Consider the following 57,355-nt stretch of genomic DNA (forward strand, 5'->3'; position numbering starts at 1 on the left):
CTTCTATCCGGGAGACATCATCAAGAACATCCTGGCAGCAGTCATCGCCGTCGCACTCCACCGCGCCTTCCCGGACATCCTGGTGCGCCGCGTCCGGCGGAGCATCACCCAGCCTGCGAAGGCCTGAGGACCGCCCCATGCCCGCAGTGACCTTTGACCAGGTAACCGTCGCCGTCGAGACGGACCACGCCCCGGAGCCCAAAGTCCTCCTTAGCGAGGTCAACCTCCGGCTCGAGGAACGGCGCATCGGCGTTATCGGCGCCAACGGCTCCGGGAAGTCCACCCTGCTGCGCCTGGTCAACGGCCTCGTCCAGCCCACGGCGGGCACGGTTTCGGTCGACGGCGACGATACAGTCCGTGCCGTCCGCAAAGTACGGCGGAACGTAGGCTTTGTCTTCACCGATCCCCTGTCCCAGCTGGTGATGCCCACAGGCCGGGAGGACGTGGAGTTGTCACTCCGCCGCGCTGTCAAAAACGGCGCCGAGCGGCGGAACCAGGCTGAAGCAGCACTTGAACGTTTGGGGCTCCTGCACCTGGCGGACCAGAGCATCTATGAGCTCTCCGGCGGCGAACGCCAGCTCATGGCGCTCGCCGCCGTGCTCGCGGTAAACCCCGCGGTCCTGGTTTTGGACGAGCCGTCCACCCTCCTTGACCTCCGCAACCGTGAGCTCCTCCGCCGGACCCTGTCCGGACTCGACCAGCAGATCATCATGTCCACCCATGACCTCGACCTCGCCCTGGAAATGGACCGGGTGCTGGTCATCGAACAGGGAGAAGTCGCGTTCGACGGCGGCCCGGCGGAGGCCGTGGCAGCGTACCGGGCGTTGTGCATGGACGGCTATCAAGCCCAGGGACCGGCCAGCCGATGAGGGGCCACGGCTTCCTCCTGGCCAACTATGTGCCGGGCCACTCCCCAATTCACCGGGCACCGCTGGCGCTGAAGTTCCTCCTGGTCTTCAGTTGCGGGCTGGCCTCGTTCGTCATCGTTGACTGGCGGGTTTCGCTGGCAGTACTGGGCGGGCTTGCCGGCCTCTTCCTGCTGACGGGCGCCGGCCTGAAACGCCTCTGGGCTGCCGTCCGGCCGCTCGCCGCCGTTCTGCTGGTCATCGGACTTTTCCAGTGGTGGCAGCTCGGAGCACCTACCGCTGCCCGGATCGTACTGAACATCCTCGTTTGTGTGGTGGCGGCGTCGCTGCTGACCGCCACCACACCGGTGCAGAGCCTGCTGGACGGAGTGGTCAAAGCGGCCACCCCCTTCCGTCGGTTCGGCGCCGACCCCGAGCGGTTCGCCCTCACCATCGGCATCATGCTGCGGAGCATCCCCTACATCGCGGGCACATTCGCCGACGTCCGTGATTCCGCGCGTGCGCGGGGGCTGGAGCGCAATCCCCGCGCCCTGATCCTGCCGGTGTTCATCACCTCCGTGGCCTTCGCCCGGCAGACGGGCGAGGCGCTCGCCGCCCGCGGATTGGGCGATGCCGAAGACTAAGCTCCCGGGAGAGTGCCTCAGAGGCGCTCGTATTGCAGCAAGGCGGCGGTACCCATTCCGCCGGCGATGCTGATCATTGCCAGCGCCAAGCTCCCGGGCGTTCCGGTCTTCCGCGCCTGGGCCAGCAGGCGGGTCACCAGCACAGCACCCGACGCTCCGTACGCGTGCCCTAAAGCCAACGCGCCGCCGTCGAGGTTCACCCGCCCGGCGTCGATCCCCAACTCGTCAAGGCAGGCAAGCGTCTGAGACGCGAATGCCTCGTTGAATTCCACCAGGTCCAACTCGTCAGCTTCCACGTCCGCGGCCGTCAGCACGCTGCGGGCAGCAGCGGCGGCGCCGACGCCCAGCAGCTCGGGATCCACGCCCGCCGTCCCCGTGCCGAGCACCATCAGACCGTCAGTGGCGCCCGTTTCCCGGGCCCGCTGCAGCGAAGTGATGACGACGGCGGATGCAGCGTCAGCGTCGAAGCAGGAGTTTCCGGCCGTGACAGTTCCCCCGTCCACAAAGGCGGGCGGGAACCGCGCCATCACCGCCGCGCTCAGGCCCCGCCGTGGCCCATCGTCCGCAGCAACAGTACCGCCAGCTATCTCCAGCGGGACCAGCTCGCCGTCGAAATTTCCGGCTTCCGCGGCGGCAAGAGCCAAGCCGTGGCTACGCAGGGCGAAGGCATCCTGGCGTGCCCTGCCTACGCCGAACTTCCGCGCCACATTTTCTGCGGCCACGCCCATGTCCGGGTCGCCGAAGGTGTCCGGCACAAACTGTGCCCGCGCGTAAAACTCCGGCCCGCCGTCGTCGTTCCGGTGCGCGCGCAGGGGCGCGGTGCTGGTGCTTTCCACTCCACCGGCCAGATACAGGGGGTTGCCGCCGGCAGCCACCAGCCTTGCAGCCAGGACGATCGCGTCCAGACCGGAGCCGCACTGGCGGTCAACGGTGAGGCCTGGGACCGTAACCGGCAGGCCGGCCTCCAGCAGTGCAAGCCGGGCCACGTTTCCGCCGCCGCCCACCGCGTTCCCGATCACCACATCCGTGACGGAGCCCGGATTTATTCCCTGACCCGCCACGAGCTCGCGCAGGACGGGCGCCAGCAGCTTGTGCGCGCGCGGTTTTCGCAAAGATCCGTTGGTGCGGCATACGGGGGTGCGGCGGGCCGCAACGATGACAGGCTGGCGGTCCGGCGGAAGGAGCTCAGGCGCCAAGGTTCCGGATCCTCTGGTCCCCCGAGCTGATCCAGTCCAGCAGCAGGTTCCGGCTGATCTTCCCGCGGTCCGTAACGGGGAGTTCGGTGACCGCATAATACTGCAGCGGCCACTTGTCGCGGGCCAAAATATTGTCCAGGCCCGCCCGCAACTGGGTGGCAGTAACAGCGCCGGCGGACGGGACTACCCCCGCAACCACCCGCTGTCCCCGCAGGTCATCCGGCATCCCGGCCGCCACCGCGGCGGCGACGCCGGGCACCGCGGCCAGCGCCAGTTCCACCTCGTGCGGGTACACGTTCTTGCCGGCAGTGAGGATCATGTCCGAGCGGCGCCCCAGGATGTGGAGCTCCCCCGCCTCCAGGTAGCCCTGGTCCCCCACAGTGCACCATCCGTCGAAGGACCTTAATGCGTGGCCGTCGTCACCCCAGAGGTAGCCGTTGCTGACCATGGGGCTCCGCACGCAGATGTTGCCGGCGGTCCCGTCCGGAAGGGCGCCGCCCGAGTCATCGAGGATCCTGACGTCCACGCCAGGAAAGGGGCTCCCGATGCCGGTCCCGCCCAGGGATGCCTCCTCGCCCGCAGCCAGGCCGGCCCCGGACACAAAGCTCAGCTCCGAAGCGCCGTAGTACTCGTAGATGGTGGCGTTCGGGGCCCAGCGTCGGGCAGCTTCGAGGGTCCGCGCATCGAGTTTAGAGCCGGCACAGATAATGCTGCGAACCCCGGAGGCGTCCACGCATCCTGTCAGTCCGCGCTCGCTCAGCATCCTCAGCATGGTGGGTACCAGCACAAGCCTGGTGACCCGGTCGTACGAGATGGCTGCGTGGACGGCGCCGACGTCGAACGTGTCAAGGGTCTGGAATTCTGACCCAGCGTAGAGGCACTCGGCCAGGGCGTAGAGGTTAAGGCTGGCTGCCAGCGGCCCTGGCGCCAGGGTGACATCGTCCTGGCGCAGCCCGAAAAACTCGATGGACGCGTCGAAGGACTCCTGCCAGGACCGGCGGGACCGTGTGAAGGCCTTCGGGACGGTGGTGGTGCCGGACGTCAGACCGATGAGGAACGTGGATTCCGGCGTGCCGTCCGCAAGTACATCGTCCGGGGACACCGCGGCGGGCTGCGCCGATGACTCAATGCGGCGGACGACGTCCTCCTGCAGCGGAGCAGGCCAAGTGGGGTCGACGACGGCGCACTGTCGTCCCCCGGCCAGCGCAGCGGCGAATTTGACGGCGAAGCGGACTGAGTTGGCTTCACAGAGCGCGGTGACGGCCTTCGTTTCCGCGACCAGGGCAGCAGAGGAATCACGGAGCTCCGCCCACGTGAGGTGTTGACCCGCGACCACGACGGCGGCGTCGTGCGGCCGTTCGTCGGCCCAGCGCTGGATTCTGTTGAGGAAAGGCATCGGATCAACTTTACCGGCCGGCACGGATTGAGCTTCGGGTCCGCGGGTAATGTGACTTTATGAGTTTCAACGACAATGTGCAGCTGGATCCTTCGCAGGTCCAGGACCGGCGCGGCATGGGCCGCGGAGCAAAGGTTGGCGGTGGCATCGGCGGCGGGCTCATCCTGCTCATCGCCGCGCTCCTGGGCGTCAACCCGCAGTTGCTGGAAGGACTGGCAGGAGCAGGTCAGGCGCCGCAAAGCCAGGGCACCGCCCCGGCCTGCGAAACCGGGGCCGACGCAGACGCCCGCGTGGACTGCCGCATCACCGGCACCGTGAACAGCCTGAACGCGTTCTGGCCCGCCTATCTGCAGCAGTACAACGTGCGGTACCCGCAGCCGGAGACGGTGATCTTCGAGCAGGGGGTCAACACGGGTTGTGGCGCGGCTTCCAGCGCTGTTGGCCCGTTCTACTGCCCGGCCGATACCACCGCCTACTTCGATCCCGGCTTCTTCCAGGAGCTCGTGGACCGGTTCGGCTCCTCGGGCGGTCCGCTGGCGCAGGAGTATGTGGTGGCCCACGAGTTCGGGCACCACATCCAAAACGTGCTCGGGAACCTGGACCAGGCACAGCAGGACCCACAGGGCCCGGAGTCCGGCGCTGTCCGCGTTGAGCTTCAAGCCGACTGCTACGCGGGTCTGTGGGCCAAACACGCCTCAACCCAGCCCGGCCCGGCAGGCCAGCCGTTCCTGGAGGCCCTGACACAGCAGGACCTGAACGACGCACTGTCCGCCGCTTCGGCCGTCGGCGACGACCGGATCCAGGAGGCAGCAACCGGCCGGGTCTCCCCCGAGGCCTGGACCCACGGCTCCAGCGAGCAGCGCCAGCGGTGGTTCTACAAGGGCTACGAAACCGGCGACATCAACCAGTGCGACACCTTCTCCGCGCCCACGCTTTGAGGTGGGCCCACACCGGCAGGGTTCCCTGGCCGAGCTTGCGAGGCTAGGGGGCGGTGGGGAACGACGACGGCGGGTCACCTTCCCCGGGAAGGTGACCCGCCGTCGTCGTACTTTATTTAGATGTTGAAGCCGAGGGCCCGCATCTGGTCCTTGCCGTCGTCGGTGATCCGTTCCGGACCCCATGGCGGCATCCAGACCCAGTTCAGGCGCCAGTCGTCAACAACGCCGTCCAGGGCCTGGCCCACCTGCTCCTCAAGAACATCGGTGAGCGGGCAGGCGGCGGTGGTCAGGGTCATATCGATCAGCAGCGCGCCGTCGTCATCGGAGTACTTCAGGCCGTAGAGCAGGCCGAGGTCCACAATGTTGACGCCGAGCTCCGGGTCGATGACATCCTTCAGCGCCTCTTCGATGTCCTCGAGGCTGGTGCGGGACGCGTCGATTTCGGTCATGGCGAAAGTCCCTTACTAGGCCTGTGCGGCGACGGGTGCAGCGGCGGCGCCGGCGCCCTTCGCGTAGCGGTCGTAGCCTTCTTCTTCCAGGCGGTCGGCCAGCTCGGGGCCGCCTTCCTCAACAACCTGGCCGTCCACGAACACGTGCACGAAGTCAGGCTTGATGTAGCGCAGGATCCGCGTGTAGTGGGTGATGAGCAGCGTGCCCATCTTGCCCTCGGCGTGGGCACGGTTGACGCCCTCGGACACAACCTTCAGCGCGTCAACGTCCAGCCCGGAGTCCGTCTCATCCAGGATGGCGAACTTGGGCTTGAAGAGTTCCAGCTGCAGGATTTCCACCCGCTTCTTCTCACCGCCGGAGAAGCCTTCGTTCACGTTGCGCTGTGCGAAGTCGGCGTCGATGCGGAGCTGCTCCATGGCAGCCTTGACGTCCTTGGTCCAGGTGCGCAGCTTGGGGGCTTCGCCGTCGATCGCGGTCTTGGCCGTGCGCAGGAAGTTGGTCATGCTGACGCCGGGGACCTCCACCGGGTACTGCATGGCCAGGAAGACTCCGGCGCGGGCGCGCTCGTCAACGCTCATCTCCAGGACGTCTTCGCCGTCAAGGGTAATGGAGCCGCTGGTCACGTTGTAGCGCGGGTGGCCTGCGATGGTGGAGGCCAGCGTGGACTTGCCGGACCCGTTGGGGCCCATGATGGCGTGGGTTTCGCCGGTCCGGATGGTCAGGCTGACGCCCTTCAGGATTTCCTTGGTGCCCTGCTCCGTCTCAATGCTGACGTGCAGGTCCTTGATCTCAAGAGTAGACATGTGTCTTGTTCTCCTCTGCGCCGAGCCTGGCGGCTGCGGTGCGGTCTCTGTCTGGAAGTTGGTTCGTAATTCTGTGGTGCTAGCTGAAGTTGGGGGTTTCGGCGCCGTTGAGGATGTTGGTGAAGTCCACATAGACCTCATCACCCCGGATCTCGACGGCGAACACCGGAACGGGATCGTAGGCCGGCAGCTGGAGCGGTTCCCCGCTGCGCAGGTCGAACTGGGAGCCGTGGCCCCAGCACTCGATGGCGCAGCCCTCCACTTCGCCCTCGGACAGGGAAATGTCCGCGTGCGAGCAGGTGTCACCGATTGCGTGGATCTCCCCCATGGAGTCCTTGACGATCGCCACAGGGTAGTCGTCGATCAGGATCCGCAGCGCCTGCTTCAGCTGGATTTCATCCACCTTGCAGACAAGCTCGCCCTTTGGCTGGTCAGTCATCTTTAAGCCCGTGCCCCGTTACCTCTAGTTGTCCGTCAGTGCGAGTTCATGCTCAACAGCCTCGGTCAGCCGCTCCTCGATGGAGGGGACCTTGATCTGTTGGATGATCTCGTTCAGGAAGCCGCGGACCACGAGGCGGCGGGCAACCGATTCCGGGATGCCGCGGGCCATCAGGTAGAAGAGGTGCTCGTCATCCATCCGGCCGGTGGCGCTGGCGTGGCCGGCACCCTCGATAAGTCCGGTCTCGATTTCGAGGTTGGGCACGGAATCGGCACGGGCGCCGTCGGTCAGCAGCAGGTTGCGGTTGGCCTCGTAGGTGTCGGTGCCCTCTGCTTCCTTGCGGATCAGGACGTCACCAACCCAGACGGCGTGGGCGTTGCGGCCCTGCAGTGCGCCCTTGTACAGCACGTTGGACTTGCAGTTGGGTACTGCATGGTCCACGAACAGGCGCTGCTCCAGGTGCTGGCCGGCGTCGGCGAAGTACAGGCCGAACAGCTCGGCCTCGCCGCCGGGGGCGGTGAAGCGTGCCGACGGCGTGACGCGGACCAGGTCCCCGCCGAGGCTGACCATGACGTGCTTGAGCTTGGCGTCGCGGCCGATCTTTGCCTGCTGGGAGGAGGCGTGGACGGCGTCGTCGTTCCATTCCTGGAGGGAGATAACCGTCAGGCTGGCGCCGTCTTCAACGATGATCTCAACGTTTTCCGATACAACGGCGGATCCCCTGTGGTTCAGGACAACAACTGCCTTGGAGAACTTTTCCGCCACGATCACGAGGTGCTGGGCGGCTGCCTCGAGCGAGGTGCCTTCGATGTCGACGGAGATCTCCGTCAGGGCTTCGAACTCAGCCGGGATGGTGACGACGGTGGCGCCGGCGAAGTTTTCCCAGGCGTTGGCTGACACGCGGTCCTCGGGGATTCCGGCGGTACCAATCCGCTGGTCGTCGCGGTTGACGCTTTCCACTGTGACCTGCTCGGGTCCGGTGACCACCACGGTGGGTGCCGCGCCGGAGAGGACCTCGGAGTGCAGGCCGCGGAGCCGCTTCAGCGGGGTGAAGCGCCAATCTTCCTCCATGCCGGTGAGCGGCTTGAAGTCGGCAAGCTTGTAGGAGGTCAGCCGGCCGGCACGTGAGCTGTCCGGGATGCCAACGCCGCCGCCGTGGGAGTGGCTCTTGGCCGAAGCACCCGCAAGGGGTGCCTTGGAGCCGGCATTGATCGGCGAGAGGCTCTCGCCTTCTTCGGTGAAGCCGTCGATGAACGGCTGGGCTGAGGGCGCGCCGATGCGTGCCTTTTCAGTAGTGATTTCAGTCATCGTTATCCGACGGACCCTTCCATCTGCAGTTCAATCAGGCGGTTCAGCTCAAGTGCGTACTCCATGGGGAGCTCGCGGGCGATGGGCTCGATGAAGCCGCGGACGATCATCGCCATGGCTTCGTCTTCGCGCATGCCGCGGGACATCAGGTAGAAGAGCTGCTCTTCGCTGACCCGGGAAACAGTTGCCTCGTGGCCCATCACAACGTCGTCCTCGCGGATGTCGATGTACGGGTAGGTGTCCGAGCGGCTGATGGTATCAACCAGCAGAGCGTCACAGCGGACGGTGTTGGCGGAGTGCTTGGCCCCTTCGCGGACCTGAACCAGGCCGCGGTAAGCTGCACGGCCGCCGCCGCGGGCCACCGACTTGGAAATGATGGAGCTCTTGGTGTTCGGCGCAATGTGCACCATCTTGGAACCGGTGTCCTGGTGCTGGCCCTCGCCGGCGAAAGCGATGGAGAGGGTTTCGCCCTTGGCGTGCTCCCCCACGAGGTAAACGGCCGGGTACTTCATGGTGACCTTGGAGCCGATGTTGCCGTCGACCCATTCCATGGTGGCGCCCTCTTCGCAGATGGCACGCTTGGTCACCAGGTTGTACACATTGTTGGACCAGTTCTGGATGGTGGTGTACCGGACGCGGGCGCCCTTCTTCACGATGATCTCCACCACAGCGGAGTGCAGCGAGTCCGACGTGTAGATCGGCGCGGTGCAGCCTTCGATGTAGTGGACGTAGGAATCCTCGTCCGCGATGATCAGGGTCCGCTCGAACTGGCCCATGTTCTCGGTGTTGATGCGGAAGTATGCCTGCAGTGGAATGTCCACGTGGACACCCTTGGGGACGTACACGAAGGAGCCGCCGGACCAGACAGAGGTGTTCAGCGAAGCGAACTTGTTGTCGCCCACCGGGATCACGGTGCCAAAGTACTCCTGAAAAATCTCCGGGTGTTCCTTCAAGGCGGTGTCGGTGTCCAGGAAGATGACACCCTGGCGCTCCAGGTCCTCACGCAACTGGTGGTAAACGACCTCGGACTCGTACTGGGCGGCGACACCGGAAACCAGGCGCTGCTTTTCGGCCTCGGGGATGCCCAGCTTGTCGTAGGTGTTCTTGATGTCCTCGGGCAGCTCTTCCCAGGTGGCAGCCTGCTTCTCCGTGGAGCGGACGAAGTACTTGATGTTGTCGAAGTCGATGCCGGAGAGGTCTGCACCCCAGGTGGGCATCGGCTTGCGGTCGAAGTACTTCAGGCCCTTCAGGCGCAGGTCGAGCATCCACTCCGGCTCGCTCTTCTTGGCCGAAATGTCCCGGACCACTTCTTCGTTGAGCCCACGGCGTGCGTTGGCGCCGACGTCGTTCTTGTCAGCCCATCCGTACTCGTAGTTGCCGATGCCGTGAAGCTCGGGATTCTTTTCCAGAATCTCCGAGATCACAGTGTTTTCGGCTACCGCTTTCTCTGATAGTTGGTCCGTCATCACGGCCTTTCTTGCTGATGGTTGTTTACTTCATTCAGGCTGGCGGGGGCTGCCGGGGACCTCAGGGGTCCTTGGGCAGACAGCCTGCCTGTGGGTATATGGGTGGTGCAGACGTGCCCGCCGCGGGCCAGTGTGGAGAGGCGGCGCACGTCCACACCTACCAGCCTCGAGAACACTTCGGTCTCCACGTCGCAAAACACGGGGAACCGGGCGGCGAGCTGTTGGATGGGGCAGTGGCCCTGGCATAGCTGCACGCTGGAGAGTGCCGCCGGGAGCGGGGGCTTGGCCTCGATGGAGGCTGCCGAGGCCACGAAGTTGTCGCGGCTCAAGGCGTCCGCCAAGGCTTTGGCGCGGTCGGTGATGTCCGGGCCCGCCTTCGCGATTTCCGGGGCGTAGCGGCGTTCCATCTCGGCGAAGCGCTCGACGGCGAATGCCCGCACTGCGTCCGGCCCGGCAACTTTCTGGAGCTGCTGGAGCGCAAGTGCGGCAATATCCAGGTAATCGTTGCCGAGGCTCGACTGGCCCTGGGAGCTGAGGACATAGCGCCGTGCGGGACGGCCTGCCCCGGCGCCGGCCTTTGCCACGCGCTTGACTTCAATAACGCCTGCACGGGATAAATGGTCCAGGTGCCGGCGAACCGCCGCCGGAGTGAATCCCAGCAGGTCGCCGAGTTCAGCGGCGCTGACTGGCCCCTGTTCCAGGACGGCCGAGAGGACGCGGTCCCGGGTGCGCTCATCGGCGTCAGCCACCGGACCGGCGGCCAGGGGGCCGCGGTCTGCGGGAGCCGGTGAGGTCCCGTGCCCGGCAAAGGGCATAGCAGTAGCATTGCTCATGGAATACACAACACAATCATGTCGTAATTTACTCCCTCGCTCCAGTAAGGGCAGGCTGACCTCAGCAGAGCTGCGGAGTTTTTGTCCAGATCTGCAGGCCTGGCCACTGCGGAAGTCCTCATACCTGGACAAAAACCCGTGGAGGTCCCTGCCGCGCCGCCGAAGGACGTCGGAAAATACTACATCCCGTAGAATATTCGGGTGCGATCCCCCCAATCCCCGGTTCTGTCCATCAGCGGGCTAGTTAAGGATGTAGGCCCGCTTGCAAGCCTGGACGGAAAAATGCTCCGGGTGGTGAGCGGGATCTCCCTTGTCGCTGAGCGCGGCCAGGTTACGGCCCTCCTGGGCGCAAACGGTGCCGGGAAAACCACCACACTCGAATGCGCCCAAGGCCTTCAAAAAAGAAGCGGCGGCACCATCTCCCTGTTGGGCCACGACCCCGCAACGGCAGGGGCGGAACTGCGCTCCCGCGTGGGTGTGATGCTTCAGGACGGCGGGCTGCCGCCGCCGTCCAGGCCTGTTCCCTTGCTGCGGCACATAGCCGGACTCTACGCACGGCCCTGGCCCGTGGATGACCTCATTGAGCGGCTGGGCATCGACGCGTTCAGCCGGACCACCGTCCGGCGGCTCTCCGGCGGGCAGAAGCAGCGCCTGGCCCTCGCCGCTGCGCTGATCGGCCGGCCGGAAGTCCTGTTCCTCGACGAACCCAGTGCCGGCTTGGACCCGCAGTCCCGCCAACTGGTGTTCAACCTCATTTCCGAGCTACGCGACGCCGGGATGGGCATCATCCTCACCACGCACCTGATGGACGACGCCCAGCGGCTGGCCGACTACGTTTACATCATCGACGGCGGCCGCAACGTGGCCGAGGGCACCGTCCAGGAACTGCTCCAGCGCAGTCCTGCCTTGGAAACAGGGGCCGAGCACATCCGCACACTCGAGTTCGAAGCGCATCCAGGGCTGGATTTTGCCGGGCTTCTGCCGGCCGGCATTGCCGTCTCCGAGACCCGCGCGGGCAGCTACTCCGTCACGGGCAGCCTGACTCCCGGCCACCTCGCAGCACTGGCACGATGGTGGGAAACGCATAACATCATGCCGGCTTCCATGACCCTGCAAGCGCGTAGCCTTGAAGACGTCTTTCTGGATATTTCGGGAAAGGACATCCGATGAACGGGACAGCGCCGGGCGCTGCCGGCGCCACTCCAGGCAATGGTCCAAGCACCACCCTGGGTGGCGTTTCAGGCCGGCAGGACCCCGCCTCCCTGCTGCGCCGCGTTCTGCTGCAAGGCAAGTACGAGTCTTTGGCCATGCTCCGGAACGGCGAGCAGCTGATCCTGGCTGTAGTGCTGCCGCTCCTGGCGCTTGTCGGCCTGACCGTGACGCCGTTCCTGGACGGGATGGGGGCCAGCCGCATTGACGTTGCCTTACCCGGGATCCTTGCCTTGTGCGCCATGTCCACGGCATTCACAGGCCAGGGCATCGCCACCGGCTTCGACAGGCGCTATGGCGTGCTGCGTTTCCTTTCCACCACTCCCCTGGGACGCGGGGGGCTGATCGCCGGCAAGGCGCTTTCGGTCCTGGCCGTCCTCTGCCTGCAGGTGGCTGTGGTTGCTGTGGTGGCCCTGTCCTTGGGATGGCAGCCGCAGGCAGCCGCCTGGATTCCCGGCCTGCTCCTCCTGGCACTGGGCGCCGCCGCCTTTACCGCGCTGGGCCTGCTGGTGGCCGGGACCGTCCGGCCGGAAGCCACGCTCGCCATCACCAACCTGCTCTGGATCCTGCTGGGCGCACTGGGCGGAATCGTCCTCCCGGCGGAACGCCTGCCTGCCGGTGCCCAGGCAATGGTGGAGTTACTGCCCTCCGGCGCGCTGGGTGAATCCCTGCGCGAGGCTTTCCTTGCCGGCACGCTGAATGGCGGCGCCACCCTCATCCTGCTGCTGTGGACCGTCATTGCCGGGGCAGCAGCCATCCGTTGGTTCAAGTGGAATTGAGATATCCGTGAGCACGGCCGCACGCCTCCCCCAGTTTGTTAACCGCCTGTCGTCCCGGCTGCCCCGCACCGTGGACGTCAGGGTCCGCCGCCTGGCGGTTGCCTCCCTGATCGGCCAGACCCTCCTGGTGGTCACCGGCGGCGCCGTGCGGCTGACGGCATCCGGCCTGGGCTGTCCCACGTGGCCGCGCTGCACGGACACTTCCCTGGTAAACACACCGGAAATGGGTATCCACGGGTTCATCGAATTCGGTAACCGGCTCCTTACCTTCGCCCTTGCCGCCGTCGCAGCCCTGATGCTGGTGTACCTGTGGAACCTGCGCAAGGAGCGCCGGGACCTTTTCCTGCTGGCACTGGGGCTGCTGGCCAGCATCCCGGCCCAGGCCGTGATCGGCGGCATTACCGTACTGACGAACCTCAACCCCTGGGTGGTGGGCCTGCACTTCCTGGTCTCCATGGCGCTGGTGGTGTTCGCCACGCTGTTGGTGAACCGTGCCTTTGGCCGGACGGGCCGGTTCCGGACCGTCTCCCACCCCGCCCTGCCGGGTGTCATGCGCCCGGTGACGGCCGCCGTCGCGCTCTTCTCCGCGCTTGCGGTGATGCTCGGCGTGGTGGTGACCGGGGCCGGTCCGCACGCTGGCGACGCCGACGCTCCCCGGAACGGGCTGGACTGGGACCTTTTCTCCCACATCCACGCCGTTCCCGCCTACCTCATCACCGCTGGAACATTGGTGGCACTCGCACTGGTGTTCCTGCGCCGGATCAAGGGGTCCTTCCGCACCGCCGTCCTGGCACTGCTCGGCGTGACACTCCTTCAAGGCGTCATCGGCTTCACCCAGTACTACAACGGCATTCCAGCGCTGCTGGTGGCCGCCCATATGCTGGGTGCCGCGCTGCTGATGGTGGCTGCAACCAACGCCTGGGACATCGCCCGGTCCAGCCCCGTGGAGTAGTTCCGCCCGCTTCCCAATCTGCAATGCCAAGCGCCCCGGTTCCTTGCGAACCGGGGCGCTGGCATCTGGCGGCGTGGTTCCTGCTGGTCAGCCTGCACGCGTCCCCGCAGGGACGGGTCTTCGCGGGGCCTGGGCAGGGTCGAGGAACTGGATGCCGGCTCGCTCAGTGACCTGGCAGCCGAACTCCTGGACCAGCCCGGCAACGGCGAGGCCCGCGGCGGGTCCGCTCACCTGAAGGCTTCCCGGACTCCTTAAACGGGGCAAGCCTCCCCCAGCAGAACCGGGAGAGGCTTGACGTGCCGCAGGATGGCGCCTTTAGCCCGCCATAACCGCCGGCCCGATGAACGGATCAACCGCCAGGGCAATGAAAAGCAGGGTGAGGTAGCTGATGGAGCCGTGAAAGACCTTCATGGCCCGCTTGTCGGAGATGTCCTCACGCTGGGCCCGGTTGTACAGGGAATGGGACTCGTACAGGAACCAGGCGCCTGCCAGGACGGCGGTGGCCGTGTAGACCCAGCCGGCTCCGCCGGCGGGAATCATCAGCAATGAGCAGGCCACCATGGCCCACGCGTACAGGACCACCTGAACGGAGACCACTTTGGCGCCGGCGATGGCTCCGAGCATGGGGACCTTGGCGTTGCGGTAGTCCTCGCCGTAGCGCATGGACAGGGGCCAGTAATGCGGAGGTGTCCAGAGGAAGATCACCATAAAGAGAATGACGGCGGGCCATTCCACCGAGTTGGTGACAGCAGCCCAGGCAATCAGCACCGGGAAGCAGCCGGCAGCACCGCCCCACACGATATTCTGCGCGGTACGCCGCTTAAGGATGATCGTGTAGATCACCACATAGAAGAAGATGGCCCCCAGTCCCAGCCAGGCGGACAGCGGATTGGCTCCGAACCAGAGGATGGCGATGGCGGCCGCGCCCAGGAGCCAAGAGAAGACCAGCGCTTCACGCGGCGTCACCTCACCGGTGACCAGCGGACGGTTTTCGGTACGGTGCATCAGTTTGTCGATGTCGCGGTCGATGTAGCAGTTGAACGCTCCGGCGCTGCCGGCGGCGAAGGCGCCGCCCACCAGCGTGGCGAGGATGAGCCCGATCGAGGGGAAGCCGCGCTCCGCGTAGATCATGGTGGGAAGGGTGCTGACGAGGAGCAGCTCAATCACGCGGGGCTTGGTGAGGGCAAGATACGCCTTGGCCTTACGGGCAATCCCGGCGCTTGTTGCCCGGGATGCGTTCAGCGGCGTATCTGTTGTGCTCACGGTGGCAGTCACCCGTTCTGTTGGCAGTTCTGTCTGGCTGTCCAGCTGTGTCATGAGGCCCGCCCTTCGGAGCGTCGGCGGAACCGTAATCACCGATCCTCGCCTTGGCCGGGAGTCGCGGGAGCTAAAAAAGGTCCGCCACCCGGCGCTGGCCTCCAAATATCATACCGTGCCGGTCCCGTCCCAACGGCCCGTCATTTTGGTGCTGATGATCGCTCGTGCATCGATTCGAGCAGATTAACTCACCCTCACTTCAGAAGGATTCACATAAGGCGAAATTGCGTCCAAAACGTGAGATTTCGGCCTCCCGCAGAGTGGAATAGAGCTAAGCTGTCACCAGATCAGCACGCAGCAAGGAAGCAGTGGAAAACGCGTTCCAGGACTGGCCAGTGGCTGAGTGAAAAGATCAACGTTTCGATGGTGAACGGCTGGTACACACCGCAGCGGGCGCCACACAGCGTGCCTTAAAACGGATCCGGTGTGCCATCTGCCATCAGCACAGAGAGGGCCCGGTTTTCGTGCCACATTTGGAAGAGCAAGAACTGTCTTGGACCAGCCTGGACGAGCGCGCGGTGGATACCATTCGCGTGCTCGCAGCAGATGCCGTGGAGAAGGTGGGCAACGGCCACCCGGGAACGGCAATGAGCCTGGCGCCGGCCGCGTACCTCCTTTTCCAGAAGCTGATGCGGCACGACCCGCGGAATCCTGACTGGCTGGGCCGTGACCGCTTTGTCCTGTCCCCGGGCCACACCTCCCTCACCCTTTACATCCAGCTCTTCCTTTCCGGTTACGGCCTGGAGCTGAAGGACCTGGAGGCGCTGCGGACGTGGGGTTCACTGACCCCGGGCCACCCCGAGTACAAGCACACCGCCGGCGTGGAGATCACCACCGGCCCGCTGGGCCAGGGCCTGGCGTCCTCCGTCGGCTTTGCCTACTCCCAGCGCCGGATGCGCGGCCTGTTCGACGCCGACGCCGCCCCGGGTACCAGCCCGTTCGACCACACCATCTGGGTCATTGCCTCCGACGGCGACCTCCAGGAAGGCGTCACGGCTGAGGCTTCCTCGCTTGCCGGCCACCAGGAACTGGGCAACCTCGTGGTGGTGTACGACGAGAACCACATCTCCATTGAGGACGACACCGACATCGCGTTCACCGAGGATGTCCTCAAGCGCTACGAAGCCTACGGCTGGCACGTCCAGCGCGTGGACTGGACCAAGACCGGCGAATACAAGGAAGACGTCCAGGAGCTCTACTCGGCGCTCCTCGCGGCCAAGGCTGAGACGTCCAAGCCGTCCATCGTGTCGCTGCGCACCATCATCGGCTACCCGGCCCCCAAAAAGCAGAACACGGGCAAGATCCACGGTTCTGCCCTTGGTGCAGAGGAAGTCGCCGCACTGAAGGAGGTTCTGGGCTTTGACCCGGCCAAGTCCTTCGACGTGGACCAGGACGTCCTGGCCCACGCCCGCGCCGTGGTGGACCGCGGTGCTGCCGCCCGCAAGGAGTGGGAAGAGTCCTTCAACGCCTGGCAGGCGGCCAACCCCGAGGGCGCGGCCCTGCTGCAGCGCATCGAGGCCAAGGAACTGCCCAACGATGTTGACGCGGCCCTTCCGGTCTTCCCGGCCGGTAAGGACGTCTCCACCCGTGCCGCCTCGGGCAAGGTCCTGAACGCCCTGGGCCCGGTCCTGCCCGAACTGTGGGGCGGGTCTGCCGACCTTGCAGAGTCGAACAACACCACCATCGAGGGCTCGCCGTCGTTCGTTCCGGCGTCGAAGCAGACGGACGCGTGGAAGGGCAACCCGTACGGCCGTGTGCTGCACTTCGGTATCCGCGAGCACGCCGCAGCCTCGATCGTCAACGGCATCAGCCTGCACGGCCGGACCCGCGCGTTCTCCGGCACGTTCCTGATCTTCAGCGACTACCAGCGGCCCGCCATCCGTCTTGGCGCGCTGATGGGTGTGCCGTCCCTGTACGTTTGGACGCACGACTCCATCGGCCTGGGCGAGGACGGCCCCACCCACCAGCCGGTGGAACAGCTCGCCTCGCTGCGCGCCATCGTTGGCCTGGACGTGGTCCGTCCCGGTGACGCCAACGAAGTAGCCGTGGCCTGGAAGACGATGCTGGAAAACCACTCCAACCCGGCCGGCATCGTCCTGACCCGCCAGAACATCCCCACCTGGGAACGTGGCGAGGGCGAGGCCGACGGCGACACGTTCGGTTCCGTTGCCGGCGTCGCCAAGGGCGGCTACGTCCTGGCCGAAGCCGCCAAGGACGGCGCCACCGTCCCGGCCGACGTCATCCTCATCGGCACCGGCTCCGAGGTCCAGCTGGCCGTGAAGGCCCGCGAAGCCCTGCAGGCCGAAGGCATCGCCGCCCGTGTCGTCTCGATGCCCTGCGTTGAGTGGTTCAACAAGCAGGACGCCGCCTACCGCGAGTCAGTGCTCCCCGCGGCCGTCAAGGCCCGTGTGTCCGTCGAAGCAGGACTGGCCCTGGGCTGGAAGGAATTCGTCGGCGACGCCGGCCGTTCCGTCAGCCTTGAGCACTACGGCGCTTCCGCGGACTACAAGCGCCTCTTCCAGGAGTTCGGCATCACCGCAGAAGCAGTTGCTGCGGCCGCCAAGGACTCCCTCGCAGGCCTGCAGGCCTGAAAACCCGATTTCCTAGGAGATATAGAACAATGACTACTCCCACCCAGCAGCTCTCCGACGCCGGAGTTTCCATCTGGCTTGATGACCTTTCCCGCGGGCGCCTGGACACCGGCACCCTGGCCAAGCTCATCGAAGAGAAGAACGTGGTCGGTGTGACCACCAACCCGTCCATCTTCCACGCCGCGATCACAACCAGCGCCGACTACGACGGCACGATCGCAAAGCAGGCAGCAGCCGGCGCGTCCGTCGAGGACACCATCTTCGAAATCACCACCACCGACGTCGCCGACGCCTGCGACCTGTTCGCACCCGTCGCTGCAGCCACTAATGGCGTGGACGGCCGCGTATCCATCGAGGTTGACCCGCGCCTGGCCTGGGACACCGCCGGCACCATTGCCGAAGCCAAGCACCTGTACAAGAGGGTCAACAAGGACAACGTCCTGATCAAGATCCCCGCCACCCTTGAGGGCCTCGAAGCGATCACCGCCACCCTGGCGGAGGGCATCAGCGTCAACGTGACCCTGATCTTCTCCCTGGAGCGCTACCGCGCCGTCATCAACGCCTTCCAGTCCGGCCTGGAGCAGGCCAAGGAAAACGGCCACGACCTCTCGAAGATCCACTCCGTGGCCTCGTTCTTCGTTTCCCGCGTGGACTCCGAGATCGACAAGCGCCTCGACGCCCTGGGCACGGACGAGGCAAAGGCCCTCAAGGGCAAGGCCGGCCTGGCCAACGCCCGCCTGGCCTACCAGGTCTACGAAGAGCTCTTCTCCACCGAACGCTGGGCCCTGCTCGCTGAAGCGGGCGCACTCCCCCAGCGTCCCCTGTGGGCCTCCACGGGCGTGAAGGATCCGGCCTACCCGGACACGCTCTACGTCACCGAGCTCGTTGCCCCCGGCGTGGTGAACACCATGCCGGAGAAGACCCTGGACGCCACCTTCGACCACGGCGTCATCACCGGAGACACCGTCACCGGCACCTACACCGAAGCCAACAACACCCTGGACGCGCTCGAAAAGCTCGGCATCTCCTACAACGACGTCGTCGCAATCCTGGAATCCGAAGGCTTGGACAAGTTCGTGGCCAGCTGGAAGGAACTGCTCGGCGACGTTGAGGGCGCCCTCGCCTCTGCACGGAAGGCTTCCTAACCGACAATGAGCACACTCAGCTACGAAGCCACAGGTGCCGCACAGCAGGCACTGGAACAGCACCTCCCCGCCCTGGTGGAGGACCGCATCGCCACCCGGATCTTCGCGAAGGACCACACCCTGTGGGGCCCTGACGCGGAAGCAGAGTCTGCCATCCGCCTCGGCTGGATTGAGGCGGCCACCGTCTCCCAGCCGTTGGTGAAGGAGATCCTGGAACTCCGCGACGCCCTCCGCGCCGAAGGGGTTACCCGCATCGTGCTGTGCGGCATGGGCGGGTCCTCGCTGGCTCCGGAAGTCATTGCGGGCACCGCCGGCGTCGAGCTGACTGTGCTGGACAGCACGGACCCCGACCAGGTCCGTGCTGCCCTGGCGGACCGGCTGGCGGAGACCGCGATTGTGGTCTCCTCCAAGTCCGGATCCACCGTAGAGACGGATTCGCAGCGAAGGGTCTTCGAGAAGGCGTTCAATGACGCAGGCATCGACGCCAAGAGCCGCATCATCATCGTCACGGATCCGGGTTCCCCGCTGGACAAGGCCTCCCGTGAGGCCGGCTACCGGGCCGTCTTTAACGCGGACCCCAATGTCGGCGGCCGTTTCTCCGCGCTCACCGCGTTCGGCCTGGTGCCCTCGGGCCTGGCCGGGGTGGACATCCAGGCCTTCCTGGATGAGGCCGAGGAGGCCGCCGAGGTCCTGAACGACGACGCACCCGAGAACATCGGCCTTGCGCTCGGGACCGCGTTGGGCGGAACCAGCCCGCTGCGCAACAAAATCGTCATTGCCGAGGACGGCTCGGGCATTGTGGGCTTCGCCGACTGGGCCGAGCAGCTCATCGCCGAATCGACGGGCAAGCTGGGCACCGGCGTCCTGCCGGTCGTGGCCGGACCCTCTTCGCCCGAGGTAACCTCCGGGGCCGAGGACGTGCTGGTGGTCCGGCTGGTGGCCCCGGATGCCGACGTCGAACTCGGTGAAAACCAGGTTGCCATCGCTGGTGGGCTGCCCACCCAGATGATGGTCTGGGAGTTCGCCACGGCCGTCGCCGGGCGCCTGCTCGGTATCAACCCGTTCGATCAGCCCGACGTTGAGGCAGCCAAGGTGGCGGCACGCGGCCTGCTGGACGCGCAGCCGGAACCCACCCCCGCAGCTTTCGTCGACGGCGCCATCGAGGTCCGCGGCGGCGAGTGGCTGAGCGATGCGTCAACGGCCGAGGAAGCAGTCCGAGCTTTGCTGGAAACACTCCAGCCGGACAGCTACCTGAGCGTCCAGGCCTACTTCGACCGGCTGGCGTTCGCGCAGCTCGAGGGCATCCGTGATGAGCTTGCCGCCGTCTTGGGCCGCCCGGTTACGTTCGGCTGGGGGCCGCGGTTCCTGCACTCCACCGGTCAGTTCCATAAGGGCGGCCCCGCCATCGGTGTGTTCCTCCAGGTCACAGCTGCTTCGGCCGAAGACCTTTCCATCCCGGAGCGTCCCTTCACGTTCGGTGAACTGATCGCCGCGCAGGCCGCCGGTGACGCCCAGGTCCTGAGCGAGCATGGCCGTCCCGTGCTTCGCCTGCACCTGACCGACCGCGCTGCCGGTGTGGCACAGTTGCAGGACATCATTGCTGCGCTGTCCGCCAGGTCAGCCTCCGTTACTGAAAGCTAAGGCACAGAAGCAACATGCCAGAAACTGAATACGGCAGGACGTCCGGGGCGCGCCCCGGAAAGCCGCTGCGGAATCCGTTGCGGGATCCGCGTGACCGCCGCTTGAACCGGATCGCCGGTCCGTCGTCGTTGGTGCTCTTCGGAGTCACCGGTGACCTTGCCCGCAAGAAGCTCATGCCGGCCGTGTATGACCTGGCCAACCGGGGGTTGTTGCCGCCCAGCTTCGCGCTGGTCGGTTTCGCCCGGCGTGAGTGGGACAAGGAGGACTTCGCCGCTGAGGTAAAGGCCTCGGTCCAGGCCTACGCGCGGACGCCTTTTGATGAGGCGGTGTGGAACCAGCTGTCCGAGGGCATCCGCTTTGTCCAGGGTGAGTTCGACGACGACGGAGCGTTCGAGCGGCTCGGCGAGACCATCAAGGAACTCGATGACGTCCGCGGCACCCGGGGGAACCACGCGTTCTACCTCTCGATCCCGCCGAAGGCGTTCGAGCAGGTCTGCCGCCAGCTGTCCAAGCACGGCCTGGCGCAGGCCGAGGGCGACAAGTGGCGCCGCGTGGTGATCGAAAAGCCGTTCGGGCACGACCTGGAATCGGCCCGGAAGCTGAACGACATTGTCGAGTCGGTATTCCCGGCGGACGCGGTGTTCCGCATCGACCATTACCTGGGCAAGGAGACGGTCCAGAACATCCTGGCGTTGCGGTTCGCGAACCAGCTGTTCGAGCCGTTGTGGAACGCGAACTATGTGGACCATGTCCAGATCACGATGGCCGAGGACATCGGCACCGGCGGCCGGGCAGGGTATTACGACGGCGTGGGCGCGGCCCGCGACGTGATCCAGAACCACCTGCTCCAGCTGCTGGCGCTGACAGCGATGGAGGAACCCATTTCCTTCAACGCCGATGACCTGCGTGCGGAGAAGGAAAAGGTCCTCGCCGCCGTCAAGCTCCCCGATGACCTGTCCACGCATTCTGCGCGGGGCCAGTTCACCGGCGGCTGGCAGGGCGGCGAACAGGTCCAGGGCTACCTGGAGGAAGAAGGCATCCCGGCCAATTCCACCACCGAAACGTTCGCCGCGATCCGGGTAGACATCCACACCCGCCGCTGGTCCGGTGTGCCGTTCTACCTGCGCGCGGGAAAGCGCCTGGGCCGGCGCGTGACCGAGATCGCGGTGGTGTTCAAGCGCGCACCGAATCTGTTGTTCCGTGACCACGGTGAGGATGACTTCGGCCAGAACGCCGTGGTGATCCGGGTCCAGCCTGACGAGGGCGTGACCATCCGTTTCGGGTCCAAGGTTCCTGGCACACAAATGGAAGTCCGGGACGTGACCATGGACTTCGGCTACGGCCACTCCTTCACCGAGTCGTCCCCGGAGGCGTACGAGCGGCTGATCCTGGACGTACTCCTGGGCGAGCCGCCCCTGTTCCCGCGGCACGAGGAAGTGGAGCTGTCCTGGAAGATCCTTGACCCGTTCGAGGAATACTGGGCCACCCTGGACGAACAGCCCGAGCCCTACGCCCCGGGATCGTGGGGCCCGGCCAGTGCTGATGAGCTGCTGGCCCGTGACGGACGAACCTGGAGAAGGCCATGATTGTAGATTTGCCGGACACCACCACCTCGAACGTTTCCAAAAAGCTGATGGCCCTGCGTGAGCAGGGCGGCGTGATCGCCCTGGGCCGGGTGCTCACCCTCGTGGTGGTCACCAAGTCCGGGCTTGAGGAAGAAGCGATCGAGGCAGCCAACGAGGCCAGCCGGGAACACCCCTGCCGGATCATCGTCCTGGCCGACGCCGGGGCCGACGCCGCGGACAAACTGGACGCCCAGATCCGCGTGGGCGGCGACGCCGGGGCCTCCGAGGTCATCGTGCTGCGCGGCTACGGCCAACTCGCCCACGAAAGCGAATCCCTCGTCGCCGCCCTGCTGCTCCCGGACGCACCGATTGTGGCCTGGTGGCCGCACGGCGCACCGGAAAGTGCCTGCGAAACCTCCATCGGCCGCATCGCGCACCGCAGAATCACCGACTCCGCCAACGAACCGGACCCCCAGGCAGCGCTGGAGAACATCCACGCCACCTACCGGGCCGGGGACACGGACCTCGCCTGGACCCGCCTGACCAACTGGCGGATCCAACTCGCCGCTGTCCTGGACCAGGTGGACTCCTCGCCCGTGACCGCCGTCGCGGTTGAAGGTGCCTCGGACTCCCCGAGCACCATCCTCCTCGCGGCCTGGCTCACCCTCACTCTGGACGCACCGGTCACCATCGTGGCGGACCCGGCCGGGACCGGCATCCGCCGCGTCCGCCTCACCCGCCCCGGCGGCGACGTGCAACTCTTCCGCCCGGGACTGTCCGTGGCCGAACTGACCCAGCCGGGCCAGCCTGCCCAGCGGATCTCGCTTCCACGCCGCAGCCTCCGCGACTGCCTTGCAGAGGAGCTGCGCCGTCTGGACCCGGACGAAGTGTTCGGCGAAGTGATTACTATGGGACTGCCACGTACCAATCTAAGGAGCGTCCGACCCAGTGAGCGTTGAGCCAAGAGTAAGCATTCATCCTGATTCGTCCGTTCTGATGGCGGCCATTGCGGCGCGCCTGATCACCAAGCTTGTTGATGTCCAGGACAAGTACGGTGAAGCTACCGTGGTCCTGACCGGCGGCACGGTGGGTATTGGCACGCTCAAGGCTGTTGCTGACTCTCCGGCGGCGCCCGCCGTCGACTGGTCCAAGGTCAACTTCTGGTGGGGAGATGAGCGGTTTGTCTCCTCGGACGATGCCGACCGGAACACGAGGCAGGCGTTCGCAGCCTTGCTCTCGCACATTCCGGTGGATCCTGAGCGGATCCATGAACCGGGATCATCGGACCAGTTCGGTACTCCGGAAGAGGCTGCCGAGGACTACGCCCGCCAACTGCGGGATGCTGCCGCTTCAGAGCACGCCGCGGACATGTCCGATGACCGGCCTGAACAGCCGGCTGCACTCCCCCGCCTGGACGTTGTCCTGCTGGGTGTGGGACCCGATGCGCATGTGGCGTCGCTGTTTCCCGAGCATGCCGGAATCCGGGAAAAGGAGCGGACGGTGGTGGGTGTGCGGAATTCGCCCAAGCCGCCTCCGCTGCGCGTTTCCCTGACGCTGCCCGCCATCAACACGGCGTCTGAGGTGTGGATGGTTGTTGCGGGCGAGGACAAGGCCGGTGCAGTGGGGCTGGCACTGGCCGGTGCCAACCCTGTCCAGGTGCCTGCCGCGGGTCCCCGGGGAACGTCGCGGACCCTCTGGCTCATCGATGAGAACGCGGCGTCACGCGTCCCCCATCAGCTCGTCCGGAAGGACGCTGCGGGCGCGTAGTTTCTCCAGCGCTCCAGCCAGGAGGTCTTCGGCGTCCTGGCTGGAGCGCCGTTCTTTAACGTATTCCAGGTGGCTTTTGTAGCCGTCGTCCATGCCGTCGGCCTCGGCGGCCGCCATGCCATCCCTCGCTGCCATGGCCCCGCATCGCCGGCAGTCCCATACGGCAGGAAGCTGGTCGTCAGGAAGTTTGAGGAAGACCAGCCGGGTTTCATGTCCCTTGGCGCACCAGTACGAGATCCGGACGCGCGGGAGGCTTTTCCCGTGGTCCTCGGCGGCCTGGAGGCTTGGTCCTGATCCTGCCGTGACACCCGCGCGGGTGCCCCGGAAACCTGACGTTGGATGTACCATCGGGGCTCCTGCCTCTTAAACAGAACTGTGGCTGCCGGAAACCGACAGCCACAGTTTAGTTCGCAGATCAGCGCCGCGGCAGTGCCCGCGCCGATCCTCTTGGCAGTGCTTTAGGAGTCGCCGCTGCCGGTGAACCGCATAATCAGCCCCAGGGCGATGATCACAATGCCCCACGTGACACCGAGGATCACCGTGAACCGGTTGAGGTTGCGCTCGGCCACGCCGGAGGAGCTCAGCCCTGAACTCATGCCGCCACCGAACATGTCGGACAGTCCGCCGCCCCGTCCCTTGTGGAGGAGGATGAGCAACGTCAGCAGGAGGCTGGTGATGCCCAGGAGGATCTGCAGAATGACATGAAGAACGTCCACGACGGCCTTTCAGAAAGTTGGAATTGCGGGAGTATGCGCGGCGGGACGGACTAGTCCGTCACCAGGTGACTCTCGAACCTGACAATATTAGCAAACTCGGCCGGATCGAGGCTTGCGCCACCCACCAACAGGCCGTCCACGTCGAGTTCCTTCAGGATCGCGGCTGCATTGTTTGCCTTGACGGAACCGCCGTACAGCAGGCGGGTCTTCGACGCGACGTCTGCTCCGAACAGGGACTCGAGCTCGGCGCGGATGGCGGCGCACATTTCCTGGGCGTCACCCGGCCCCGCTACTTCGCCGGTGCCAATGGCCCAGACGGGCTCGTAGGCCACCACAAGCTCGCTGGCCTGCTCCGGGGTAAGTCCTGCAACACCAGCGCGGAGCTGGGCCAGGGTGTGGTCCACGTGGGTGCCGGCCTGGCGGATTTCCAGCCCTTCGCCGACGCAGAGCACGGGAACCAGGCCGTGCTTGAAGGCGGCCTTCACCTTGGCGTTGAGGACGTCGTCGGACTCGTTGTGGATGGTCCGGCGTTCGCTATGGCCCACCAGGACGTACGTGCAGCCCAGCTTATTCAGGAACTGGCCCGAGATGTCGCCAGTGTAGGCGCCGGAGTCGAACTGCGAGAGGTCCTGGCCGCCATAGGCAACGTCCAGGTCATCACCCTGGACCAGGGTCTGCACGCCGCGGAGGTCGGTGAACGGCGGGAAGACGGCAACTTCGACCCGGTTGTAGTCGTGCTTGGCGTCGGAGAGGGTCCACGCGAGTTTCTGCAGGAGGGTGATGCCCTGCACGTGGTCCATGTTCATTTTCCAGTTGCCCGCTATGAAGGGCTTGCGGTCGAAGGCGCCGTTCGTTGACGTTGTCACGTATTCTCCAAAAAGTCTTGATAAGTGTTCGGCCGGCAGGCTGCCGCGGGGCAACCTGCCGGCCGGAGGATTGAAGAGCCAGGTACTGCTGCCGGAGGTGCTGCTACCGGTCCAGGACGCTGAGTCCCGGGAGTTCCTTGCCTTCGAGGTATTCCAGGCTGGCGCCGCCACCTGTGGAAATGTGGCCGAACTGGTCGTCAGCGAAACCGAGGGTGCGGACGGCGGCTGCTGAGTCCCCGCCTCCCACCACGGTGAAGGCCCCGGTTTCGGTCAGGGACTGCGCGATGGCCCGGGTGCCGGCGGCGAACGCTTCGAATTCGAAGACTCCCATGGGACCGTTCCAGAAGACGGTCTTGGCACCCTTGATCCGGTCGGCAAACGCGGCTGCTGAATCCGGACCGATATCAAGGCCTATGCCCTGGGCACCGAAGCTGCTGTTCTCGATGGCGTCGGCCGGAACAGTCTCGTGGGCTGCGTCGGCAGCGAACTTCTCCGCCACCACAACATCCGTGGGCACCACGAATTCGGTGCCGGCGTCTGCTGCCCGCTTCAGGTAGTCCTGGACCACGGGAATCTGGTCCTCCTCCAGCAGGCTGGAGGCCACCTTGTGTCCGGATGCGGCGAGGAACGTGAACAGCATCCCGCCGCCCACCAGGATGGTGTCCGCCTTGCCGAGCAGGTTGTCGATGACTGCGAGCTTGTCCGAAACCTTGGAGCCGCCAAGCACCACCACGTAGGGGCGCTGGGTGTCTGCCGTCAGCTTGCGGAGCACCTCCACCTCAGTGTGCACGAGGTCGCCCAGGTAGGACGGGAGCCGGGTGGCGACGTCGTAAACGCTGGCGTGCCTGCGGTGCACGGCACCGAAAGCGTCATCGACGTATGCGCCGTTGCCGCCCGTCAGGGCCACCAGCTCGTCAGCGAAGGCGCCGCGCTCGGCGTCGTCCTTGCTGGTTTCGCGGGCGTCGAAACGCACGTTCTCCAAGACCAGCACTTCGCCGTCCTGGAGGGAAGCTGCAGCTTCCTTAGCGGAGTTGCCCACCGTATCCCCGGCGAGGGAGACCTTGAAGCCTGCCAGTTCGGCCAGGCGGTCGACGGCGGGGCGAAGGGAGTACTTTTCCTCCGGGGCGCCCTTGGGGCGTCCGAGGTGGGCTGTTACCAGCACGCGGGCACCGGCGTCCGTGAGCTTTCCCAGCACTGGCAGTGAGGCCCTGATGCGGCCGTCGTCAGTCACTGTAGAGCCGTCGAGCGGCACATTCAGGTCACTTCGAACCAGAATGTACCGCCCGCGGACACCTTCAGCGATCAGTTCGTTGAGGGTGTGAGATGTCATGTGTCTAACCCTAGCCCAGCTTGGCTGCCACAAGCTCCGTGAGGTCAACGAGGCGGTTGGAGTAGCCCCATTCGTTGTCGTACCAGGAAACAACCTTGACCTGGTTGCCGATCACCTTGGTGAGGCCGGAGTCAAAGATGGAGGATGCGGGATCGCCAACGATGTCGGAGGAGACAATCGGCTCGTCCGTGTAGGTCAGGAAGCCCTGCAGGTCCTCGGACTCGGCTGCCCGCTTGAGGGCGGCGTTGACTTCCTCCACCGTGGTCTCACGGGAGACGGTGACGGTGAGGTCGGTGGCGGAACCGGTGGGGACAGGGACGCGGATGGCGTAGCCGTCCAGCTTGCCCTTGAGCTCCGGCAGGACCAGCCCGATTGCCTTGGCTGCACCGGTGGAGGTCGGCACCATGTTGACGGCGGCGGCGCGGGCGCGGCGCAGATCCTTGTGCGGGCCGTCCTGCAGGTTCTGGTCCGCGGTGTAGGCGTGGACGGTGGTCATGAGGCCGCGCTCGATGCCGAACTCGTCGTTGACCACCTTGGCCAGCGGGCCGAGGCAGTTGGTGGTGCAGGATGCGTTGGAGATGATGTGGTGCGTGGCGTTGTCGTACAGCTTGTGGTTCACGCCCATCACGATGGTGATGTCCTCATCCGAGGCCGGGGCGGAAATCAGGACCTTCTTGGCGCCGGCGTCGATGTGCTTCTGCGCATCGGCGGCCTTGGTGAAGAAGCCGGTGGACTCGATGACGATGTCCACGCCAAGCTCGCCCCAGGGAAGGTTGGCGGGGTCGCGCTCTGCCAGGACCTTGACGACGTTGCCGTTGACGACGATGTTGCCGTCCTTGACCTCGATGGTTTCCTTCAGGCGGCCGCCGACGGAGTCGTACTTGAACAGGTGGGCCAGGGCCTCCGGGCTGGTGAGGTCGTTGACTGCAACGATCTCCAGGTCCGCGCCCTGTGCCAGTGCTGCGCGGAAGTAGTTGCGGCCAATACGGCCAAAGCCGTTGATACCAATACGGGTCGTCACTTTTTCAGTCTCCTTGGTGCTTTCAAAAGCACAACTAGTTGAGCGGGCGTTCAAGCCAACTAACAGATCCCGCACGCCATTGGGCAGAGATGATTTACAGACGGAGGGCGACCAGCCTCATTGCTGAAGGCTAACCGCCTTCCGTGACCTATCTTACGTTTAACTGGGTCCGCCCCCGCAAGTGCGGGGGCGGACGGTCCACATTCCGGGAGCTTTACCCCCTAAATGTGAACTTTGTTACATGCGTGTGAAGCGCGGGTCACTACGGGAGCGTGATGAGACCCGTGGCGTTGGTGCGTGCAGCCTCGAAGCGCTTGGCGACGTCGGCCCAGTTCACGATGTTCCAGAATGCCTTGACGTAGTCGGCCTTGACGTTGACGTAATCCAGGTAGAAGGCGTGCTCCCACATGTCCAGCATCAGCAGCGGGGTGGTGCCCAGCGCCACGTTGCCCTGCTGGTCGTACAGCTGCTCGATGACCAGGTTTCCGCCGATGGGCTCGTAAGCCAGGAAACCCCAGCCGGAGCCCTGCAGGCCGAGTGCGGCCGCGGAGAACTGGGCGCGGAAGGCGTCGAAGGAGCCGAAGGCGTCATCGATGGCCGCTGCGAGCTCACCTTCGGGCTTGTCGCCGCCGTCCGGGGAGAGGTTGTTCCAGAACACGGAGTGGTTGACGTGGCCGCCGGTGTGGAACGCCAGGTCCTTGGACAGGCGGTTGATGTTGGCGAAGTCGCCCTTCTCGCGCGCCTCGGCCAGCTGGGCCAGGGCGTTGTTGGCACCGGCCACGTAGGTTGCGTGGTGCTTGCTGTGGTGCAGCTCCATGATGCGCGCTGAGATGTGCGGCTCCAGGGCAGCGTAATCGTAGCTGAGTTCGGGCAGTACGTACTCGGTCACAAAATCCTCCAATATCGTGGACACTCAGTCCGGTTGGTAACTCTCGGATTGTGCATCCGGGCGTCTGGCACCCGGAATCTTTTTGATTCTAGGGGGCTGTTACTCGTCCAGCATTTCCGGCGTCACATTGGCATCCGTCCCCGGGATGCCCAGGTCCTGCGCACGTTTGTCCGCCATGGCCAGCAGGCGCCGGATCCGTCCGGCGATTGCGTCCTTGGTCATCACGGGATCGGCAAGGCGGCCCAGTTCGTCCAGGCTGGCCTGCTTGTGCGCCACCCGCAGCTCGCCGGCGTACTTCAGGTGCTCCGGGACGTCGTCGCCCAAAATCTCCAGGGCACGGTCCACGCGGGCCCCGGCCGCCACGGCGGCCTGGGCTGAGCGGCGGAGGTTGGCATCGTCGAAGTTGGCAAGCCGGTTGGCGGTGGCCCGTACTTCCTTGCGCATCCGGCGTTCCTCCCACACCATCAGCGCGTCGTGGGCTCCCATGCGGGTGAGGAGGGCGGCGATGGTGTCGCCGTCGCGGATGACCACCCGGTCCACGCCCCGGACTTCGCGGGCCTTCGCCTGGATGTCCAGGCGGCGGGCGGCGCCCACAAGTGCCAGCGCGGATTCCGGGCCGGGGCAGGTGACCTCCAGAGAGGAGGACCGTCCCGGTTCGGTGAGCGATCCGTGCGCCAGGAAGGCACCGCGCCATACGGCTTCGGCATCTGCTGCCGAACCGTTGACGACGGCGGAGGGCAGCCCCCGGACGGGGCGGCCGCGTCCGTCGAGGAGGCCGGTCTGGCGGGCCAGGGCCTCGCCGTCGCGCACTACCCGGACGACGTAGCGGCTGGCACGACGCAGTCCCCCTGCGGACACCACGATGATCTCGCTCTGGTGCCCGTAGACTTCGGCGATGGCAGCCCGGAGGCGGCGGGCGGTGGAGGCCAGGTCCACTTCGGCCTCGATGACAATCCGGCCCGAGATGATGTGGAGCCCGCCGGCAAAGCGGAGCATGGCGGAGACTTCAGCCTTCCGGACTGATGATTTCTTGATGTCCAGACGGGACAGTTCTTCCTTGACTGATGCTGTCAGTGCCATGGCACCTTCCTAACTGTTCCCAAAAATGTCGTTGTACGCCGTGGCCAGACGCAGGGGGTCGTGGACGGGTCGGCGGCCCGACGCCCCTACTTTACCCAAGACCACCTCGGCGCCGATCATCGCGGCGGCCTTCTCGAACTCCTGCCGGTCCGGAACGGAGGCGGGGTCTGCCAGGACAACGTCGACGTTGAACTCCGGGGCGTAGCGCCGCAGGACGTGCAGGTGGTCGGCCGCCGTCATGCCGGAAGTTTCCTTGGTGTCTGTTGCCAGGTTCATGGTCAGGCAGCGTTTCGCCGGGGTGTGGCACAGCGCCTGCCGCATTTCGGGGAGCAACAGGTGCGGCAGCACCGAGGTGTACCAGGAGCCCGGGCCCAGGATCACCCAGTCCGCGAGCTCGATGGCGCTCAGTGCTTCAGGGCAGGCCGGCGCCGCCTCGGGCAGGAGGCGCACCTGCTCCAATGAGCCCGCCACGGCGCAGCGTGCCTGTCCCCGGATGGTCTGCAGCACGGATTCGCCGTCGGGAGCTGTGACCCGCACATCGCCTTCGATGGTCAACGGCTGCGTGGACATGGGCAGGACCTGGCCGCGGGCGCCCAGCAGTGCGCCGGCCCACCGCAGTCCTGCGACCGCGTCACCCAGCAGCTCCCAGAGGGTGACGATCAGCAGGTTGCCGGTGGCGTGGTCATCCAGCGAGCCGCCCGGTCCTTTCCCGGGACGGAAGCGGTGCTGCATCACGTCTCGCCAGGTGCGTCCCCAGTCGGTGTCGTCGCACAGGGCCGAGAGCGCCATCCGCAGGTCCCCGGGCGGGAGGACGCCGTACTCGTCCCGCAGGCGCCCGGAAGAACCGCCGTCGTCCGCGACCGTGACGATCGCAGTGAGCTCCGAGGTGAGCAGCCGCAGTGCCGAGAGCGACGCGGACAGGCCGTGCCCGCCACCCAGGGCAACGACATTCGGACCCTTATCGTGTTGGAAGGCCGCCGTTCCGGCCGGCGGAACCAGCGGCAGTGCCCCGGTGAAAAGCGACATTACTCGCGGCCCAGGTCCCGGTGCGTGGTGGTCACCGTGACCCGCGGGTACTGGGCCAGCTTCTTGGAGAGTTCGACGGCGACTGCCACCGAGCGGTGTTTACCGCCGGTGCAGCCCACGGCGATGGTGGCGTAGTGCTTGTTCTCGCGACGGTAGCCGTCCAGGACCGGTTCCAGTGCCATCACATAGCGATCCACGAAGTTCTTGACGCCCTCGGCTTCGAGCACGTAGTCGCTGACGTCCTTGTCCAGCCCGGTGTGCGGGCGCAGCTGCGGCACCCAGTGCGGGTTGGGGATGAACCGGACGTCTGCCACGTAGTTTGAGTCCACGGGCAGGCCGTACTTAAAGCCGAAGCTCATGACGTTCAGCCGCAGGGCCACGGGTCCTGTTTCACTGAAGAGTTCCGTGATGGCCGTGGCGAGGCCGTGAACGTTGTAGCCCGAGGTGTCCAGCACGACGTCGGAGCTGTCGCGCAGTTCCTGCAGCAGGTCGCGTTCGGCTGCGATGCCGTCGAGGATGCGGCCCCCGCCCTGCAGGGGATGGGGCCGGCGTCCCTGTTCGAACCGCCGGACCAGGACGTCGTCGCTGGCGTCGAGGAAAAGGACGCGGAAGGCGACGCCGCTGGCGGCCAGCGCGCCGAGGGCAGCGCGGATGTCGGCGAACAGCCCCTTGCTGCGGACGTCTATGACCACGGCCAGCCGCGGGATGGACTGGGGCGCGTGGGACACGAGCTCGGCGAGCGTGCCCAGCATCTGCGGCGGAAGGTTCTCCACGACATACCAGCCGTGGTCCTCAAGCGCGTCGGCCGCCGTGCTGCGCCCCGCTCCGGACATCCCGGTGACCACCAGCAGTTCCGCTTCGAGCGGCTTGACGGGGAGCATCCCGTCCTGCCCTGCTCCGGATTCCGCCGTTGTGTCTGCCATTAGGTCCGCCCCGTTTCTGCTCTAGGTTTGTGGGCCGGCCCGCATCGGCCGACACCCCGCCCTCAACCCTAGCTAAGTTTCTTTGAACTCCGCTGCGTTTCAGCAGTGTCCACTAGGATTCGATGACTTCACCGGTGGTCATGTTGATGGCCGGTACGGCGGCTGCCTCCGGTCCGCCGGCGGAGAAATGGCTGACGATGGCGCCCGCGAGGGCAGGTCCGATCCCCTTCGCTTCGGAAAGCTCCGCCACGGAAGCCGCCTTGACGCCCTTCACGGATCCAAAGTGCGCCAGGAGGGCCTTCCGCTTGGAGGCGCCGAGGCCGGGAACGCCGTCCAGGGCGGAGACGGTCATCGCCTTCCCGCGCTTTTGCCGGTGGAACGAGATGGCGAACCGGTGGGCCTCGTCGCGGATCCGCTGGAGCAGGTACAGCCCCTGGGATGTGCGGGGCAGGATCACCGGGAAGTCGCTGTCCGGCAGCCAGACCTCTTCCAGGCGCTTGGCCAGGCCCACGACGTATACGTCGTCGATGCCCAGATCTGCCAGCGCCCGGGCGGCGGCGTTGACCTGGGGTTTTCCGCCGTCTACCACCACAAGGTTGGGCGGGTAGGCGAACTTGGCGCGCGGCGCCGGCGTGGTGGTGTCCAGCAGGGCCGCGTTCCTGGCCGGTTCCTGCTGCCCCGTCTCCACACCCCCGGCTTCACGCTGGTCCGTTTCGTCCGCGCTGGAGTTGAGGACGGCCTCGTCCACCTGCGCCGACTTGTCCTGGAGGTAATGGCGGAACCGCCGGGTCAGGACGTCGTGCATCGCGGCAGTGTCGTCGGTGGCCGCGGCACCCGTGATCGAGAACTTCCGGTAATCGGACTTCTTCGGAAGGCCGTCCTCCACCACAACCATCGATGCCACCACGTTGGTGCCCTGGACGTGGGAGACGTCGAAGCATTCAATGCGCAGCAGGGGCACCGGAAGGTCCAGCGCCTCCTGCAGTTCCTGCAGGGCCTGCGACCGCACGGTAATGTCCCCCGCCCGGCGGGTCTTGTGCAGCTTCAATGCGTGCTCGGCGTTCTCGCGCACCGTGGACATCAGGGCGGCTTTGTCCCCGCGCTGCGGCACCCGGATGTCCACCTTGGCGCCGCGCATCCCACCCAGCCACTCGGTCAGTTCCGCGGCGTTGCTGGGTGCGACCGGCACCAGGACTTCGCGGGGCAGCCGGCCGTGGCCGTGCCCCTCGTCCCCGTAGACCTGCTGCAGGAGGTGTTCCACGAGGTCGGGGGTGGTGGAATCCTCTACCTTCTCGACCACCCAGCCGCGCTGGCCGCGGACTCGGCCGCCGCGGACGTGGAACACCTGCACGGCGGCTTCCAGTTCGTCCTCGTGCAGGGCGAAGATATCGGCGTCGGTGTCTTCCGCCAACACCACTGCATTCCTCTCAAAAACCTTGCGCAGTGCCGCGATGTCGTCGCGCAGCCGGGCCGCCCGCTCATAGTTGAGCTCCGCTACCGCTTCCGCCATCTGCTTTTCGAGCTTGGCGATGAAACGTTTGGCCTCCCCGCCCATAAAAGCGCAGAAATCGTCGGCGAGGGCGCGGTGGTCTTCCGGCGAGATGCGGCCCACGCAGGGTGCCGAGCATTTGTCGATGTACCCCAGCAGGCAGGGCCGGCCGCTTGCTTCGGCGCGCTTGAAGACACCGGCACTGCAGCTGCGCACCGGGAAGACGCGGAGCAGCGTATCCATGGTTTCCCGGATGGCTCCTGCGGTGTACGGCCCGAAGTAGCGGGTGCCCTTCCTCCGGTCGCCACGCATCACCTGCACGCGCGGGTACTTTTCGCCCATGGTTACGGCGAGGTAAGGGTAGGTCTTGTCGTCGCGGAAGACGACGTTGAACCGGGGCTTGAACTCTTTGATCCAGGTGTATTCCAGCTGCAGCGATTCCAGCTCACTGCCCACCACGGTCCATTCCACGCTGCTGGCCGCGTGGACCATCGCGTAGGTCTTGGGCAGGAGCCCGGCAGGGTTGGCAAAGTACGAATTTAGCCGGGAGCGGAGGCTTTTCGCCTTGCCTACGTAGATGACCCGCCCGTTGGGGTCGCGGAACCGGTACACCCCTGGGTTGGTGGGAATCTCACCCGTCTGCGGGCGGTAACTTGCTGGATTTGCCACCTATCCATTCTACTGAGGCGCACCGGGTGCCTCCGCCACACGGAGCCACCCGGGCCTTAACCCGAGGCCGGCGGTTCCTAATCGGCGATCTTGGCCTGGTTGTAGCTGGTGGACCGCTCCTGGCCGCTGAGTTCAGCAATGGCGTCCATGATGCGGTCGGTGACTTCCCGGCGGGCCGGCAGCGAGTGGTCCGGTCCCGTCTTGTCGAAGTACAGGGGCTCCCCCACCTTCATGGTGAAGTGCTGCGGCCGGACGCCCTTCTCCCCGGCGCGCTGAAGGTTTTCCGTTCCGATCAGGCCCACCGGGATGACCGGGGCTCCGGTGGTCAACGCCAGCCAGCCCACGCCGGTGCGCCCACGGTACAGGATGCCGTCCCGGGAACGGGTGCCTTCGGGATAGATCCCGATGCCCTTGCCCGACTCGAGGATGTCCAGCAGGGTCTTGAGCGCCTGGACGCTGGCGGCCTGCTCACCGCGTTCCACGGGGATGGAGCCCACGGATTCGAAGAAGGACTTCATGACCTTGCCCTTAACGCCACCGGTGGTAAAGTACTCCGCCTTTGCGAAGAACGCCACCGGGCGCGGCATCAGCGCCTGGACGATGACGCTGTCAAAGAAGGAGAGGTGGTTGGGTGCGACAATGAACGGACCGTCTGTGGGCACGTTCTCCAGTCCGATGACGGTGGGCCGGCAGGAGCCGGAGATCAAGCTTCGCGTGGTCCAGCGGACAGCCTCAAAAAGTGCCATCGTTCGTCACCTCGCTCATGGCGGCACTGTGGATTGCCTGCAACCCGTCGATGGTGAAAACCAGCTCCGCGGCGGTTTCCACAACGCTTACGGCACCCGCCGTTTCCAGCTCCCCGTCGGGGGCAAAGCCCCAGGTAACGCCGATGCAGTCCAGGCCGTTGGCAATGGCGCCCGCCACATCCTGGGCCCGGTCCCCGACCATCAGCGCGTGCTGCGTGCCCAGGTCCTTTAAGGCTGCGGCGATGATCTCCGTCTTGCCCAGCGGAACGCCTTCCACAGCGGATTCGTCATCTGCCGATCCGTGGATGCCGTGGAACAGCCCGTCGATTCCGTGGTGCTCTAGGACCGTGCGCGCCAGGCCTTGGGGTTTCTGCGTTGCCACGGCGATCGGCCGGCCTGCGGCAGCGTAGGACTCAAGGACCTCCCGGACGCCCGGGTAGAGCCGGCTCTGGGCGATTCCGGTAGACACGTAATACTCCCGGTAGCGGCGGATAACGTCGTCCAGCAGCTCCGCCGGCACCTGGGCCACGTTGAGCAGCGAGTCGCTCAGCTTGGGGCCAATCATCGCTTCGAGCAGGTCCTGGCCGGGAACCGGAAGCCCCAGCCCGCGAAGGGCTGAAGCAATTCCGTCTGTTATCCCACCGGCCGGATCGACAAGAGTGCCGTCCAGGTCAAAGATCACGGGCACTGTTGTTTGAGTCACCGGGTTAGTTTCTCACGACAGCACGCATGCCTGAAACTCGCATACCCGCCAAGGAATACTTTGCTCCTTAGGGCAGGATTTCCGCGAGGAAAGTGGCGGTGTGGCTGGTGGTGGACTTGGCGAGCTGTTCGGGGGTACCGGCAGCGACGATCTGGCCGCCTCCCGAGCCGCCGTCCGGACCGAGGTCAACAATCCAGTCGGCACTCTTGATGACATCCAGGTTGTGTTCGATGGTGATCACCGTGTTGCCTTTGTCCACCAGGCCCTGCAGGACCATCAGGAGCTTGCGGATGTCCTCGAAGTGGAGGCCCGTAGTGGGCTCGTCCAGGACATAGACACTGCGGCCGTTCGAACGCTTTTGCAGTTCAGCGGCCAGCTTGACGCGCTGGGCCTCGCCGCCGGACAGCGTGGTAGCCGGCTGGCCCAGTCGGACGTAGCCCAGGCCTACGTCTACGAGGGTGTTCAGGTGACGCGCAATCGGGGAGAAGGCGGCGAAGAACTCCGCGCCCTCCTCGATGGGCATGTTGAGCACGTCCGCGATGGTCTTGCCCTTGTAATGCACTTCCAGGGTCTCGCGGTTGTACCGGGCGCCGTGGCACACCTCACACGGAACGTAGACGTCCGGCAGGAAGTTCATTTCGATCTTCAGCGTGCCGTCGCCGGAGCATGCTTCGCAGCGCCCGCCCTTGACGTTGAAGGAGAACCGGCCTGGAAGGTAGCCGCGGACCTTCGCTTCGGTGGTCTCCGCGAAAAGCTTGCGGATGTTGTCAAAGACGCCCGTGTACGTGGCCGGGTTCGAGCGCGGCGTACGGCCGATGGGGCTCTGGTCAACGTGCACCACCTTGTCCAGGTGTTCCAGTCCCTGGACGGTCTTATGCCGCCCGGCTACCTGCTTGGCGCCGTTAAGTTTGTTGGCCAGCACTTTGTACAGGATCTCGTTCACAAGCGTCGATTTGCCCGAACCGCTCACGCCGGTCACGGCGGTGAAAAGGCCCAGCGGGAACACGGCGTCGACGTTGACGAGGTTGTTTTCCCGTGCGCCGATCACCTTCAGTTCACGCTTCTTGTCGTACTTCCGGCGCTTCTTCGGAACCTCGATCTGCTTGCGCCCGGACAGGTAGTCGCCGGTCAGTGACGCGGTGTTTTCCAGCAGTTCCTTGTAGGAACCGGAGTGGACCACCTGGCCGCCGTGTTCGCCGGCGCCGGGTCCGATGTCCACCACCCAGTCCGCTACGTGGATGGTGTCTTCGTCATGCTCCACCACGATGAGCGTGTTGCCCATGTCCCGCAACCGGGTGAGGGTGTCGATCAGGCGCCGGTTGTCGCGCTGGTGCAGCCCGATGGAGGGTTCGTCGAGGACATACAGGACACCCACCAGGCCGGAGCCGATCTGGGTGGCAAGCCGGATGCGCTGGGCTTCCCCGCCGGAGAGCGTGGCGGACGGCCTTTCAAGGTTCAGGTATTCCAGCCCGACGTCCAGCAGGAAGGTCAGCCGGGCCTGGATTTCCTTGAGCACCTGGTGCGCGATCTGGGCCTCACGGCCGGTGAGCACGAGGTTGTTCAGGAATTCGGCGCAGTCACGCATGGGGAGGGCGGCGACGTCGGCAATGGACTTGCCGTTGATAAGCACCGATAGGGAAGCAGGGTTGAGCCGGGCGCCGTTGCATGCGGGGCAGGGAATCTGCCGCATGTACTCTTCGTAGCGGTCGCGGGCCCAATCCGAATCCGTCTCGCCGTGCTTGCGGTGGACGTACTGGATGGCACCTTCAAAGCCGGTGCTGTACTTCCGTTCCCGGCCGAACCGGTTGCGGTATTGAACAACAACCTTGTGGTCCTTGCCGTGCAGGACGGTCTGGCGGACGTCGCTGCCCAGCTTCTCCCACGGGGTGTCCATGGAGAAGCCGAGTTCCTTGGCCAGTCCTTCCAGGAGCCTGTTCCAGTATTCAGTGGTGGCAGTGCCCAGGGACCAGGGAGCGATGGCGCCTTCGGACAGGGAGAGTTCCGGGTTGGGAACGATGAGTTCCTCGTCCACCTCCAGCTTGGTACCGATGCCGCTGCAGGCCGCGCAGGCGCCGAAAGGGTTGTTGAAGGAGAACGACCGGGGCTCGATTTCGTCGATGGCCAGCGGGTGTTCGTTCGGGCACGCCAGGTTCTCGGAGAACGCCCGGAGGCGGTGCGGATCGTCAGCGTCCAGATCCACGAATTCGGCGAGGACCCGGCCCTCGGCGAGGCCAAGGGCGGTTTCGATGGAGTCGGTGAGCCGCTGGCTGATGCCTTCCTTGACCACCAGGCGGTCAACCACAACTTCGATGGTGTGCTTAAACTGCTTGCCCAGCTTTGGCGGGTCGCTCAGCTGGACCAGGTTTCCGTCCACGCGGGCCCGGGAGTACCCCTTGGCGGTCAGTTCCTTGAAGAGGTCGACAAACTCCCCCTTCCGCCCGCGCACCACCGGAGCGAGGACCTGGAAGCGGGTGCCCTCGTCCAGCTCGAGGAGCTGGTCAACGATCTGCTGTGGTGTCTGCTTGGCCACAGGCTCTCCGCATACCGGGCAGTGCGGCCGGCCAACGCGCGCCCAGAGCAAACGCATGTAGTCGTAGATCTCGGTGATGGTTCCCACTGTTGAGCGGGGGTTCTTGCTGGTGGACTTCTGGTCGATGGAGACGGCCGGTGACAGCCCCTCGATGAAATCGACGTCGGGCTTGTCCACCTGCCCGAGAAATTGCCGGGCGTAGGCGGAGAGCGATTCGACGTAGCGGCGCTGCCCCTCGGCGAAAATGGTGTCGAAGGCGAGCGACGACTTGCCGGAGCCGGACAACCCGGTGAAGACGATCATGGCGTCACGCGGCAGGTCCAGATCCACGTTGCGCAGGTTGTGCTCCCGGGCACCCTTGACTACGAGGCGGGAAAGGTCCGGGCGCTTCGGCGGCGCGATCCGGGCTACGGCGGCTTCAACGGAATGGATGGCAGATTCTTCAGCTACGGCTTTAGGCACCCACTAATGCTAATCGAAAACTTCTTCGAACATCCACGCGGCAGCCCTCAGCCGCCGTCGTACGCTGCTGCCAGCAGCTGCACCGCCTCGGCGAACGACGCACCCTGAGCTTTGGCCGCGGCAGCATAGGCTGCGGCAGCCTCGGAAAGTCCACCGAGACGTTCATCACGCGCACACACCACCGTGCCGTTCCTCCCACGCGTGGCCACGACGCCGGCCGCCTCAAGCTCCTTGTATGCCCTGGCCACCGTGTGCGGGGCGACGTCCAACTTCTCCGCCAGGGCCCTGACAGCGGGCAGGCGCGTCCCCGGCGGCAGCTTTCCGCCGTCAGCCAGATGGATGACCTGGAGCCTCAGCTGCTCGAACAGCGGTACCGAGCTGGCCGCGTTCGGCTTCCACGAGCCCGGAAAGCCGGCCGCCGCGCTCAAATGCCGGCCTCGAGCACGCCGGGGCGTCCCGCCTGCCGCGCGAACTGGGCGCTGTAAAGCCTGGTGTAGTAACTGTTCGCGGCCAGGAGGTCCTGGTGGCTGCCCTGCTCGACGATGCGTCCGTGGTCCATGACCACGATTAGATCAGCGTCGCGCACGGTGGACAAACGGTGCGCAATAACAAAGCTGGTCCTGCCGCTGCGCAACCGCTGCATGGCCTGGCGGATCAGCAGCTCCGTCCGTGAATCCACTGAACTCGTTGCTTCATCGAGGATCAGTACCGACCGTCCCGCCAGCTGCGCCCTGGCGATGGTGATCAGCTGCCGCTGGCCCTGGCTCAACCCGTCGCCGCCGTTCTCCAGCACGGTGTCGTACCCGCGGGGCAGGGACCTGACGAAGCGGTCCACGTAGCTGGCCTCCGCCGCCGCCAGGATGTCGGCTTCTGCTGCGCCGGGGTTTCCATAGGCGATGTTCTCCCGGATGGTGCCCGCGAAGAGCCACGCGTCCTGCAGCACCACACCGAATTGTGCCCGCAGGAGGTCCCGTGGAATGGCCGCGATGTCCCTCCCGTCGATAGTGATCCGTCCTGAACGTGGTTCGCAGAACCGCAGCAGGAGGTTGATGACGGTGCTCTTGCCCGCACCGGTGTGCCCAACAATCGCCACCGTCCGGCCCGGTTCCACCGCAAAGGTAAGGTTTCGGACCGCCGGCGCTGCCTGCGGATAACCGAAGGTCACGTCATCGAAGACGATCCGTCCGGGCGTCGCGGGCACCTCACCCGCTGCCGGCGGATCAGCGGGCTCCTCCCCCGCATCCAGCAGTACGAAAACACGGGCTGCGGAAGCCGCGCACGACTGCATGAGGTTCAGCATGCCTCCGATCTGGCCGACAGGCTGGGTAAAAAGCCTGCTGAACTGGATGAAGGCCTGGATGCCACCGATGGTCATGGCGCCGGCGATGACCTGGAGGGCCCCGACCACGGCCACGGCAATGTAGTTGAGGTTGGACATCAGGACCATCAGTGGCTGCACCACCCCGGCTGAATACTGTGCCTTGGTGGCGGCGCGTGCGAGCCGCTCGTTGCTCCGGGCGAAGACTTCCGCAGCCTGTGACTGCTGCCCGAACGCCTTGATGACCTCGTGGCCGGTGACGAACTCCTCCACGTGTGCATTGAGTTCGCCGGTTTCGGTCCACTGCCGGGCGAACTGGGCCTGGGACTTCCTCGCCACGAGCACCGTGATGAGGGTGGAAAAGGGAACCGTCGCGATCGCGATTGCAGCCAGCAGCGGCGATATCCACAGCATCATGGCCAGCGAACCGCACAGCATCAGGACGGACATGATCAGTTGCGTTAGGAGCTGGTTCAGCGCCTGGGTGATGTTGTCGATGTCGTTGGTGGCACGGCTCAGGACATCGCCCCTGGAACGTTCCCGGAAGTAGTGCACCGGCAGCCGGTGCAGTTTTTCCTCCACTGACTCCCGCAGTCCGTACATCAGGCCCTGCACGGAGTAGGCGGATAATGCGCCTTGGATCCAGTTGAAAAGGGAAGCGCAGACATACATCAGCGCCACGGCCCCGAGGAGGACTCCGAGCCCGTCCTGGTCCAGGGCGCCGCGGAGGACGCCTTCAACCACGATGTCGGTGGCGTCACCGAGATACTTGGGCGCGGCGACGTTCATCCCCGCGAAGGCGCAGGTGGCGGCGACGGCGCCCAGCATGCGCAGGCGGAAGGGCCGCAGCAAGGCAAGAAGCCGGCGTGCGGTGGGCCAGAACCTTTCCGGAGTCTGTTCGACGGCGGCTGGCTGAGTCATGGGCGTCCGTCCAGTGCCAACTGGGACTCGGCTATCTCCCGGTAGGTGGAGGATGTTTCCAGCAACTCCTGGTGTGTTCCCTGCCCGACGAGCCGGCCGCCGTCGAGCACCAGGATCAGTCCCGCGTCTTCAACCGCAGAAATACGCTCGGCGACCACTATGACCGTGGCGGCGGCCAGCGTGGATTGCAGGGCCTGCCTCAGCCTGGTGTCCGTGTCATAGTCGAGAGCGGAAAAACTGTCATCGAACAGGTACAGGGAAGTCTTGCGGAGCAGGGCGCGGGCAATGCACAGCCGCTGCCGCTGGCCCCCCGAGAGGTTGGTGCCGCCCTGGCCAAGCGGCGTGGCAAGTCCCAGTGGCAAATCCCGCATGAAGCGCATGGTCTGGGCAGTTTCGAGGATCTCCCAGAGTTCCTCGTCCGTTGCGTCCGGGGCAGCGATGCGAAGGTTGTCCGCGATGGTGCCGGTGAAGAGGTGCGAGTGCTGGGGAACTATCGCCATGGCGGCGCGCAGGGTTTCCAGGGAAGCGTCCTTGATGTCCACGCCCCCCAGGCTGATGTTTCCGGCCGTGGAATCCAGGAAGCGCGGGATCAGGTTGAGGAGGGTGGACTTCCCACTGCCGGTAGAGCCAACGATCGCCGTTGTGGTGCCCGGGCGTGCGGTGAAACTGATGCCGGCAAGGACGGGCTCCTCTGCACCCGGATAGGAGAAGCCCACGTCAGAGAACTCCAGGGTACCGGGAGGCACGGTACGAGCTGTTTGGACGTCAGGGCCAGCCGCGGGACTGTCTCCGCTCTTCAGGTGAAGAGGTTTTGGGTCCAGCGGTTCCCGTACTGACGGCTCGGTGTCCAGGACGGCGCTGATCCGCTCTGCGCAGACCGCTGCGCGGGGTGCCGTCATCAGGACGTACATCGACATCATGATGGCCAGCAGGATCTGCAGGATATAAGCAATGAACGCTGTCAGCGCCCCGATGTTCATCAGGCCGCCCTGGATCCGGTGTCCCCCGAACCACACCACAGCCACGGAGGAAATGTTGACCACCAGCATGACCAGCGGGAGCATGCCGGCAACCAGCAGCGCGGACTGCAGGTTATTGGCAGTGAGGCTGCTGTTAACCCGGGCGAAGCGGCGCACTTCCCGGTCCTGGCGGACAAAGGACCGGATCACACCGGCACCGATGATTTGCTCACGAAGGATTCCGCCGGCGCGGTCCAGCAGATCCTGCCCTTCCCGGTAGAGCGGGATCAGCCTCCGGACAATGAGGTACATAATCAGCAGGAGCAGCGGCACTATGACGATCACCACCGATGACAGCGCCACGTCCTGCTGCAGGGCCAGGACCACGCCCCCCACCCCCATGGCCGGCCCGGCTACCAGCATGGTGAACACCAGCACAGCGAACGCCTGGACCTGCTGCGTGTCGTTGGTGGCACGGGTGGTCAGGCTTTGGGTCCCGAAAACGGCAACGTCCTGGGAGGACAGCGACTGGATCCTTGCAAAGATTTCCCCCCGCAGCTGTTGCCCCATCCTCATCGCAACAACCGCGCCGAGGTATCCCGCTGCGACGGCGGCCGCCGCCTGGAGAATCGCGATCACGGCCATCACCGCGCCCAGGCGGGAGATCACGTCGGTCCGGCCAGTGACGATTCCGTCGTCAATGATCGCGGCGTTGACTGTAGGCAACAGGAGGTTCGCCGCGGCCTGAACCAGCTGCAGGAGGACGATGGCGGTCACGGCGGGCTTGTGGTCCGCCAACAGCCGCCTCATTAATGCAATCAGCACCATACCTCCACTGCGGTCAGGGAGGCCGCCATAGGCGGTAACGGCCTCCCCCAACGGCCAATCACGCAATTGTAAGCCACATCACTTACGCTTTGTGTCACACGCCATGACGCCTTTGTAGAGAACATCCAGCGAATGGAGGTTCCTCAACCGTTCCTGCGACCTACTGCGAAAATCCGGCGGAAGGGAAAGACGGTTCCGTGCGGGCCAGCCGGGTAGGCGTTTCGAAGGGCTGCCGCATACTCGGCCTCGAAGTCGGCGCCCTCCTCCGCCGGCAGAACCGCCAGGACGGGCCGCAGGGCAGTACCGCGCACCCACTCCAGAACTGGATCCCGGCCGGGCAGCACCTGCTGGTAGGTTGTCTCCCACGCGTCCGCCGAGAAGCCGGCGTCGAGCAGTATTCGAAGGTAATCCGCGGGTTCACCCACCGACTCGCCGCCCCGCAGCACCCCCCGGAGCTTGGGTGCCCACCGGGAGGACCCGGCGAGCTCCCTCATCAGCGCATGGGACGGTGCGTTGAAGTTTCCTGGAACCTGCATGGCAAACCATGAGCCCGGACGGAGCGCCGCCAGCCAGGAACGCATCATGTCCTGGTGGCCGGGAACCCACTGCAGTGCCGCGTTGCTCACCACTACCCCGGTTTCCGCGGATGGCATCCACTCAGCTATGTCCATGAGGGCAAACCGCAGGGAGGGCGTTCCCTGGGCAACTGCTTCGGCTTTGGCCAGCATCTCCGCCGAGGAATCCAGCCCGACGACGTCGGCTTCAGGCCAGCGCTCCGCGAGCGTGGCTGTGAGGTTTCCCGGCCCGCACCCCAAGTCCACTACCTGCCCGGGCGACGCAGCGTCCACCCTGCCCGTGAGGTCGAAGAACGGCCGATGCCGGTGATCGCCGAACTGGACGTATTTCGCCGGATCCCATTTCATGTCATCTGTCTCCACGTTCTGGTTCTGCAGGTACGCCGAAGCCTAACCCGGAGGCAGCGGATTACGGGCCGCGTCAGGGCACTAAGCTGGAAATCAATGAAACTCGTTGACCAGCTGCCCCTTCTGCCCGCCCGCGACCTGCCCGCTTCCGCCGTCGATCCTGACGCTTTGTACACCCGGTTCGTTGAGTGGACGGAAAGCCGGGGGCTGGAGCTGTACGCCGCGCAGGACGAAGCAATTATGGAGCTGGCTACGGGGGCCAACGTCATCCTGGCCACGCCCACCGGTTCCGGAAAGTCCCTCGTAGCCATTGCCGCCCACTTCCAAGCGATGGCCCAGGGCCGGCGCAGCTACTACACGGCGCCGATCAAGGCGCTGGTTTCAGAAAAGTTCTTTGCCCTCTGCGAGATTTTCGGCGCCGAGAACGTGGGCATGATCACCGGCGATTCCGGTGTCAACCAGGACGCCCCCATCATCTGTTGTACGGCCGAGATCCTGGCCAATACGGCGCTCCGCGAAGGGGCGGCAGCGGAGCTGGGCTCGGTGATCATGGACGAGTTCCACTTCTACTCGGACCCGCAGCGCGGCTGGGCGTGGCAGGTGCCCCTGCTGGAGCTCCCCCAGGCACAATTCCTCCTGATGTCGGCCACGCTGGGGGACGTCAGCAGGTTTGAAGAAGGACTGACCAAGCTGACCGGACGGGCCACCACCACGGTGAGCTCGGCGGAGCGGCCCATTCCGCTGCATTACTACTACCACGAGACCCCTGTTCACGAGACGCTCGAGGAGCTGCTCTCCACCAAGCAGGTGCCGGTGTATGTGGTGCACTTCAGCCAGATCGAGGCGATCGACCGCGCGCAGACGCTGATGAGCATCAACGTCTGCACCCGCGAGGAGAAGGACAGGATCGCCGAGCTGATCGCCAACTTCCGTTTCGCCGCCGGTTTCGGCAAGACGCTCAACCGCCTGGTCCGCCACGGCATTGGAGTGCACCACGCGGGCATGCTCCCGAAATACCGCCGGCTGGTGGAGCAGCTGGCGCAGGCCGGCCTCCTGAAAGTCATCTGCGGCACGGACACCCTGGGCGTGGGCATCAACGTGCCCATCCGCACCGTGCTTCTGACCGCCCTGAGCAAGTACGACGGCGTCCGCACCCGGCTGCTCAACCCGCGTGAGTTCCACCAGATTGCCGGCAGGGCCGGACGGGCAGGCTACGACACCGCCGGGACCGTGGTGGTCCAGGCCCCCGAGCACGTCACGGAGAACGTCAAGGCGATGGCCAAGGCCACCGCCAAATTCGGAGACGACCAGAAGAAGCTGCGCCAGGTGGTGAAGAAAAAGCCGCCGGAGGGCTTTGTGTCCTGGGGCGAACCCACGTTCAAGCGGCTGGTCGAATCGGTGCCGGAACCCCTCACATCCAGCTTCACCGTGACACACGCCATGCTGATGAACCTGATGGAACGGCCCGGGGACCCCTTTGCCGCAGCCCGCCGCCTCCTGACCGAAAACCACGAGTCCCGCTCCTCGCAGCTGCAGCTCATGAAGAAGGCCCTGGGCATCTACCGTGAGTTGCTGGCCGCCGAGGTGGTGGAGCGCATCCCGCCCGAACAGCAGGGGTCCGACGGCCGTACTGTTCGCCTTACCGTCCACCTGCAGCCCAACTTCGCACTGAACCAGCCGCTGTCCCCATTCGCATTGGCCGCGCTGGAGCTCCTTGACCCGGAGTCGCCGTCGTACGCCCTGGATGTGGTGTCCGTGATCGAGGCGACGCTGGAAAAGCCGCGCCAGATCCTGTCTGCCCAGCAGAAAAAGGCCCGCGGTGAAGCTATAGCTGCGATGAAGGCGGACGGCATCGAGTACGACCAGCGCATGGCGATGCTGGAGGAAGTGACGTACCCGCAGCCCCTGGCCGGGATCCTGAGCGAAGCCTTCGAGGTGTACCGCAAAGCCGCGCCGTGGGTGGGCGATTTCGAACTGGCGCCAAAATCCGTGGTGCGGGACATGTACGAGCGTGCCATGAACTTCGGCGAGTTCGTGCAGTTCTATGGCCTGGCCCGCTCGGAAGGCATCGTCCTGCGATACCTGGCGGATGCCTTCAAGGCCCTGCGGCAGACAGTGCCACAGGACATGCTGCGGGAAGACCTGGAAGACCTCAACGCCTGGCTGGGCGAGCTGGTCCGCCAGGTTGACTCCAGCCTGCTGGACGAGTGGGAGGAATTGACCTCGGGCGCGGCCCCCACCCCGCACGATGCACCGCCGCCTCCGCCGCCGTCGCTCACCTCCAACATCCGCGCCTTCCGGGTGATGGTCCGCAACGAGATGTTCCGGCGGGTGGAATTGTTCGCGGATGAGGACGCCGCGGCCCTGGGTGAACTGGACGGCGCCGCAGGTTGGGACGCGGACCGCTGGGAAGATGTCCTGGATGACTACTTCGACGAGCACAACGACATCGGCACGGGCCCGGACGCCCGCGGCCCCGGACTCCTCATCATCACCGAGGAGCCCGGTGTGTGGAAGGTCCGGCAGATCTTTGACGACCCCGCCCGGAACCACGACTGGGGAATCTCTGCCGAGGTGGATTTGGAGGCCTCGGATGAAACCGGAACAGCCGTGGTGCGGGTGACGGACGTGAACCGGCTCTGACAGTCCGCGCCGCCCCCGCTTTGGGGGGCGGGCGGACAGCGGCGGCACGGTCCGGCGGTAAGCTCGAACAATGAGTGTAATCCGCCCTGCAACGCCGCACGACGTCCCCGCGATCCTCCGCATGATCCACGAACTGGCGCACTATGAGAAGGAACCGGACGCAGTCCGCAACACCCCGGAGATGCTGCAGCATGTTCTCTTCGGCGAGAACCCGCGGGTCTTTGCGGCCATGGCTGAGAACGATCACGGCGATGTCCGGGGCTTTGCCCTGTGGTTCCTGAACTACTCAACGTGGGAAGGTGTCCACGGGATCTACCTGGAGGACCTCTACGTCAGCCCGGAGGCGCGGGGCGAGGGGCACGGGAAGGCGCTGCTGCAGCACTTGGCCGGCATCGCTGTCGAGAACGGCTACGCGAGGGTGGAGTGGAGCGTGCTGGACTGGAACGAGCCGTCCATCAACTTTTACCGCCGCCTGGGCGCCCGGCCCATGGACGGCTGGTCCACCTTCCGCCTCACGGGCGACGCCCTCGAGCAGTTCGGCAGCGCCGTGCAGGCCACCGCCAATGGCTGACGTGGAGGTGGCCGCCGCACGCGGGCAGGTGCGGCACGAGGTTCGTGCCCGGCATGAATTCCGCAACATGCGAACGGTTGAGCATTTCTTTACGGTGCCATTGGACCATTTCGTCTCCTCCCCCGATCCGGAAACCATCACGGTATTCGCCCGCGAATATGTTTCGGCCTCGCACAGCGAGGAGGAGGCCGCGGAGCTGCCCTGGCTGTTGTTCCTGCAGGGCGGTCCGGGCGGCCGCGGCAACAGGTTCGGTTCGCTGGGCGGCTGGAGCAAGGCCGCCGCCAAAGACTTCCGGATCCTGATGCTGGACCAGCGCGGCACCGGGCTGTCCACTCCCCTTGACCGAAACACCCTGCCCCTGCGCGGCACGGCGGAACAGCAGGCCGCTTTCCTGGAGCACTTCCGGGCTGATTCAATCGTGGCCGACGCTGAACTGATCCGGGGTGCGCTGGGCTCGGGACCCTGGAGCATCTACGGGCAGAGCTATGGCGGCTTCTGCGCGCTCACCTACCTCTCGTTTGCCCCTGCAGGCTTGCGTGAGGCGCTCATCACCGGTGGCCTTGCCCCGCTGACCGGCTCCGCTGATGACGTGTACCGCGCCACTTTCAAGCGCGTGGCAGCGCGCAACGCGGAATACTTCGGCTGGTACCCCGAAGACCGGGCCACGGTCGAGCGGATTGGGCGCCATCTGCGGAGCACCCCGGAGTTCCTGCCCGACGGCGGCCCCCTCACCGTGGAGCGCTTCCAAATGGCGGGGGCGTTCCTGGGCGGCAACACCAGGGTGGACAGCCTGCACTACCTGCTGGAGGATGCGTTCATCGAGGCCGCCGGGGGCAGCCGGCTTTCGGATCCCTTCCTGGAACAGATGCAGGGGATCGTGTCCCGCCGCTCCAACCCGTTGTATGCCCTGATGCATGAGTCCATCTACGGGCAGGGCGAGGCCACTGACTGGTCTGCCTGGCGGGTGCTGCGCGAGTTTCCGGAGTTCAGGCCGGACGCGGATCCGCTGCTGCTCACAGGCGAAATGGTGTACCCCTGGTACTTTGACCAGGACCCCGCGCTGCGGCCCCTGCGCGAAGTGGCAGGGCTGCTGGCAGCGAAGCCGGACTGGAAGCCCCTCTACGACGTCAATCAGCTGGCCGCCAACACTGTTCCCGTAGCCGCGGCCATCTACTCGGATGACATTTACGTGGACCGGAACCTGTCCCTGGAGACGGCTTCGGCTGTCCACGGACTACAGGTGTGGGAGACGCCGGACTTCCATCACGACGGAATTGCCGACGACGGTGAGGGAATCTTCGCCCGCCTGCTGGGTATGGCACGTTCCAGCAATTGACGTTATGCCGTGCCTACGGCACCAGCGTCCCCCGGCGGCGAGCCACGACTGTTACCGCTGCCGCGACTAGTACGGCAGCTCCCACCAGGGCTCCCGCCATGTTCAGCCCCAGGTAGCCGGCCTGGCTAAGCACCAGGCCGGACATGGCGCCGCCAACTGCGCCGGCGATCCCCATGAGCATGTCCGAAACACCTTGGACCACCACACGGGAGTCCTGGCCCACGCTCTCAGCCAGGAGCGTAGAGCCGGAGATAGTGGACGCGGACCAGCCCAGGCCCAGCAGGACAAGCCCCACGGCGACTGCGACGGTGGAGCCCTGGCCGAAGCCGGCGACGGCGACAGCGGTGATCAGCAGGCAGAAGCCGATTACGATGGTTTCGGTCCTCCCTGCCTTGTCGGTCAGCCAGCCCATCACCGGTGACAGCGCAAACATACCCGCGATATGCAACGAGATGGTGAATCCGATGATCACCAGCACATCACCCGACGCCGTGTGGCCGGCATGTGAGGCTGCCGGCCCTTCGACGAGGTGCTGCAGGTGCAGCGGCGTCATGGACATAACACCCACCATCACAGCGTGGGCCCCGACCACCGCGGACACGGCGAGCAGCGCCATCCGGGAACTGCGGATGGCCCGCATCCCCCGGGACAGGGACCCACCCGGCCGGATTGAAGGGGACAGGACGCGCAAAGCTTCGGCCTGGGGACTCCCCGGAACTGGAGAGGCTGCTTGGGCGGGAGCCGCCGCGGCTGCGAGGCTGCGTGCCAGCAGCAGGGGGTCGGGCCTCAGGCCCACCAAGAGCAGCACAGTGGCCACGAGGAGCCCGGCCCCGGAGATCACGAACGGACCTGCGACGGGCGGCAGGCCGAGCGCCTCGCCCACCACGGTGCCGGGCTGGATCAGGTTGGGCCCGGCCACGGCGCCGACTGTCACTGCCCACACCACAGCGGACAGCGACCGTCCCCGGTGTTCGGCATCTGCGAGGTCGACTGCGGCAAATCGTGCCTGCAGGCTTGCGGCAGTACCGACTCCGATACCGGCCGCACCCAGGACCAGCAGGAAGAAGACGCCCCAAACTATGGACAGCACCATCAGCAGGGTGCCCAGCAGTGCGGCCGAGAGCCCGGCCACCTGGCCGATCCGGCGTCCGCGTCGGTCAGCCAGGGACGCGAGAGGCAAAGCAGCCAGTGCGGCCCCCAACGTCATAACCGTAGCTACCGCACCCGCCCACGCGCTTGATCCTGAGAGCTCGACGGCCAGGATGGAACCGATGGAAACCGTGGCCCCGGTTCCGATCCCGCCAAAGACCTGGGCTGCACTCAGCAGCACCACGGTGCGGCGTTGCACCTGGCGCACTCCGCTTTCCGTCATCAAAGTGCCGGCCATGATCAGAGCTTAGTCCTCGGCGTCCAGGTGTTATAGGGCTACTTTAAAGCCAGCAATCCCGGCCACAGGGCGGCCGGGATTGCAGGTGTTTCATAAGCGGAAAGAACTAGTCGACGTCGCTGTGGCTCTTGCGTACGTCTTCTTCGAGGCGCGGATCCAGGTGGGCTTCCTTCGCCTTGGAGCTGAGCAGGCTCGCAACCACTGCGATGATGATGGTGCCAACGATGACCGCCAGGGACACAAAGGTGGGGATCTCGGGAGCCCATTCGATGTGCTGGCCGCCGTTGATGAACGGCAGTTCGTTGACGTGCATTGCGTGCAGGACCAGCTTGACGCCGATGAACGCCAGGATGAAGGACAGGGCGTGCTTCAGGTAGATCAGGCGGTTCATCAGGCCACCCAGCAGGAAGTACAGCTGGCGCAGGCCCATCAGGGCGAACAGGTTCGCCGTGAAGACGATGAACGGGCTCTGGGTCAGGCCGAAGATCGCTGGAATGGAGTCAACGGCGAAGAGCAGGTCCGTGAGGCCGATGGTGATGAACACGATCAGCATCGGGGTGAAGACCTTCTTGCCGTCCACCGTGGTGCGCAGCTTGCCGCCGTCGAACTTCTCGGACATGGGGATGACCTTGCGGATCTTGGCGATCAGCGGGTTCTCCCGGTCTTCTTCGTCTTCGCCTTCGTCCTGGGCCTGCTTCCAAGCGGTCCAGAGCAGGAAGGCGCCGAAGATGTAGAACACCCAGCTGAACTGTTCGATCACAATGGCGCCGAGCAGGATGAAGATGCCGCGCAGGATCAGGGCGATGATGATGCCCACCATCAACACTTCCTGCTGGTACTTCCGGGGTACGGAGAACCTGGCCATGATGATGATGAACACAAACAGGTTGTCGATGCTGAGGCTGTATTCCGTTACCCAGCCGGCGACGAACTGTCCGCCGTATTCAGGGCCGGTGAAGGCGAACATGGCGCCGGCGAACACCAGAGCCAGGCTGACGTAGAACGCCACCCACAGTCCGGCTTCCTTCATGGAGGGCTCGTGGGGGCGGCGCACCACGAGGAGAAGGTCGATCAGGAGGATCAGGCCGAGGACGACAAGGGAGCCGACCTCGAACCACACGGGCAAATCGAGCACAGGGTAGCCTTTCGCAGGGTACAGAGATGCAGTGTAAGTCTCTCCGGCCTGCCTGTGCACTTGGTGCTGATGTGGCGGCCCGCTACGCCCGGCGGGGCAACCGTGCCCTGCGTGTTGACGATCGTAGCGCTCGGGATACTCCCCTACGTGGCATTAACTGTACCCCAGGCTGGTGCCCAGCCAGGTCACTGATGGCGTTTGCGTCAGGCGTGCCCGGCGGCCTGCATCTGGCGCAGTTCCTTTTTCAGCTCGCTGACTTCGTCCCTGATCCGGGCCGCCACCTCGAACTGCAGCTCGGCAGCGGCCCCGTGCATCTGTTCCGTCAGCTGTTCGATCAGGCCTACCAGGTCCTCCGCCGGTGCGGCGGCGAGGCCGTCGGAGCGCACCTGGGCGGCGCCCTTTGCAGCGGCCTTCCGTTTGCCGCCCTTGGCCAGTCGGTTGTTCTTGAGCAGTTCCTGGGTGTCGGCATCTTCCCTGGCAAGCTGGTCGGTGATGTCGGCGATCTTTTTCCGCAGCGGCTGCGGATCCACGCCGTTTTCCGTGTTGTAGGCCACCTGGATGGCACGGCGCCGGTTGGTTTCCTCGATGGCGTGGGCCATGGAGTCCGTGATTCGGTCGGCGTACATGTGCACCTGGCCGGACACGTTTCGTGCAGCACGGCCGATGGTCTGGATCAGGGACGTGGAGGACCGCAGGAAGCCTTCCTTGTCCGCGTCCAGGATGCTGACCAGGGAGACTTCCGGCAGGTCCAGGCCCTCACGGAGCAGGTTGATGCCCACCAGGACGTCGAAACTGCCCATCCTGAGTTCACGCAGCAACTCCACCCGGCGCAGCGTATCGACGTCGGAGTGCAGGTACTCCACTTTGATGCCATGGCCCAAAAGGTAGTCGGTGAGGTCCTCGGCCATGCGCTTGGTGAGGGTAGTGACAAGGACACGCTCGTCCTTCTCCACGCGGGTCCTGATTTCGCCGAGGAGATCGTCGATCTGGCCTTTGGTGGGCTTGACGATGACTTCGGGGTCGATGAGGCCGGTGGGCCTGATGATCTGCTGGACCGTCCCGTCCGCTTTGCCCAGCTCGTATTTGCCGGGTGTCGCGGAAAGGTAGACGGTCTGCCCGATGCGTTCCAGGAACTCGTCCCACTTCAGCGGCCGGTTGTCCATGGCGGACGGCAGCCGGAAGCCGTGGTCCACCAGGGTCCGCTTGCGGGACATATCCCCTTCATACATGGCGCCGATCTGCGGGATGGTCACGTGGGATTCATCCACCACCAGCAAGAAGTCGTCCGGGAAGTAGTCGATAAGGCAGTGCGGAGCGGTGCCGCCGCCGCGGCCGTCGATGTGGCGTGAGTAGTTTTCGATGCCGTTGCAGAAGCCCATCTGCTGCATCATCTCGAGGTCGTAGGTGGTGCGCATGCGAAGGCGCTGCGCTTCCACCAGCTTGTTCTGCCCTTCCAGCACGGCCAGCCGTTCGGCGAGCTCATCCTCGATGGCCTTAATGGCGCGGGTCATCCGTTCCGGTCCGGCCACGTAGTGCGATGCCGGGAAGACGTACATCTCGGTTTCCTCGCGGATCACTTCGCCCGTAACCGGATGCAGCGTGTAGATGTTCTCCACTTCGTCGCCAAAGAACTCGATTCGCAGGGCCAGTTCCTCGTACATTGGGATGATCTCGACCGTATCGCCGCGCACCCGGAAGGTGCCGCGGTGGAAATCCATGTCATTGCGGGTGTACTGCATGGAAACGAATTTCCGCAGGAGCGCGTCCCGGTTCATCTCCTGGCCCCTGCGGAGGGTGACCATGCCGGCGATGTACTCTTCCGGGGTGCCCAGGCCGTAGATGCAGGAGACAGTGGCCACCACGATGACGTCACGCCGGGTCAGCAGGGCGTTGGTTGCGGAATGCCGCAGCCGCTCCACTTCCTCATTCACGGAGGAGTCCTTCTCAATGAAGGTGTCCGTCTGCGGTACGTAGGCTTCCGGCTGGTAGTAGTCGTAGTACGAAACGAAGTACTCCACCGCGTTGTTGGGCAGGAGCTCACGGAATTCGTTGGCCAGCTGCGCTGCGAGGGTCTTGTTCTGGACCATCACCAGGGTGGGCCGCTGGACCTGTTCGATCAGCCACGCCGTCGTGGCGCTCTTGCCGGTACCGGTGGCGCCGAGCAGCACAACGTCCTTCTCGCCGTTCTTGATACGTTCCGTCAGCTCCGCAATCGCGGCTGGCTGGTCCCCGGCAGGCTTGAACTCGCTGATGACCTCGAAGGGGGCTACAACACGGTTGATCTCCTGCGCAAGGCTCATGGTTCTAATTTACCGTGGGGCACCGACACTGGGAGGGCACGTCCGTTACGGGCGAACACCCGCCGGATCTTCGGGCCGGCCTCAGGATGGGTAGGACGGCGGAGCCCACCCGGTTTCCGTCGCCCAGGCAGACATTTGCGGCCACGCAACATCCGTGAACCAAGGCTCCTTGGCCTCGGCATACGCCCTGGTGCTGGCCGAGCCGGCAAAACGCCCGGCAAGATCTGCCTTGTGCGCTGCATACAGCCGGAGCGCGGCCGGGTCATCCCGCAACCAGTCCCGGAACATCAGGGCGTAACGCCAGCCAGGCGAGCCGGCAACGCGGACGTGGATGTTGACCGGCCGGCCGGGATCGGCGTTGGCGTGGAACCGTTTTTGCCACTGCCGGGGATCCGGCTCCGCCGGTTTGGGCGTATCGGACCCGGCGCCGGGAACAAGGGGGAACCCGGCGTCCGCCAGCAGTGGCGCAGCAGTGTCAGCAACGTCCAGGCCGGACACCGCAATCTGCAGGTCGATCACGTCCTTCGCGGCCAGCCCGGGGACGGACGTGGAGCCGATGTGGTCCACCGCCAGGATGAGTCCAGGCGCCGCCGTCGTCAGCCTTGCCGCTATCCTGGCCGCCTGTTTCGCCCACTCCTCCCGGTACGGTTCCAGGACAGGCCCGCCGTTCCTTGCCGCGCGCGTCCCGGCAGCCAGGTTCCGCGCAAAGGGCACCAACCGCCCGTCCCAGAGTTCGTCCACCTGCTTCACCAGGTCCTCCAGGCTCCCCGAATTGTCGAGGACGACGTCGGCCGCGGCCAAACGATCCTCCCTGCCCGCCTGGGCATCCATGCGTAATTGCGCGGCCTCCCGGCTCATTCCGCGGTGATCAAGCATCCGCTGCAACCGCACGTCGTCCGGCGCATCCACAACCAGGACGAGGTGGAAGTTATTGCCCTGGCCGGTTTCCACGAGCAGCGGTATGTCCTGCACCACCACGGCATCCACGGCGGCGGCTTCGACCATGGCTGCGGCGCGGGCCCGGACCAGCGGGTGGACGATCCCGTTCAGCGTCGCCAGGCGTGCAGAGTCCCCAAACACCAGGGCGCCGAGTTTTGGCCGGTCCAGCCGGCCGTCAACGCCCAGGACCTCCTCGCCGAACTCAGCCACGATCCGCTCCAGGCCTTCCGTGCCGGGTTCCACCACCTCCCGCGCGAGCGCGTCAGCGTCCACCAGCACTGCCCCGCGTTCCCTGAGCCGGGAGGCGACAACTGACTTTCCTGAGGCGATTCCACCCGTCAACCCAATTTTCAGCACTCCACCACACTATTGCCTTGCCGCCCCCTGGCGTCGTGGGCCCACGGCCGATGCCGCAACTAGACTGGGGCGGATGCAAGAGCCAGACAGCAGGACGACCGCCTACACCACCCTGGCGTCCGGTCCGGACTTCCGCCATGAGATCGAGATCAAACGATCCAGGTTCATCACAGTGCTGCGCCGGGCGGACAGCGAGGAAGCCGCGAGGGACCTGGTGGCCGGCCTCCGCCGCGAGTTCCACGACGCCAGGCACCACTGCTCGGCCTTCCTTCTCGGGCCCGACCGGGACATCCAACGCTCCAGCGACGACGGCGAGCCTTCCGGTACGGCCGGCATCCCCATGCTTGAGGCCCTGGCCAAAAGGGAAACGACGCCCGGGCTGGCCGACCTCAGCGACGTGAGCGCCGTCGTCGTGCGCTACTTCGGCGGGACCCTCCTGGGAGCGGGCGGACTGGTACGGGCCTACTCGGAGTCAGTGTCCTCGGCGCTTTCCCTGGCGCCAATGGTGCGCCGCAGCAGGTTGCGGATCTGCTCTGCGGAAGTGCCGCACGCTGCTGCCGGGCGGCTGGAAAATGACCTGCGGGGTGCTGGTTTCGTGATGGCGGAAACCAGCTACGGCGCGCAGCACACTGTCCTGCGGCTGGCGCTGCCGGACGAAGCCGGGGAAATTTTGGCCGCCGCGGAGCGCCTTCAGGCACTCACCGCGGGCAGCGCCGTCCTCCAAACCGAAGGAACGGAGTGGGTGGATGTCCCCTTCCCCTGACGTGGCACTGGTGGACGTGGATGAAACAGTGCTGGAGCAGCTCCTGGAACTCGCCAAGCGCGACGCCTCCCCCGACGAAGTGGCGCCCCCGCTGGGCGGCCCGGGCTGGAACTTGGAGCGCACGGCGTGGTTCTTCAGCTATCACCGCGCCGCCGCCCACGGCCTGGACGGGGATGCAGGCGAGAAGACGTGGGGCATTCTCGCCGACGGCAGCCTTGCCGGCTCCATCCGCCTCCGCCGCGTTGAATCCGGCAACGGTGTGGCTGTTGCCGACACCGGCATCTGGCTCGGCAGGAGCTTCCGGTCCCGGGGCATCGGAACCGCCGCCCTGCGCCTGGTTCTCCACGAGGCCCGCAACGCCGGCATCGCCGAGGTTACCGCCCGGACCCTCACGGGAAACCTCGGCGCCCAGCGCGTCCTTGCTTCCGCCGGGGCAGTACTCACGCCCGACGACGACGGGACAGTAAGCGCCGTCGTCGTACTTTAAGTGCCTGGTTCCCCTTAAGCACGGCGGGCCCGTCAGTTCCGTTAACGCGACAGACCCCCTGCCGTGTGGGCAGGGGGTCTGTTGCGTTGGCCCGGAAAGTCCGGGCCGGTGGCAATTAGTTGCCTGTCAGCTTCTCGCGCAGAGCGGCGAGAGCCTCGTCGGATGCAAGCGTACCTGCACCGGCGTTGGACTCAGCAGCAGGCTCCGAGGAGTAGCTGGTGGTGCCGGAATCGCTGTCACCGGACGTTGCGGCAGCAGCATCGTCAGCAGCGTGCTGGGCAACCTGCTTCTTGTGGGCTTCCCAGCGGGTCTGGGCGTCAGCGTACTGCTGCTCCCAGGCGGCGCGCTGGTTCTCGTAGCCTTCAAGCCACTCGTTGGACTCGGGATCGAAGCCCTCGGGGTACTTGTAGTTGCCCTCTTCATCGTACTCTGCGGCCATGCCGTACAGAGCCGGATCGAATTCGGTGCTGTCGGCGTCGACGCCCTCGTTGGCCTGCTTGAGGGAGAGGGAGATGCGGCGGCGCTCGAGGTCGATGTCGATGACCTTGACGAACAGCTCGTCGCCAACGGAGACAACCTGCTCGGCCAGCTCCACGTGGCGCACGGCCAGCTCGGAGATGTGGACCAGGCCTTCGATGCCGTCTTCGACGCGGACGAACGCACCGAACGGAACGAGCTTGGTGACCTTACCCGGAACAACCTGGCCGAGGGCGTGGGTGCGGGCGAAGGTCTGCCACGGATCTTCCTGCGTAGCCTTGAGGGACAAGGAAACACGCTCGCGGTCCAGGTCGACCTCGAGAACCTCGACGGTGACTTCCTGGCCAACTTCGACAACCTCGGACGGGTGGTCGATGTGCTTCCAGGACAGCTCGGAAACGTGAACCAGGCCGTCTACGCCGCCCAGGTCCACGAAGGCACCGAAGTTGACGATGGAGGAAACGACGCCGGGACGGACCTGGCCCTTTTCCAGCTTGTTGAGGAAGGTGGAGCGGACCTCGGACTGGGTCTGCTCGAGCCAGGCACGGCGGGAAAGGACCACATTGTTGCGGTTCTTGTCCAGCTCGATGATCTTGGCTTCGATCTGCTGGCCGATGTACGGAGCCAGGTCGCGCACTCGGCGCATCTCGACGAGGGATGCGGGCAGGAAGCCGCGCAGGCCGATGTCGAGGATAAGACCACCCTTGACGACCTCGATGACGGTACCGGTGACAACACCGTCTTCTTCCTTGACCTTCTCGATGTCGCCCCAGGCACGCTCGTACTGAGCGCGCTTCTTGGAGAGGATCAGGCGGCCTTCTTTGTCTTCCTTGGTGAGCACCAGGGCTTCGACCTGATCGCCAACGGAGACGACGTCTCCGGGATCAACGTCGTGCTTGATGGACAGCTCACGGGAGGGGATGACACCTTCGGTCTTGTAACCGATGTCGAGCAGGACTTCATCGCGGTCGACCTTGACGACGGTACCTTCGACGAGATCTCCGTCGTTGAAGTACTTGATGGTGGCGTCGACTGCTGCGAGGAAGTCCTCAGCGGTACCGATGTCGTTAATGGCGACTACGGGGGTACCGGGCTTCTCGGTGGAGGTGATGGTCATGTAGTAGGGGCTCCGTTGTGGATAGTTAGTTGGTCAGGCGACCACCACTTCCGGGTACTGACCTGGAGGCGGAGCGCGGCGGATTGCCGGGTCATCCTGATTGCGTGGCGTTCAAGTGCGAACCAAAGCTGCGCACACGTAACACACGCCCGTTCATTCTAGTCGCTGCCCGCAACACGGGTCAAAAGCGGCGCTCCTGTTTCCAGGGTTACGGGTCAGAAATGGGTGAGGCAGTGTGGTGCCCGCTCGACGGCGAACATCTGCCGTGCCTTCAGCGCCGCGCCGGCCGTCTTTTCCTGGATCCGCCCTGCTGCCGTCAGCGTGACGGGGCAGACGGCACCCAGGTAGATGGAGGAAAGGGCCGAGACATCCAGCGCCAGGTCCGCTTCCGCGGTTTCCGGCAGGCGTTCGACGACGGCCTTGCCGCCATCCACAGTGAGGGCAAAGGTTCCTGCCGTGAGGCCCAGGGCGTCATGGACTTCGAAGACCAGCCGGCCGTCCGCCGGGTAGTGCCTGGCCTCCAATGCCTTGCCGGCGTCCAGGACGCGGAGCCACAGCATGTCCCGGCTGTCCGAGGAGTCGATGCAGCGGGGATCGCTGAGTGCCCATGCCAGCGGGTCATCGACCGGTGCCTCGTCCCAGGACACCCGCTCCACGAGGTCGATGGCGCCCAGGAACTGCCAGAGCTCCAGGTAGGCGTCGTTGCCGGCGGCCACCAGGTCCACCACTTCCACCGTGTACGGTTCGGTGTCCCAGCCGAGGAACTTGTAGGAGACGTAGCCGTCCACGGCTCCGTCGGCCGAGTAGTGCAGGGCAACCTTGACGGCGGGGTCCTCCTTGCCGTCGCGGCTGAGTGATCCCGACGCGAGCTGCCGGTACCATTCCTGCCGGCCGAGGGATCCGGGGGTGAGCTGGTGGACCCGGTCAAAGACCTCCGGCGCGAGCTGCAGCAGGGCCTTGGGATCTGCCACCTCCACGCTGCCCGTGGGGTGGTGCCCGAGGCTGAACCGGGCAGTGGTATCCACCTTCACCGTCCGCTCGAAGCTGGCGACACCGTAGCCGAAGCGCCCGTAGATGGTTCCCTCGGAGGCGGTAAGGGCGGCCATCGCGAGCCCGTCCTGCTTGGCGAGGTGCAGGTCCTCGCTCATCATCCGGCGCAG

General features: G+C 65.5%; 51 protein-coding genes (2 of these 51 only partly in view). 18 read left to right on the forward strand and 33 right to left on the reverse strand.

From position 1 onward, the window contains the following. The 3 genes in view from AC5RV1_RS01400 to AC5RV1_RS01410 are tightly spaced (at most 10 nt apart) and all read left to right on the forward strand, a layout consistent with a single transcriptional unit that may run on beyond the window. Window positions 1–127, forward strand: partial view of a biotin transporter BioY gene (locus AC5RV1_RS01400; RefSeq protein ID WP_493993217.1) — the 3' end only. The gene continues 518 nt to the left of window position 1, outside the view; the window shows 127 of its 645 coding nt (coding positions 519–645); its start codon lies beyond the left edge, outside the window; its stop codon occupies window positions 125–127. 10 nt (window positions 128–137) lie between these two features. Next, window positions 138–869: an energy-coupling factor ABC transporter ATP-binding protein gene (locus tag AC5RV1_RS01405; RefSeq protein ID WP_493993218.1), complete on the forward strand. Its 732-nt coding sequence runs from the start codon at window positions 138–140 to the stop codon at window positions 867–869. Further along, window positions 866–1,489 (forward strand): energy-coupling factor transporter transmembrane component T family protein, encoded by a 624-nt coding sequence (locus tag AC5RV1_RS01410; RefSeq protein WP_493993219.1) that lies wholly within the window; start codon window positions 866–868, stop codon window positions 1,487–1,489. Before AC5RV1_RS01405 ends, AC5RV1_RS01410 begins: the two co-directional genes overlap by 4 nt. 17 nt (window positions 1,490–1,506) lie before the next feature. On the opposite strand, the gene AC5RV1_RS01415 is transcribed toward AC5RV1_RS01410, so the two are convergent. Further along, window positions 1,507–2,685 (reverse strand): thiolase family protein, encoded by a 1,179-nt coding sequence (locus AC5RV1_RS01415; protein WP_493993220.1) that lies wholly within the window; start codon window positions 2,683–2,685, stop codon window positions 1,507–1,509. Next, window positions 2,675–4,081, reverse strand: a complete 1,407-nt coding sequence (locus AC5RV1_RS01420) for a class I adenylate-forming enzyme family protein (protein ID WP_493993221.1) — start codon at window positions 4,079–4,081, stop codon at window positions 2,675–2,677. Before AC5RV1_RS01420 ends, AC5RV1_RS01415 begins: the two co-directional genes overlap by 11 nt. Before the next feature lie 59 nt (window positions 4,082–4,140). Here AC5RV1_RS01420 and ypfJ point away from each other — a divergent pair, with 59 nt between their 5' ends. Next, on the forward strand, window positions 4,141–5,019 hold the full coding sequence (gene ypfJ / locus AC5RV1_RS01425; protein ID WP_493948278.1) for a KPN_02809 family neutral zinc metallopeptidase: 879 nt from the start codon (window positions 4,141–4,143) through the stop codon (window positions 5,017–5,019). 116 nt (window positions 5,020–5,135) lie between these two features. Here the strand turns inward: ypfJ and AC5RV1_RS01430 are convergent, their stop codons facing one another. From AC5RV1_RS01430 to AC5RV1_RS01455, 6 genes are all read right to left on the reverse strand, one after another. Beyond that, window positions 5,136–5,468 (reverse strand): metal-sulfur cluster assembly factor, encoded by a 333-nt coding sequence (locus tag AC5RV1_RS01430; protein ID WP_163163566.1) that lies wholly within the window; start codon window positions 5,466–5,468, stop codon window positions 5,136–5,138. 15 nt (window positions 5,469–5,483) lie between these two features. Continuing rightward, the gene (sufC, locus tag AC5RV1_RS01435; RefSeq protein WP_163163564.1) at window positions 5,484–6,272 is read right to left on the reverse strand and encodes a Fe-S cluster assembly ATPase SufC; all 789 of its coding nucleotides are present in this window, start codon (window positions 6,270–6,272) and stop codon (window positions 5,484–5,486) included. A gap of 79 nt (window positions 6,273–6,351) precedes the next feature. After that, window positions 6,352–6,711: a non-heme iron oxygenase ferredoxin subunit gene (locus AC5RV1_RS01440; protein ID WP_493993222.1), complete on the reverse strand. Its 360-nt coding sequence runs from the start codon at window positions 6,709–6,711 to the stop codon at window positions 6,352–6,354. Between the two features lie 24 nt (window positions 6,712–6,735). Continuing rightward, window positions 6,736–8,019 (reverse strand): Fe-S cluster assembly protein SufD, encoded by a 1,284-nt coding sequence (gene sufD, locus AC5RV1_RS01445; protein WP_493993223.1) that lies wholly within the window; start codon window positions 8,017–8,019, stop codon window positions 6,736–6,738. Window positions 8,020–8,021: 2 nt separating this feature from the next. Next, window positions 8,022–9,485, reverse strand: coding sequence for a Fe-S cluster assembly protein SufB (gene sufB / locus AC5RV1_RS01450; protein ID WP_256247745.1), 1,464 nt, complete (start codon window positions 9,483–9,485; stop codon window positions 8,022–8,024). Next, window positions 9,485–10,318 carry a helix-turn-helix transcriptional regulator gene (locus tag AC5RV1_RS01455; protein WP_493993224.1) on the reverse strand — a complete coding sequence of 278 codons (834 nt, stop codon included), beginning with the start codon at window positions 10,316–10,318 and terminating at the stop codon, window positions 9,485–9,487. The genes sufB and AC5RV1_RS01455 overlap by 1 nt, the downstream gene beginning before the upstream one ends. Before the next feature lie 201 nt (window positions 10,319–10,519). Between AC5RV1_RS01455 and AC5RV1_RS01460 the strand changes: the two genes are divergently transcribed. From AC5RV1_RS01460 to AC5RV1_RS01470, 3 genes are read left to right on the forward strand one after another with little or no spacing between them, the layout of a single operon-like run. Further along, the gene (locus tag AC5RV1_RS01460) at window positions 10,520–11,488 is read left to right on the forward strand and encodes an ABC transporter ATP-binding protein (protein WP_493993225.1); all 969 of its coding nucleotides are present in this window, start codon (window positions 10,520–10,522) and stop codon (window positions 11,486–11,488) included. Next, window positions 11,485–12,306 (forward strand): ABC transporter permease, encoded by an 822-nt coding sequence (locus AC5RV1_RS01465; protein WP_493993226.1) that lies wholly within the window; start codon window positions 11,485–11,487, stop codon window positions 12,304–12,306. Before AC5RV1_RS01460 ends, AC5RV1_RS01465 begins: the two co-directional genes overlap by 4 nt. A 7-nt stretch (window positions 12,307–12,313) precedes the next feature. Beyond that, on the forward strand, window positions 12,314–13,258 hold the full coding sequence (locus tag AC5RV1_RS01470; protein ID WP_493948273.1) for a COX15/CtaA family protein: 945 nt from the start codon (window positions 12,314–12,316) through the stop codon (window positions 13,256–13,258). An 87-nt stretch (window positions 13,259–13,345) separates the two neighbouring features. Here AC5RV1_RS01470 and AC5RV1_RS01475 read toward each other — a convergent pair whose 3' ends face one another. Together AC5RV1_RS01475 and AC5RV1_RS01480 are read right to left on the reverse strand one after the other, a co-directional pair. Continuing rightward, window positions 13,346–13,489, reverse strand: a complete 144-nt coding sequence (locus AC5RV1_RS01475; protein ID WP_493993227.1) for a hypothetical protein — start codon at window positions 13,487–13,489, stop codon at window positions 13,346–13,348. An 84-nt stretch (window positions 13,490–13,573) separates the two neighbouring features. Beyond that, window positions 13,574–14,533, reverse strand: a complete 960-nt coding sequence (locus AC5RV1_RS01480) for a heme o synthase (protein WP_163164135.1) — start codon at window positions 14,531–14,533, stop codon at window positions 13,574–13,576. A 515-nt stretch (window positions 14,534–15,048) separates the two neighbouring features. Here AC5RV1_RS01480 and tkt point away from each other — a divergent pair. From tkt to pgl, 6 genes are read left to right on the forward strand one after another with little or no spacing between them, the layout of a single operon-like run. Further along, window positions 15,049–17,166: a transketolase gene (gene tkt / locus AC5RV1_RS01485; protein WP_493993259.1), complete on the forward strand. Its 2,118-nt coding sequence runs from the start codon at window positions 15,049–15,051 to the stop codon at window positions 17,164–17,166. A 29-nt stretch (window positions 17,167–17,195) separates the two neighbouring features. Further along, the gene (gene tal, locus AC5RV1_RS01490) at window positions 17,196–18,311 is read left to right on the forward strand and encodes a transaldolase (RefSeq protein WP_493993228.1); all 1,116 of its coding nucleotides are present in this window, start codon (window positions 17,196–17,198) and stop codon (window positions 18,309–18,311) included. 6 nt (window positions 18,312–18,317) lie between these two features. Then, window positions 18,318–19,952 (forward strand): glucose-6-phosphate isomerase, encoded by a 1,635-nt coding sequence (locus AC5RV1_RS01495; RefSeq protein WP_493993229.1) that lies wholly within the window; start codon window positions 18,318–18,320, stop codon window positions 19,950–19,952. Between the two features lie 14 nt (window positions 19,953–19,966). Next, on the forward strand, window positions 19,967–21,538 hold the full coding sequence (gene zwf, locus AC5RV1_RS01500) for a glucose-6-phosphate dehydrogenase (RefSeq protein WP_493993230.1): 1,572 nt from the start codon (window positions 19,967–19,969) through the stop codon (window positions 21,536–21,538). Continuing rightward, window positions 21,535–22,476 carry a glucose-6-phosphate dehydrogenase assembly protein OpcA gene (locus AC5RV1_RS01505; RefSeq protein ID WP_163163542.1) on the forward strand — a complete coding sequence of 314 codons (942 nt, stop codon included), beginning with the start codon at window positions 21,535–21,537 and terminating at the stop codon, window positions 22,474–22,476. Before zwf ends, AC5RV1_RS01505 begins: the two co-directional genes overlap by 4 nt. Beyond that, window positions 22,466–23,284 carry a 6-phosphogluconolactonase gene (gene pgl / locus AC5RV1_RS01510; RefSeq protein ID WP_493993231.1) on the forward strand — a complete coding sequence of 273 codons (819 nt, stop codon included), beginning with the start codon at window positions 22,466–22,468 and terminating at the stop codon, window positions 23,282–23,284. Before AC5RV1_RS01505 ends, pgl begins: the two co-directional genes overlap by 11 nt. Here the strand turns inward: pgl and AC5RV1_RS01515 are convergent. From AC5RV1_RS01515 to AC5RV1_RS01595, 17 genes are all read right to left on the reverse strand, one after another. Next, window positions 23,237–23,632: an RNA polymerase-binding protein RbpA gene (locus AC5RV1_RS01515; RefSeq protein WP_493948267.1), complete on the reverse strand. Its 396-nt coding sequence runs from the start codon at window positions 23,630–23,632 to the stop codon at window positions 23,237–23,239. The two genes, pgl and AC5RV1_RS01515, sit on opposite strands and share 48 nt — an antisense overlap. A gap of 110 nt (window positions 23,633–23,742) precedes the next feature. After that, window positions 23,743–24,000 carry a preprotein translocase subunit SecG gene (gene secG, locus AC5RV1_RS01520; protein WP_307095161.1) on the reverse strand — a complete coding sequence of 86 codons (258 nt, stop codon included), beginning with the start codon at window positions 23,998–24,000 and terminating at the stop codon, window positions 23,743–23,745. Window positions 24,001–24,050: 50 nt separating this feature from the next. Further along, window positions 24,051–24,866, reverse strand: coding sequence for a triose-phosphate isomerase (tpiA, locus tag AC5RV1_RS01525; RefSeq protein WP_493993232.1), 816 nt, complete (start codon window positions 24,864–24,866; stop codon window positions 24,051–24,053). 103 nt (window positions 24,867–24,969) lie between these two features. Continuing rightward, window positions 24,970–26,196, reverse strand: a complete 1,227-nt coding sequence (locus AC5RV1_RS01530) for a phosphoglycerate kinase (RefSeq protein WP_493993233.1) — start codon at window positions 26,194–26,196, stop codon at window positions 24,970–24,972. A gap of 10 nt (window positions 26,197–26,206) precedes the next feature. Then, window positions 26,207–27,217 (reverse strand): type I glyceraldehyde-3-phosphate dehydrogenase, encoded by a 1,011-nt coding sequence (gene gap, locus AC5RV1_RS01535; RefSeq protein ID WP_163163533.1) that lies wholly within the window; start codon window positions 27,215–27,217, stop codon window positions 26,207–26,209. A gap of 262 nt (window positions 27,218–27,479) precedes the next feature. Then, window positions 27,480–28,106, reverse strand: a complete 627-nt coding sequence (locus AC5RV1_RS01540) for a superoxide dismutase (RefSeq protein WP_493948263.1) — start codon at window positions 28,104–28,106, stop codon at window positions 27,480–27,482. Between the two features lie 99 nt (window positions 28,107–28,205). Beyond that, on the reverse strand, window positions 28,206–29,186 hold the full coding sequence (gene whiA / locus AC5RV1_RS01545) for a DNA-binding protein WhiA (RefSeq protein ID WP_256247729.1): 981 nt from the start codon (window positions 29,184–29,186) through the stop codon (window positions 28,206–28,208). A gap of 9 nt (window positions 29,187–29,195) precedes the next feature. Next, window positions 29,196–30,212 (reverse strand): gluconeogenesis factor YvcK family protein, encoded by a 1,017-nt coding sequence (locus AC5RV1_RS01550; protein WP_493948262.1) that lies wholly within the window; start codon window positions 30,210–30,212, stop codon window positions 29,196–29,198. After that, window positions 30,212–31,135, reverse strand: coding sequence for an RNase adapter RapZ (gene rapZ, locus AC5RV1_RS01555; RefSeq protein ID WP_493948261.1), 924 nt, complete (start codon window positions 31,133–31,135; stop codon window positions 30,212–30,214). The genes AC5RV1_RS01550 and rapZ overlap by 1 nt, the downstream gene beginning before the upstream one ends. 112 nt (window positions 31,136–31,247) lie before the next feature. Further along, on the reverse strand, window positions 31,248–33,293 hold the full coding sequence (gene uvrC, locus AC5RV1_RS01560) for an excinuclease ABC subunit UvrC (RefSeq protein WP_493993234.1): 2,046 nt from the start codon (window positions 33,291–33,293) through the stop codon (window positions 31,248–31,250). A gap of 77 nt (window positions 33,294–33,370) precedes the next feature. Continuing rightward, on the reverse strand, window positions 33,371–34,039 hold the full coding sequence (locus AC5RV1_RS01565) for a lysophospholipid acyltransferase family protein (protein ID WP_493948259.1): 669 nt from the start codon (window positions 34,037–34,039) through the stop codon (window positions 33,371–33,373). Beyond that, on the reverse strand, window positions 34,026–34,742 hold the full coding sequence (locus AC5RV1_RS01570) for an HAD hydrolase-like protein (RefSeq protein WP_493993235.1): 717 nt from the start codon (window positions 34,740–34,742) through the stop codon (window positions 34,026–34,028). Before AC5RV1_RS01570 ends, AC5RV1_RS01565 begins: the two co-directional genes overlap by 14 nt. Window positions 34,743–34,809: 67 nt before the next feature. Continuing rightward, window positions 34,810–37,734 (reverse strand): excinuclease ABC subunit UvrA, encoded by a 2,925-nt coding sequence (gene uvrA, locus AC5RV1_RS01575; protein ID WP_493993236.1) that lies wholly within the window; start codon window positions 37,732–37,734, stop codon window positions 34,810–34,812. Window positions 37,735–37,781: 47 nt separating this feature from the next. Then, window positions 37,782–38,162, reverse strand: coding sequence for a GntR family transcriptional regulator (locus tag AC5RV1_RS01580; protein ID WP_493948256.1), 381 nt, complete (start codon window positions 38,160–38,162; stop codon window positions 37,782–37,784). Beyond that, window positions 38,159–39,973: an ABC transporter ATP-binding protein gene (locus AC5RV1_RS01585; RefSeq protein ID WP_493993237.1), complete on the reverse strand. Its 1,815-nt coding sequence runs from the start codon at window positions 39,971–39,973 to the stop codon at window positions 38,159–38,161. The genes AC5RV1_RS01580 and AC5RV1_RS01585 overlap by 4 nt, the downstream gene beginning before the upstream one ends. Beyond that, on the reverse strand, window positions 39,970–41,742 hold the full coding sequence (locus AC5RV1_RS01590; RefSeq protein ID WP_493993238.1) for an ABC transporter ATP-binding protein: 1,773 nt from the start codon (window positions 41,740–41,742) through the stop codon (window positions 39,970–39,972). The genes AC5RV1_RS01585 and AC5RV1_RS01590 overlap by 4 nt, the downstream gene beginning before the upstream one ends. Before the next feature lie 161 nt (window positions 41,743–41,903). After that, entirely contained in the window at window positions 41,904–42,683 is a 780-nt protein-coding gene (locus AC5RV1_RS01595) for a trans-aconitate 2-methyltransferase (protein ID WP_493993239.1), read from the reverse strand. A 96-nt stretch (window positions 42,684–42,779) separates the two neighbouring features. Here AC5RV1_RS01595 and AC5RV1_RS01600 point away from each other — a divergent pair, with 96 nt between their 5' ends. The 3 genes from AC5RV1_RS01600 to AC5RV1_RS01610 all read left to right on the forward strand — a co-directional run bounded on the left by AC5RV1_RS01600 (window position 42,780) and on the right by AC5RV1_RS01610 (window position 47,233). Beyond that, entirely contained in the window at window positions 42,780–45,326 is a 2,547-nt protein-coding gene (locus tag AC5RV1_RS01600) for a DEAD/DEAH box helicase (RefSeq protein ID WP_493993240.1), read from the forward strand. A 70-nt stretch (window positions 45,327–45,396) separates the two neighbouring features. Continuing rightward, the gene (locus AC5RV1_RS01605) at window positions 45,397–45,897 is read left to right on the forward strand and encodes a GNAT family N-acetyltransferase (protein ID WP_493948251.1); all 501 of its coding nucleotides are present in this window, start codon (window positions 45,397–45,399) and stop codon (window positions 45,895–45,897) included. Then, window positions 45,890–47,233 carry an alpha/beta fold hydrolase gene (locus tag AC5RV1_RS01610; RefSeq protein WP_493993241.1) on the forward strand — a complete coding sequence of 448 codons (1,344 nt, stop codon included), beginning with the start codon at window positions 45,890–45,892 and terminating at the stop codon, window positions 47,231–47,233. Before AC5RV1_RS01605 ends, AC5RV1_RS01610 begins: the two co-directional genes overlap by 8 nt. A 13-nt stretch (window positions 47,234–47,246) precedes the next feature. Here AC5RV1_RS01610 and AC5RV1_RS01615 read toward each other — a convergent pair whose 3' ends face one another. The 4 genes from AC5RV1_RS01615 to coaE form a co-directional block, all read right to left on the reverse strand. After that, window positions 47,247–48,620 (reverse strand): MFS transporter, encoded by a 1,374-nt coding sequence (locus AC5RV1_RS01615; protein WP_493993242.1) that lies wholly within the window; start codon window positions 48,618–48,620, stop codon window positions 47,247–47,249. A 106-nt stretch (window positions 48,621–48,726) separates the two neighbouring features. Beyond that, window positions 48,727–49,755 carry a TerC family protein gene (locus tag AC5RV1_RS01620; protein WP_493948248.1) on the reverse strand — a complete coding sequence of 343 codons (1,029 nt, stop codon included), beginning with the start codon at window positions 49,753–49,755 and terminating at the stop codon, window positions 48,727–48,729. Between the two features lie 203 nt (window positions 49,756–49,958). Beyond that, window positions 49,959–52,055: an excinuclease ABC subunit UvrB gene (gene uvrB, locus AC5RV1_RS01625; RefSeq protein ID WP_163163500.1), complete on the reverse strand. Its 2,097-nt coding sequence runs from the start codon at window positions 52,053–52,055 to the stop codon at window positions 49,959–49,961. An 81-nt stretch (window positions 52,056–52,136) separates the two neighbouring features. Continuing rightward, window positions 52,137–53,351, reverse strand: coding sequence for a dephospho-CoA kinase (coaE, locus tag AC5RV1_RS01630; RefSeq protein ID WP_493993243.1), 1,215 nt, complete (start codon window positions 53,349–53,351; stop codon window positions 52,137–52,139). A gap of 73 nt (window positions 53,352–53,424) precedes the next feature. Between coaE and AC5RV1_RS01635 the strand changes: the two genes are divergently transcribed. Both AC5RV1_RS01635 and AC5RV1_RS01640 read left to right on the forward strand, forming a co-directional pair. After that, complete coding sequence (locus AC5RV1_RS01635; RefSeq protein ID WP_493993244.1) at window positions 53,425–54,114, forward strand: IMPACT family protein; 690 nt, start codon at window positions 53,425–53,427, stop codon at window positions 54,112–54,114. Further along, window positions 54,098–54,601, forward strand: a complete 504-nt coding sequence (locus tag AC5RV1_RS01640; RefSeq protein ID WP_493993245.1) for a GNAT family N-acetyltransferase — start codon at window positions 54,098–54,100, stop codon at window positions 54,599–54,601. The genes AC5RV1_RS01635 and AC5RV1_RS01640 overlap by 17 nt, the downstream gene beginning before the upstream one ends. 115 nt (window positions 54,602–54,716) lie before the next feature. On the opposite strand, the gene rpsA is transcribed toward AC5RV1_RS01640, so the two are convergent. Next, complete coding sequence (gene rpsA, locus AC5RV1_RS01645; protein ID WP_013600871.1) at window positions 54,717–56,195, reverse strand: 30S ribosomal protein S1; 1,479 nt, start codon at window positions 56,193–56,195, stop codon at window positions 54,717–54,719. Between the two features lie 215 nt (window positions 56,196–56,410). Continuing rightward, window positions 56,411–57,355, reverse strand: the 3' portion of a protein-coding gene (locus tag AC5RV1_RS01650) for a GNAT family N-acetyltransferase (RefSeq protein WP_493993246.1). The gene runs 354 nt beyond the window's last position; 945 of the gene's 1,299 nt are visible here — the last part of the coding sequence; its start codon lies off the right edge, out of view — the gene reads right to left on this strand; it ends in the stop codon at window positions 56,411–56,413.

The organism is Arthrobacter sp. Hb9-2 (assembly GCF_059091165.1).

Coding starts and splice junctions, on each gene's coding strand:
- AC5RV1_RS01640 (WP_493993245.1), top strand. CDS start 54,098: ATGTCCCCTTCCCCTGACGTGGCACTGGTGGACGTGGATGAAACAGTG.
- uvrB (WP_163163500.1), bottom strand. CDS start 52,055: ATGAGCCTTGCGCAGGAGATCAACCGTGTTGTAGCCCCCTTCGAGGTC.
- sufB (WP_256247745.1), bottom strand. CDS start 9,485: ATGACGGACCAACTATCAGAGAAAGCGGTAGCCGAAAACACTGTGATC.
- AC5RV1_RS01565 (WP_493948259.1), bottom strand. CDS start 34,039: ATGGCACTTTTTGAGGCTGTCCGCTGGACCACGCGAAGCTTGATCTCC.
- AC5RV1_RS01635 (WP_493993244.1), top strand. CDS start 53,425: ATGCAAGAGCCAGACAGCAGGACGACCGCCTACACCACCCTGGCGTCC.
- AC5RV1_RS01530 (WP_493993233.1), bottom strand. CDS start 26,196: ATGACATCTCACACCCTCAACGAACTGATCGCTGAAGGTGTCCGCGGG.
- whiA (WP_256247729.1), bottom strand. CDS start 29,186: ATGGCACTGACAGCATCAGTCAAGGAAGAACTGTCCCGTCTGGACATC.
- AC5RV1_RS01600 (WP_493993240.1), top strand. CDS start 42,780: ATGAAACTCGTTGACCAGCTGCCCCTTCTGCCCGCCCGCGACCTGCCC.
- AC5RV1_RS01410 (WP_493993219.1), top strand. CDS start 866: ATGAGGGGCCACGGCTTCCTCCTGGCCAACTATGTGCCGGGCCACTCC.
- tal (WP_493993228.1), top strand. CDS start 17,196: ATGACTACTCCCACCCAGCAGCTCTCCGACGCCGGAGTTTCCATCTGG.
- AC5RV1_RS01595 (WP_493993239.1), bottom strand. CDS start 42,683: ATGAAATGGGATCCGGCGAAATACGTCCAGTTCGGCGATCACCGGCAT.
- rpsA (WP_013600871.1), bottom strand. CDS start 56,195: ATGACCATCACCTCCACCGAGAAGCCCGGTACCCCCGTAGTCGCCATT.
- sufD (WP_493993223.1), bottom strand. CDS start 8,019: ATGACTGAAATCACTACTGAAAAGGCACGCATCGGCGCGCCCTCAGCC.
- AC5RV1_RS01465 (WP_493993226.1), top strand. CDS start 11,485: ATGAACGGGACAGCGCCGGGCGCTGCCGGCGCCACTCCAGGCAATGGT.
- AC5RV1_RS01550 (WP_493948262.1), bottom strand. CDS start 30,212: ATGTCGCTTTTCACCGGGGCACTGCCGCTGGTTCCGCCGGCCGGAACG.
- AC5RV1_RS01610 (WP_493993241.1), top strand. CDS start 45,890: ATGGCTGACGTGGAGGTGGCCGCCGCACGCGGGCAGGTGCGGCACGAG.
- AC5RV1_RS01455 (WP_493993224.1), bottom strand. CDS start 10,318: ATGAGCAATGCTACTGCTATGCCCTTTGCCGGGCACGGGACCTCACCG.
- AC5RV1_RS01590 (WP_493993238.1), bottom strand. CDS start 41,742: ATGAGGCGGCTGTTGGCGGACCACAAGCCCGCCGTGACCGCCATCGTC.
- ypfJ (WP_493948278.1), top strand. CDS start 4,141: ATGAGTTTCAACGACAATGTGCAGCTGGATCCTTCGCAGGTCCAGGAC.
- AC5RV1_RS01430 (WP_163163566.1), bottom strand. CDS start 5,468: ATGACCGAAATCGACGCGTCCCGCACCAGCCTCGAGGACATCGAAGAG.
- sufC (WP_163163564.1), bottom strand. CDS start 6,272: ATGTCTACTCTTGAGATCAAGGACCTGCACGTCAGCATTGAGACGGAG.
- AC5RV1_RS01505 (WP_163163542.1), top strand. CDS start 21,535: ATGATTGTAGATTTGCCGGACACCACCACCTCGAACGTTTCCAAAAAG.
- AC5RV1_RS01515 (WP_493948267.1), bottom strand. CDS start 23,632: ATGGTACATCCAACGTCAGGTTTCCGGGGCACCCGCGCGGGTGTCACG.
- AC5RV1_RS01605 (WP_493948251.1), top strand. CDS start 45,397: ATGAGTGTAATCCGCCCTGCAACGCCGCACGACGTCCCCGCGATCCTC.
- AC5RV1_RS01440 (WP_493993222.1), bottom strand. CDS start 6,711: ATGACTGACCAGCCAAAGGGCGAGCTTGTCTGCAAGGTGGATGAAATC.
- AC5RV1_RS01495 (WP_493993229.1), top strand. CDS start 18,318: ATGAGCACACTCAGCTACGAAGCCACAGGTGCCGCACAGCAGGCACTG.
- AC5RV1_RS01585 (WP_493993237.1), bottom strand. CDS start 39,973: ATGACTCAGCCAGCCGCCGTCGAACAGACTCCGGAAAGGTTCTGGCCC.
- AC5RV1_RS01615 (WP_493993242.1), bottom strand. CDS start 48,620: ATGGCCGGCACTTTGATGACGGAAAGCGGAGTGCGCCAGGTGCAACGC.
- AC5RV1_RS01405 (WP_493993218.1), top strand. CDS start 138: ATGCCCGCAGTGACCTTTGACCAGGTAACCGTCGCCGTCGAGACGGAC.
- rapZ (WP_493948261.1), bottom strand. CDS start 31,135: ATGGCAGACACAACGGCGGAATCCGGAGCAGGGCAGGACGGGATGCTC.
- zwf (WP_493993230.1), top strand. CDS start 19,967: ATGCCAGAAACTGAATACGGCAGGACGTCCGGGGCGCGCCCCGGAAAG.
- AC5RV1_RS01420 (WP_493993221.1), bottom strand. CDS start 4,081: ATGCCTTTCCTCAACAGAATCCAGCGCTGGGCCGACGAACGGCCGCAC.